55 protein-coding genes, 1 tRNA gene and 1 riboswitch (1 of these 57 cut by a window edge) are annotated in these 55498 nt (G+C 64.5%); of the genes, 21 read left to right on the forward strand and 35 right to left on the reverse strand.

The genetic code is table 11. From position 1 onward, the window contains the following. Together A3A5_RS0119690 and A3A5_RS0119695 are read right to left on the reverse strand one after the other, a co-directional pair. On the reverse strand, window positions 1-539 hold a 539-nt coding region (locus A3A5_RS0119690; protein ID WP_018312247.1), incomplete at its 3' end, for an aldehyde dehydrogenase family protein. Window positions 540-648: 109 nt separating this feature from the next. After that, complete coding sequence (locus A3A5_RS0119695; protein WP_018312248.1) at window positions 649-1980, reverse strand: aspartate aminotransferase family protein; 1332 nt, start codon at window positions 1978-1980, stop codon at window positions 649-651. Window positions 1981-2308: 328 nt separating this feature from the next. Between A3A5_RS0119695 and A3A5_RS0119700 the strand changes: the two genes are divergently transcribed. Next, on the forward strand, window positions 2309-3769 hold the full coding sequence (locus A3A5_RS0119700; protein WP_018312249.1) for a PLP-dependent aminotransferase family protein: 1461 nt from the start codon (window positions 2309-2311) through the stop codon (window positions 3767-3769). A 377-nt stretch (window positions 3770-4146) separates the two neighbouring features. Beyond that, a complete protein-coding gene (gene dmeF / locus A3A5_RS0119705) occupies window positions 4147-5124 on the forward strand; it encodes a CDF family Co(II)/Ni(II) efflux transporter DmeF (RefSeq protein ID WP_018312250.1) in 978 nt (325 codons plus the stop codon). A 24-nt stretch (window positions 5125-5148) separates the two neighbouring features. Here dmeF and A3A5_RS0119710 read toward each other — a convergent pair whose 3' ends face one another. From A3A5_RS0119710 to A3A5_RS0119725, 4 genes are all read right to left on the reverse strand, one after another. Continuing rightward, the gene (locus A3A5_RS0119710) at window positions 5149-5592 is read right to left on the reverse strand and encodes a GNAT family N-acetyltransferase (protein ID WP_018312251.1); all 444 of its coding nucleotides are present in this window, start codon (window positions 5590-5592) and stop codon (window positions 5149-5151) included. 318 nt (window positions 5593-5910) lie between these two features. After that, window positions 5911-5985 (reverse strand) — tRNA-Cys (locus A3A5_RS0119715). 78 nt (window positions 5986-6063) lie between these two features. Continuing rightward, entirely contained in the window at window positions 6064-6540 is a 477-nt protein-coding gene (bfr, locus tag A3A5_RS0119720; protein ID WP_018312252.1) for a bacterioferritin, read from the reverse strand. A gap of 294 nt (window positions 6541-6834) precedes the next feature. Continuing rightward, window positions 6835-7827 (reverse strand): tripartite tricarboxylate transporter substrate binding protein, encoded by a 993-nt coding sequence (locus A3A5_RS0119725; RefSeq protein WP_018312253.1) that lies wholly within the window; start codon window positions 7825-7827, stop codon window positions 6835-6837. Between the two features lie 117 nt (window positions 7828-7944). On the opposite strand from A3A5_RS0119725, the gene A3A5_RS0119730 reads away from it, so the two are divergent. Continuing rightward, window positions 7945-8886 carry a LysR family transcriptional regulator gene (locus A3A5_RS0119730; RefSeq protein ID WP_026200930.1) on the forward strand — a complete coding sequence of 314 codons (942 nt, stop codon included), beginning with the start codon at window positions 7945-7947 and terminating at the stop codon, window positions 8884-8886. Window positions 8887-8915: 29 nt separating this feature from the next. Here A3A5_RS0119730 and A3A5_RS0119735 read toward each other — a convergent pair whose 3' ends face one another. Next, complete coding sequence (locus A3A5_RS0119735; RefSeq protein ID WP_018312255.1) at window positions 8916-10226, reverse strand: MFS transporter; 1311 nt, start codon at window positions 10224-10226, stop codon at window positions 8916-8918. 186 nt (window positions 10227-10412) lie between these two features. Between A3A5_RS0119735 and A3A5_RS0119740 the strand changes: the two genes are divergently transcribed. Further along, on the forward strand, window positions 10413-11048 hold the full coding sequence (locus tag A3A5_RS0119740) for a TetR/AcrR family transcriptional regulator (RefSeq protein WP_018312256.1): 636 nt from the start codon (window positions 10413-10415) through the stop codon (window positions 11046-11048). Window positions 11049-11290: 242 nt separating this feature from the next. On the opposite strand, the gene A3A5_RS0119745 is transcribed toward A3A5_RS0119740, so the two are convergent. The 5 genes from A3A5_RS0119745 to A3A5_RS0119760 are packed head-to-tail and all read right to left on the reverse strand — an operon-like array spanning window position 11291 to window position 14569. Continuing rightward, a complete protein-coding gene (locus tag A3A5_RS0119745) occupies window positions 11291-12358 on the reverse strand; it encodes an MgtC/SapB family protein (RefSeq protein ID WP_369797795.1) in 1068 nt (355 codons plus the stop codon). Beyond that, window positions 12262-12570, reverse strand: a complete 309-nt coding sequence (locus A3A5_RS45750; protein ID WP_081623954.1) for an MgtC/SapB family protein — start codon at window positions 12568-12570, stop codon at window positions 12262-12264. The genes A3A5_RS0119745 and A3A5_RS45750 overlap by 97 nt, the downstream gene beginning before the upstream one ends. A 60-nt stretch (window positions 12571-12630) precedes the next feature. Next, window positions 12631-13137 (reverse strand): TPM domain-containing protein, encoded by a 507-nt coding sequence (locus A3A5_RS0119750; RefSeq protein WP_018312258.1) that lies wholly within the window; start codon window positions 13135-13137, stop codon window positions 12631-12633. Further along, window positions 13131-13982, reverse strand: a complete 852-nt coding sequence (locus A3A5_RS0119755) for a YgcG family protein (protein ID WP_026200931.1) — start codon at window positions 13980-13982, stop codon at window positions 13131-13133. Before A3A5_RS0119755 ends, A3A5_RS0119750 begins: the two co-directional genes overlap by 7 nt. After that, entirely contained in the window at window positions 13979-14569 is a 591-nt protein-coding gene (locus tag A3A5_RS0119760; protein ID WP_198293161.1) for a LemA family protein, read from the reverse strand. The genes A3A5_RS0119755 and A3A5_RS0119760 overlap by 4 nt, the downstream gene beginning before the upstream one ends. An 835-nt stretch (window positions 14570-15404) precedes the next feature. On the opposite strand from A3A5_RS0119760, the gene A3A5_RS0119765 reads away from it, so the two are divergent. The 6 genes from A3A5_RS0119765 (at window position 15405) to ppk2 (ending at window position 19978) form a co-directional block, all read left to right on the forward strand. Further along, window positions 15405-15620 (forward strand): hypothetical protein, encoded by a 216-nt coding sequence (locus A3A5_RS0119765; RefSeq protein ID WP_018312261.1) that lies wholly within the window; start codon window positions 15405-15407, stop codon window positions 15618-15620. A gap of 217 nt (window positions 15621-15837) precedes the next feature. Next, the gene (locus A3A5_RS0119770) at window positions 15838-16104 is read left to right on the forward strand and encodes a DUF2933 domain-containing protein (protein WP_018312262.1); all 267 of its coding nucleotides are present in this window, start codon (window positions 15838-15840) and stop codon (window positions 16102-16104) included. Continuing rightward, window positions 16104-16769, forward strand: coding sequence for an isoprenylcysteine carboxylmethyltransferase family protein (locus A3A5_RS0119775; protein ID WP_018312263.1), 666 nt, complete (start codon window positions 16104-16106; stop codon window positions 16767-16769). The genes A3A5_RS0119770 and A3A5_RS0119775 overlap by 1 nt, the downstream gene beginning before the upstream one ends. Before the next feature lie 37 nt (window positions 16770-16806). Further along, entirely contained in the window at window positions 16807-17073 is a 267-nt protein-coding gene (locus A3A5_RS0119780; RefSeq protein ID WP_018312264.1) for a DUF5676 family membrane protein, read from the forward strand. Window positions 17074-17253: 180 nt separating this feature from the next. Then, window positions 17254-19194: an ATP-dependent zinc metalloprotease FtsH gene (gene ftsH, locus A3A5_RS0119785; RefSeq protein ID WP_018312265.1), complete on the forward strand. Its 1941-nt coding sequence runs from the start codon at window positions 17254-17256 to the stop codon at window positions 19192-19194. Further along, window positions 19148-19978, forward strand: coding sequence for a polyphosphate kinase 2 (gene ppk2, locus A3A5_RS0119790; protein WP_051108546.1), 831 nt, complete (start codon window positions 19148-19150; stop codon window positions 19976-19978). Before ftsH ends, ppk2 begins: the two co-directional genes overlap by 47 nt. A gap of 184 nt (window positions 19979-20162) precedes the next feature. On the opposite strand, the gene A3A5_RS0119795 is transcribed toward ppk2, so the two are convergent. From A3A5_RS0119795 to glmU, 7 genes are all read right to left on the reverse strand, one after another. Continuing rightward, window positions 20163-22499, reverse strand: a complete 2337-nt coding sequence (locus A3A5_RS0119795) for a heavy metal translocating P-type ATPase (RefSeq protein ID WP_255343525.1) — start codon at window positions 22497-22499, stop codon at window positions 20163-20165. Window positions 22500-22721: 222 nt separating this feature from the next. Next, window positions 22722-23219: a plastocyanin/azurin family copper-binding protein gene (locus tag A3A5_RS0119800; RefSeq protein ID WP_018312268.1), complete on the reverse strand. Its 498-nt coding sequence runs from the start codon at window positions 23217-23219 to the stop codon at window positions 22722-22724. A gap of 167 nt (window positions 23220-23386) precedes the next feature. Beyond that, window positions 23387-23884 carry a hypothetical protein gene (locus tag A3A5_RS43475; protein ID WP_026200933.1) on the reverse strand — a complete coding sequence of 166 codons (498 nt, stop codon included), beginning with the start codon at window positions 23882-23884 and terminating at the stop codon, window positions 23387-23389. A 271-nt stretch (window positions 23885-24155) separates the two neighbouring features. Further along, window positions 24156-25343, reverse strand: coding sequence for an MFS transporter (locus tag A3A5_RS0119810; RefSeq protein ID WP_018312270.1), 1188 nt, complete (start codon window positions 25341-25343; stop codon window positions 24156-24158). Window positions 25344-25757: 414 nt separating this feature from the next. After that, complete coding sequence (locus A3A5_RS0119815; protein ID WP_018312271.1) at window positions 25758-26537, reverse strand: FTR1 family protein; 780 nt, start codon at window positions 26535-26537, stop codon at window positions 25758-25760. A gap of 389 nt (window positions 26538-26926) precedes the next feature. Further along, the gene (glmS, locus tag A3A5_RS0119820; RefSeq protein ID WP_018312272.1) at window positions 26927-28765 is read right to left on the reverse strand and encodes a glutamine--fructose-6-phosphate transaminase (isomerizing); all 1839 of its coding nucleotides are present in this window, start codon (window positions 28763-28765) and stop codon (window positions 26927-26929) included. A gap of 114 nt (window positions 28766-28879) precedes the next feature. Further along, window positions 28880-30244 carry a bifunctional UDP-N-acetylglucosamine diphosphorylase/glucosamine-1-phosphate N-acetyltransferase GlmU gene (gene glmU / locus A3A5_RS0119825; protein WP_026200935.1) on the reverse strand — a complete coding sequence of 455 codons (1365 nt, stop codon included), beginning with the start codon at window positions 30242-30244 and terminating at the stop codon, window positions 28880-28882. Window positions 30245-30534: 290 nt separating this feature from the next. On the opposite strand from glmU, the gene A3A5_RS39020 reads away from it, so the two are divergent. Then, complete coding sequence (locus A3A5_RS39020; RefSeq protein ID WP_018312274.1) at window positions 30535-31371, forward strand: DUF6279 family lipoprotein; 837 nt, start codon at window positions 30535-30537, stop codon at window positions 31369-31371. 87 nt (window positions 31372-31458) lie between these two features. Here the strand turns inward: A3A5_RS39020 and ttcA are convergent, their stop codons facing one another. From ttcA to A3A5_RS0119845, 3 genes are all read right to left on the reverse strand, one after another. Then, complete coding sequence (gene ttcA, locus A3A5_RS0119835; protein WP_018312275.1) at window positions 31459-32403, reverse strand: tRNA 2-thiocytidine(32) synthetase TtcA; 945 nt, start codon at window positions 32401-32403, stop codon at window positions 31459-31461. A gap of 107 nt (window positions 32404-32510) precedes the next feature. Beyond that, the gene (locus tag A3A5_RS0119840; protein WP_011614433.1) at window positions 32511-32912 is read right to left on the reverse strand and encodes a dihydroneopterin aldolase; all 402 of its coding nucleotides are present in this window, start codon (window positions 32910-32912) and stop codon (window positions 32511-32513) included. Window positions 32913-32998: 86 nt separating this feature from the next. After that, a complete protein-coding gene (locus A3A5_RS0119845) occupies window positions 32999-33841 on the reverse strand; it encodes an SDR family oxidoreductase (RefSeq protein WP_018312276.1) in 843 nt (280 codons plus the stop codon). A 15-nt stretch (window positions 33842-33856) separates the two neighbouring features. Here A3A5_RS0119845 and A3A5_RS0119850 point away from each other — a divergent pair, with 15 nt between their 5' ends. Together A3A5_RS0119850 and A3A5_RS0119855 are read left to right on the forward strand one after the other, a co-directional pair. Beyond that, the gene (locus tag A3A5_RS0119850) at window positions 33857-35044 is read left to right on the forward strand and encodes a class I SAM-dependent methyltransferase (protein ID WP_018312277.1); all 1188 of its coding nucleotides are present in this window, start codon (window positions 33857-33859) and stop codon (window positions 35042-35044) included. Between the two features lie 7 nt (window positions 35045-35051). After that, entirely contained in the window at window positions 35052-35246 is a 195-nt protein-coding gene (locus A3A5_RS0119855; protein ID WP_018312278.1) for a DUF2905 domain-containing protein, read from the forward strand. Window positions 35247-35255: 9 nt separating this feature from the next. Here A3A5_RS0119855 and A3A5_RS0119860 read toward each other — a convergent pair whose 3' ends face one another. Genes A3A5_RS0119860 through A3A5_RS0119875 form a run of 4 tightly spaced genes read right to left on the reverse strand, consistent with a single transcriptional unit; the run spans window position 35256 to window position 39504 of the window. Further along, the gene (locus tag A3A5_RS0119860) at window positions 35256-36110 is read right to left on the reverse strand and encodes a carbohydrate ABC transporter permease (protein ID WP_018312279.1); all 855 of its coding nucleotides are present in this window, start codon (window positions 36108-36110) and stop codon (window positions 35256-35258) included. Window position 36111: 1 nt separating this feature from the next. After that, on the reverse strand, window positions 36112-37059 hold the full coding sequence (locus tag A3A5_RS0119865) for a carbohydrate ABC transporter permease (protein WP_018312280.1): 948 nt from the start codon (window positions 37057-37059) through the stop codon (window positions 36112-36114). Then, a complete protein-coding gene (locus A3A5_RS0119870) occupies window positions 37056-38084 on the reverse strand; it encodes an ABC transporter ATP-binding protein (RefSeq protein WP_018312281.1) in 1029 nt (342 codons plus the stop codon). Before A3A5_RS0119870 ends, A3A5_RS0119865 begins: the two co-directional genes overlap by 4 nt. A gap of 13 nt (window positions 38085-38097) precedes the next feature. Beyond that, the gene (locus tag A3A5_RS0119875; RefSeq protein WP_018312282.1) at window positions 38098-39504 is read right to left on the reverse strand and encodes an ABC transporter substrate-binding protein; all 1407 of its coding nucleotides are present in this window, start codon (window positions 39502-39504) and stop codon (window positions 38098-38100) included. 190 nt (window positions 39505-39694) lie between these two features. On the opposite strand from A3A5_RS0119875, the gene A3A5_RS0119880 reads away from it, so the two are divergent. From A3A5_RS0119880 to A3A5_RS0119905, 6 genes are read left to right on the forward strand one after another with little or no spacing between them, the layout of a single operon-like run. Continuing rightward, a complete protein-coding gene (locus A3A5_RS0119880) occupies window positions 39695-40978 on the forward strand; it encodes an amino acid ABC transporter substrate-binding protein (protein WP_018312283.1) in 1284 nt (427 codons plus the stop codon). Between the two features lie 25 nt (window positions 40979-41003). Continuing rightward, window positions 41004-41900 carry a branched-chain amino acid ABC transporter permease gene (locus tag A3A5_RS0119885; RefSeq protein ID WP_018312284.1) on the forward strand — a complete coding sequence of 299 codons (897 nt, stop codon included), beginning with the start codon at window positions 41004-41006 and terminating at the stop codon, window positions 41898-41900. Next, window positions 41897-42910 carry a branched-chain amino acid ABC transporter permease gene (locus A3A5_RS0119890; protein ID WP_018312285.1) on the forward strand — a complete coding sequence of 338 codons (1014 nt, stop codon included), beginning with the start codon at window positions 41897-41899 and terminating at the stop codon, window positions 42908-42910. The genes A3A5_RS0119885 and A3A5_RS0119890 overlap by 4 nt, the downstream gene beginning before the upstream one ends. Further along, entirely contained in the window at window positions 42907-43653 is a 747-nt protein-coding gene (locus tag A3A5_RS0119895; RefSeq protein WP_018312286.1) for an ABC transporter ATP-binding protein, read from the forward strand. The genes A3A5_RS0119890 and A3A5_RS0119895 overlap by 4 nt, the downstream gene beginning before the upstream one ends. After that, on the forward strand, window positions 43650-44483 hold the full coding sequence (locus tag A3A5_RS0119900; RefSeq protein WP_018312287.1) for an ABC transporter ATP-binding protein: 834 nt from the start codon (window positions 43650-43652) through the stop codon (window positions 44481-44483). Before A3A5_RS0119895 ends, A3A5_RS0119900 begins: the two co-directional genes overlap by 4 nt. Window positions 44484-44525: 42 nt before the next feature. Further along, the gene (locus A3A5_RS0119905; RefSeq protein WP_018312288.1) at window positions 44526-44963 is read left to right on the forward strand and encodes a universal stress protein; all 438 of its coding nucleotides are present in this window, start codon (window positions 44526-44528) and stop codon (window positions 44961-44963) included. Here the strand turns inward: A3A5_RS0119905 and A3A5_RS0119910 are convergent. From A3A5_RS0119910 to A3A5_RS0119925, 4 genes are all read right to left on the reverse strand, one after another. Continuing rightward, window positions 44960-46195 (reverse strand): multifunctional CCA addition/repair protein, encoded by a 1236-nt coding sequence (locus tag A3A5_RS0119910; RefSeq protein ID WP_018312289.1) that lies wholly within the window; start codon window positions 46193-46195, stop codon window positions 44960-44962. The two genes, A3A5_RS0119905 and A3A5_RS0119910, sit on opposite strands and share 4 nt — an antisense overlap. 56 nt (window positions 46196-46251) lie before the next feature. Continuing rightward, a complete protein-coding gene (locus A3A5_RS0119915; RefSeq protein WP_018312290.1) occupies window positions 46252-46950 on the reverse strand; it encodes a glutathione S-transferase family protein in 699 nt (232 codons plus the stop codon). A gap of 198 nt (window positions 46951-47148) precedes the next feature. Beyond that, window positions 47149-48171, reverse strand: coding sequence for a complex I NDUFA9 subunit family protein (locus tag A3A5_RS0119920; protein WP_018312291.1), 1023 nt, complete (start codon window positions 48169-48171; stop codon window positions 47149-47151). A gap of 103 nt (window positions 48172-48274) precedes the next feature. Beyond that, a complete protein-coding gene (locus A3A5_RS0119925; protein WP_018312292.1) occupies window positions 48275-50227 on the reverse strand; it encodes a lytic transglycosylase domain-containing protein in 1953 nt (650 codons plus the stop codon). Between the two features lie 106 nt (window positions 50228-50333). Between A3A5_RS0119925 and A3A5_RS0119930 the strand changes: the two genes are divergently transcribed. Further along, window positions 50334-50918: a 5-formyltetrahydrofolate cyclo-ligase gene (locus tag A3A5_RS0119930; protein WP_026200938.1), complete on the forward strand. Its 585-nt coding sequence runs from the start codon at window positions 50334-50336 to the stop codon at window positions 50916-50918. On the opposite strand, the gene A3A5_RS0119935 is transcribed toward A3A5_RS0119930, so the two are convergent. The 5 genes from A3A5_RS0119935 to ahcY form a co-directional block, all read right to left on the reverse strand. After that, window positions 50915-51682: a Mut7-C RNAse domain-containing protein gene (locus A3A5_RS0119935; RefSeq protein ID WP_018312294.1), complete on the reverse strand. Its 768-nt coding sequence runs from the start codon at window positions 51680-51682 to the stop codon at window positions 50915-50917. The two genes, A3A5_RS0119930 and A3A5_RS0119935, sit on opposite strands and share 4 nt — an antisense overlap. A gap of 51 nt (window positions 51683-51733) precedes the next feature. After that, entirely contained in the window at window positions 51734-52093 is a 360-nt protein-coding gene (locus A3A5_RS0119940) for a TfoX/Sxy family protein (RefSeq protein WP_018312295.1), read from the reverse strand. An 8-nt stretch (window positions 52094-52101) separates the two neighbouring features. Further along, window positions 52102-52932, reverse strand: coding sequence for a methylenetetrahydrofolate reductase [NAD(P)H] (metF, locus tag A3A5_RS0119945; protein WP_018312296.1), 831 nt, complete (start codon window positions 52930-52932; stop codon window positions 52102-52104). A 60-nt stretch (window positions 52933-52992) separates the two neighbouring features. Then, window positions 52993-53343, reverse strand: a complete 351-nt coding sequence (locus A3A5_RS0119950) for a phage holin family protein (protein WP_011614424.1) — start codon at window positions 53341-53343, stop codon at window positions 52993-52995. Window positions 53344-53424: 81 nt separating this feature from the next. Continuing rightward, window positions 53425-54843, reverse strand: coding sequence for an adenosylhomocysteinase (gene ahcY / locus A3A5_RS0119955; RefSeq protein ID WP_018312297.1), 1419 nt, complete (start codon window positions 54841-54843; stop codon window positions 53425-53427). A 123-nt stretch (window positions 54844-54966) separates the two neighbouring features. Further along, window positions 54967-55082: riboswitch (S-adenosyl-L-homocysteine riboswitch) on the reverse strand. Between the two features lie 58 nt (window positions 55083-55140). On the opposite strand from ahcY, the gene thiD reads away from it, so the two are divergent. Continuing rightward, window positions 55141-55498: the 5' portion of a bifunctional hydroxymethylpyrimidine kinase/phosphomethylpyrimidine kinase gene (gene thiD, locus A3A5_RS0119960; RefSeq protein ID WP_018312298.1), read on the forward strand. 470 nt of this gene lie beyond the right edge of the window; 358 of the gene's 828 nt are visible here — the first part of the coding sequence; its start codon is at window positions 55141-55143; its stop codon lies off the right edge, out of view.

Consider the following 55498-nt stretch of genomic DNA (forward strand, 5'->3'; position numbering starts at 1 on the left):
AGCACGAAGGTATTGCCGCACGCCAGCGCCACCGGGAACATCCACATCGGCACCATCACCGGGAAGTTGAACGGCGTGATGCCCGCCACCACGCCCAGCGGCTGGCGCAGGTTCCAGTTGTCGATGCCGCCGCCGATGTTGTCGGTGAAATCGGTCTTGAGCAGGTTGGGGATGCCGCAGGCAAATTCCACCACCTCGATGCCGCGCGTGACTTCGCCCCTGGCGTCCGAGAACACCTTGCCGTGCTCGCGCGTGATCAGCGCGGCCAGGTCGTCGTGGTGCTGGTCGAGCAGCTCCTTGAACTTGAACAGGATGCGCGCGCGGCGCAGCGGCGGTGTGTCGGCCCAGGCGGGGAATGCGGCCTGGGCGGCGGCGACGGCATCGGCCACGTCCTGCGCGGTGGCCAGTGCCACCCGTGCTGCGACTTCGCCGGTGGCGGGGTTGAATACGTCAGCCAGGCGCTGGCCGCCGGCGCGGCGCACGGCGCCGCCGATGAAATGGTGGATCTCGGCCAGTTGCCGGTTTTCTGCGATGCTCACTTGGGATTTCCTTCGATTGCCGCGGCACGCAAGTCAGCGCGCGCCCCGGCGTGCAATCAGAGAGGCCGGACCCGCAGGTCCGGCGGCAATGCGAAGCGGCGCGCGCTGCTTACTTGATGTCCTGCAGTGCCTTCTTCACCGTATCGAACATCTCGCCGATCTGCGCTTCGGAGATGATCAGCGGCGGCGAGAACGCCAGGATGTCGCCGGTGTAGCGCACCAGCACGCCGAGCTCCAGGCACTTCAGGAAGGCCTCATACGCGCGCGCGCCGGGCTGGCCGGGACGCGGCTCCAGCTCGATGCCGGCGACCAGGCCGTAGTTGCGGATGTCCTTCACATGCGGCGCGCTGCGTACGCCGTGCACCGCGGCCTCGAACACCGGCGCCAGTTCAGCGGCGCGGCCAAACAGGTTTTCGCGCTGGTACAGGTCCAGCGTGGCGATGGTGGCAGCCGCGGCCAGCGGATGGCCGGAGTAGGTGTAGCCATGGAGCAGCTCGATCGCCCCCGGCGCGGCAGCGTTGATCACGGTGTCATGCACTTCGCGGCGCACGGCGACGGCACCCATCGGCACCGCGGCGTTGTTGATCGCCTTGGCCATGGTGATCAGGTCCGGCGTGACCTTGAAGCGCTCGGCCGCGGTAGCCGCGCCCAGGCGGCCGAAGGCGGTGATCACCTCGTCGAAGATCAGCAGGATGCCGTGGCGGCTGGTGATCTCGCGCAGCTTTTCCAGGTAGCCGACCGGCGGCACCAGCACGCCGGCGGAGCCGGCCAGCGGCTCGACGATCACGGCGGCGACGTTGGACGGGTCGTGCAGCGCCAGGATGCGCTCCAGCTCATCGGCCAGGTGCGCGCCCCATTGCGGCTGGCCCTTGGAGAAGGCTGCCTCGGCGATATTCAGCGTGGCCGGCAGGTGGTCGGTGCCCGGCATCAGGTTGGCCGAGAACGCCTTGCGGTTGGGGCCGATGCCGCCCACCGCCATGCCGCCGAAGCCCACGCCGTGGTAGCCGCGCTCGCGCCCGATAAAACGCGTGCGCTGGCCTTCGCCGCGTGCACGGTGGTAGGCCAGCGCGATCTTCAGCGCAGTGTCGACCGACTCCGAGCCCGAGTTGGTGAAGAAGATGCGGTCCAGCCCCTGCGGCATGATCGCGGCCACCTTGGTGGCGGCCTCGAACGACAGCGGATGGCCCATCTGGAACGGCGGCGCATAGTCCAGCGTGGCAGCCTGGCGCGCTACGGCCTCGGAGATTTCCTTGCGGCAGTGGCCGGCGGCCACGCACCACAGGCCGGCGCAACCGTCCAGGATCTGGCGGCCGTCGTGGGTGGTGTAGTACATGCCGCTGGCCGACGCCAGCAGGCGCGGCGCCGCCTTGTACTGGCGGTTGGCGGTGAAGGGCATCCACAGGGCATCGAGATCGGGAATCACGGTCTTGGCGGCGTCCATACGTCCTCCTAGGGGGAATCAGGTCGGATTGGCGGGTGGCGCGCTGGCGGGCAGCGCGGCGGCAATGAGGGCCACTCTACCGGCGGCGTCTGGCCGACAAAATATACAGTCCGGACAAGACTGCCTTACCGTGCAGTTTGAACACGCCAAACCGTACAGGCAAGCGCCATCCGCTTGCCGCCGGCGCCTACCATGCCACGACCTGCCCTGGACAGCGGAGGGTCATGCCACGCTGCACTGCGGCAAATTTCGCTTTGCGGAAAACCACCGCGGCCTGGCCTGTCTCCAGCCGCTAAACTGTACAGGTTCACGCCTGCCAGAGTGCCTGATGCTGACCCTGACCCTGACCCGCAGCCGCCGCGACGGCGACACCCTGACCGAGCAGATCGTCGCCGGCATCGCCGCACTGGTTGAGCAGCGCGCGCTGCGCGCCGGCACCGCCCTGCCCTCGGTGCGCCGCTTTGCGCAGCACCACCACGTCAGCACCTTCACCGTGGCTGAAGCCTACGGCCGGCTGACCGCACTGGGCTACCTGGCGGCGCGCCCGGGCTCGGGCTATACCGTGGCGCACCGCCATGCCCCGGCCGGACGCGCGCGCGCGCCCCACTGGGAGGCGCCGGGACTGAACGCGGCGTGGCTGCTGTCGGATGTGTTCGCCGACCACTCGGTGCCGATCAAGGCTGGCGCCGGCTGGCTGCCCGGCGACTGGCTCAACGAGGAAGGGCTGCACCAGGCCATGCGCGCCTCGGCGCGCGTGCCGGCGGCGCAGCTGTCGGGCTACGGCCATCCCTACGGCTTCGCACCGCTGCGCGAGCATATCGCCGCCGGCCTGGGCCAGTACGGCATCCCGCTGCAGGCGCAGCAGGTGGTACTGACGCAGGGCGCCACGCAGGCGCTGGACCTGGTGGTGCGCACGCTGCTGCGTGCCGGCGATACGGTGCTGGTGGAATCGCCCTGCTACTGCAACCTCTTGCAGATCCTGCGGCTGGCGGGGCTGCGCGTGGTGGGCGTGCCGCGCTCGGCAGCGGGGCTGGATACCGAGGCACTGGACGATGCCATTCGCGCCCATGCCCCGCGCGCGCTCTTTATCAATACCGTGCTGCAGAACCCGACCGGCGCCAGCCTGAGCAGCATGAACGCCTTCCGCGTGCTGCAGCTGGCCGAGCAGCACCGGCTGCTGGTGGTGGAGGACGATATCTACCGCGAGCTGGCGCCGGCCGGCTCGCCGATGCTGGCGGCCATGGACGGGCTGTCGCAGGTGGTCTACATCAACGGCTTTTCCAAGACCATCACGCCGTCGCTGCGCGTCGGCTATCTTGCCGCCAGCCCCGACCTGGCCAAGGCCTTCGCGCGCACCAAGATGGCGGTCGGCCTGACCTCATCGGAAGTCACCGAGCGGCTGGTCTACTCGGTGCTGACCAGCGGCCACTACGGCCGCCACGTGGCGGCGCTGGCCGAGCGGCTGCGCGCGCAGCAGGATCGCGTGACGGAAAAGATGGAAGCCCACGGGCTGGAAGTGCTGCTGCGCCCGGAGGGCGGGATGTTCGCCTGGGCGCGCCTGAGCGAGGCCGTACAGGCGCGGCTGCAGGCCAGCCGCCGCGGCGAGCCGCTGCACGGCAACCGCCTGGCCACGCTGGCGCTCGAGCATGGCATCTGGCTGGCACCAGGGTCGTATTTCGAGCCGGACGAGACGGATTCGCCGTGGATCCGTTTCAACGTGGCCACGGGCGATGCGCCACAGCTGTGGCAGTTCTTTGACGGGCTGGCGCAAGCGCCGCGCGCGGCGTAGCCCCCGCGCAGGACGCAGGGGTCAGCTCCAGAGGCGCTCGACGAACCAGCCGGCGGTGGCGCAGAGGCCGAGCCAGGCGGTCAGGCAGATAGCGATAAATCGATAACTCATCTCGGAATGGACAACAAAGTCGTGAAGGCAGTGTGAATTTTTCGCTGAATCATACATTCATTCGTGAATGTATGTAAGAGTCGTGCGGATTTCCCGCTGGCACCCAGGGGTTATTTGTCTCGCGGGCAGCACACAAGGTACGCGCGAGCTGTCCCTGCAGCCATCAGGGACGCGGCCGCCCCAGCGCCGGGGCTCTGCTACCCTTGTGACTGCATTGCCCCACGCGGGGTGACGATTAGCTCTCTAGCGCTCAGCCGAACCCGACCATGCATAGCCACGACCTGTCCGTCTGGACCCACAGCCACGCCTTCGACGCCGGCAACCGCGCCGCCGAACGCGGCACGCGCCTGGTGATGGCAATCACCGCCGCGACCATGGTGGTAGAGATCGCCGCAGGCCTTTGGTTCAACTCGATGGCGCTGCTCGCCGATGGCTGGCACATGAGTTCGCACGCCCTGGCCATCGGCCTGTCGGCCTTCGCTTACGCCGCCGCGCGCCGCTACGCCGGCGACCGGCGCTTTGCCTTTGGCACGTGGAAGATCGAAGTGCTGGCCGGCTTTGCCAGCGCGGTGTTCCTGCTTGGCATCGCGGCGCTGATGGCGGCCGGCTCGGTCGAGCGGCTGTTCAGCCCGCAGGACATCCACTACCGCGAGGCCATGGCCGTGACCGCGCTCGGCCTGCTGGTCAACCTGGGCTGCGCGCTGATCCTGGGTGGCCATGCGCACGGGCACGACCATGACCACCATCACCACGGCCATGACCATGATCACCGCCACGGCCACCACCACGACATCAACCTGCGCGCCGCCTACGTGCATGTGCTGGCCGACGCCGCGACCTCGGTGCTGGCGATGGTCGCGCTGGCCGGCGGCTGGTGGCTGGGCTTGGCATGGCTGGATCCGGTGATGGGCCTGGTGGGCGCCGCCCTGGTCGGCAGGTGGGCCGTCGCCCTGCTGCGTCAGAGCGGCACCGTGCTGCTGGACCGCGAGATGGATCACCCGGTAGTGGAAGAAGTGCGCGAGGTGCTGGCGGGCCTGGACCCTGCCGACGCCAACGGCGAGGAACGCACCCGTGTGACCGACCTGCATGTCTGGCGCGTGGGCCGGCAGCAGTTTGCCTGCATCGCCTGCCTGGTCACGCACGATCCGGCGCTGAGCCCGCAGCGCGTGCGCGAGGCACTATCCGTGCATGAGGAACTGGTGCACGTGACGGTGGAGATCAGCCGCTGCAAGGGCACTCACTGAGGCGTGCCATCGGTGCTTGCGGGTTCAGTCCAGCTCGCACCACATGCATAGCGGTGGTGTATCGGTATGGCGGTGGAATTCGCTCGATGACATGACCTCGGCCGGCAGCTTCGCGGCCGGCACCAGCGTAAAACCGTAGCGCGCGAAATAGCTCGGGCAGCTTGACGCCAGCAGCACCGCGCGCCGCGCGCCATTGGCGCGCGCGCGCATCAGCGCGGCGCGCACCACATGCGTGGCCACGCCCTGGTCGCGGTGTTCCGGCAATACGGCAACGCTGCGGATCACCACGGTCTCGCCGAAACGCTCGCCGGCAGCGCAAGCAATGATCTGCGATCCAAGGATGGCAACGTGGAAGTGCTCGAGCAAGCGGGCCACATCATCCACGGGCAGGCCGCAGCGTTCCAGCACGCTGCCCACGGCTGGCGCGTCCGAGGGCACAGCCGCCCGGATCCGCAAGTCTTTGATCATCTGGAGCCTCTCTTTTTCACATCACCTCGCGACGGGAACACCATGGAAGCCCGGACATGGCTGTGCCGCCACCGGCGGCACGGGTTGCATGCAGGCCATGTGGCCTGTCAGGCAACATTACCCGATTCGGTGGCGTTGTTCTATTGGGGAAGTAACGGAAAAAGGGGAGCCGGAATGGCCCGCGCCATCGCGGCAATTACGCGCATCACGGCATGGCTGCCGCGCATGACGGGTCACTGTGACAGACGCATGAAAATCGGGGAAATTGCGCGGGCGCGCGCAAGACTGCCCGGCGACTTGTGCCAGGCAAAGAAAAACTGGAGGCGGGGATACGGAATCGAACCGTCGTATACGGCTTTGCAGGCCGTTGCATCACCACTCTGCCACCCCGCCGCTGACGCCGCGTCTGAACGACGCGACGTGCTGCGGGCCGCAGTGTAGCGGGAAATGGAAATCTTTGCAGGAGACTAGCTAGCCAACGCCGCCCATGGCGGACTGGATGTAGTTCTGCAGCCCGACCTTGGTCACCAGTTCCAGCTGCGCTTCCAGCCAGTCGATATGCTCCTCGGTGTCGGCGAGGATATCGACCACGATCTCGCGCGAGACATAATCGCTGACCGACTCGAAATACTTGATCGCCTCCTTGCAGCTGGCCTGCGACTTCTGTTCGAGCTTCAGATCGCAGCCGAGCATTTCCTCGGTGTTCTCTCCGACCAGCAGTTTGTCCAGGTCCTGCAGGTTGGGCAGGCCATCGAGCAACAGGATGCGCTCGATCAGCTTGTCCGCGTGCTTCATTTCCTCGATCGATTCCTCGTACTCGTGCTTGCCCAGGGCACCGAGCCCCCAATGCCGGTACATGCGGGCATGCAGGAAATACTGGTTGATCGCGGTCAACTCATGGCGGAGCTGGCCATTGAGCAACTGGATCACCTTCTTGTCGCTTTTCATGACTGCCCCCAACGCCCCCTCGAAACTGATGGACCCACTCTCATTTTCGCAATGACGAAAACCCCGCCGTGATTATCCCGCCGCGAATTTCATGGTAGTCCGGCAAGAGCGGACATCAAGCAAATTCAGCCTCGCTGCCGCATTTTCGCCGGGTTTTCACGTGCTATTGCGGATGCGAATGCCAATGGTTTCCATTCGGATTTCAAAAGCGCTTCGCGCGACATTGTGCAAATAGAAAAGCGGGCGCACACGGCAATTGCCGCGGCGCCCGCCATCGGGAGCCAGTCGTGAAAATCAGTCGAGCTTCGCGCCCGAATCCGCCACCAGCGTCTTCAGCACCGGCCGGTCGCGCGCATACAGCGCCTGCGCCTCGGCCGGCGAGCTGCCCACCGTGCGCAGCCCCAGCGCGACCAGTCGCTCCTGCATGTCGGGCGCCTGCAGGATTGCCCGCACTTCGCCTTCAAGCCTGGCCAGAATCGGCGCGGGCACGCCCACCGGCGCCACCAGGCCGATCCAGCCGACGGTCTTGAAGGCGCTGTCCTGCATGCCGGACTCAGCGAAGGTGGGCATGTCAGGCAACGCGCTGCTGCGCTGCGTGCCGGTCACCGCCAGCGCCTTGAGCTTGCCACTCTGGATATAGGGCTTGGCGGTCAGGATGCTGGCAAAGCCGAACTGCACCTGGCCGCCGAGCAGGTCCTGCATCATCGGCGCCTCGCCCTTGTAAGGCACGTGCGTGGCCTGGCCGTGCACCAGCTTGCTGTAGTAGGCGCCGCTCAGGTGCGACAGCGAACCCACGCCCCATGAGGCATAGCTGAGCTTGCCTGGCCGGCTGCGCGCGTATTCGCCCAGTTCTCGCACAGTGCGCGCCGGCACCGACGGATGGGCCACCAGCACCAGCTGCGCATCGGCCAGCACGCTGATCATGGTCAGGTCCTTGCGCGGGTCGTAGGGCAGTTTCTGGTACAGGAACTGGTTGGTCAGCACCGACTGCGTCAGGGTCATCAGCAGCGTGTAGCCATCCGGCGCGGCCTTGGCCACGGCGTCGGTGCCGATGATGCCCGAGGCGCCCGCCTTGTTGTCCACCACCACGGGCTGGCCCAGGCGCTTGCTGAGCTTTTCGCCCATGGCACGGGCGATGGTGTCAGTGCCGCCGCCGGCCACATAAGGCACCACGATGCGGATCGGTTTGGCGGGATAGGTCTGTGCCGCGGCGGGCAGGGCCAGGCTGAGCGAAAGCCCGCCAATCAGCCCGCCAGCGGCCAGCGCGAGCCATGCGCGTCGGTTCATGTCGTCTCCAGGTTGTCTCTATGGTTTTGGAGGGCAACGTTAGCGGGCTTGAGAAATTACGTCCAATGCAATATTTTTCAGTTTTTGATGCAAAAATAGTTAATTCGTGGGGCTGACGTGGGACTAAGGCAGCTGTATCACTTTGTCACGGTGGTCGAACAAGGCAGTTTTGCCCGTGCCGCAAGCGCTCTGCATTTGTCGCAGCCGGCGCTGACGCGCAGCATCCAGGCACTGGAAGCGGATCTGGGGCCGCTGATCGACCGCAGTTACGGCAAGGTGCGGCCAACCGCCGCCGGCATGCTGGCGCTCGAGCGCGCGCGCCGCATGCTGCGCGAACAGCGCGAGTTGCGGCGCGACCTGCAACTGCTGGAGGAAGTAGAGATCGGCACGATCCGCACGGGCTTCGGGCCGTTTGCGGCATCGTTCCTGCTCGATCCCGTGCTCGAGACGCTGGTGCGGCGCTACCCACATCTGCGCATCGACCTGGAGACCGCGGACACGCCGGCCATGCGGCGTTCGCTCGAAGCGGAACGCCTCGATGTCTTTGTCGGCGAAAGCCGCAGCCTGGCGGAACTGGGACACCTGCAGATTGACCGGCTGCCAGCGCTGGAAACGGCATTCTTCGTGCGCAGCGGGCATCCGCTGGCGCGGCTGCGCGAAGTCACCCTGGCTGAGCTGCGTGCCTATCCGGTGGCCGGAACCCGGCTGCCGGCGCATATCCTGCGCTTCTTCCGGCAGGCACTGCATGAGGCCAGCGGTGGCAGCGGCCCGGTCTCCGAGGACGCGCCCGGGCTGATGACCGTCACCTGCAACGACATGCACGCGTTGCGCTCGCTGCTGCTGGCCGTCGATGCCGTGGCGCTGGTGCCCGTGGCGATGATGGCCGGCGCCTGCGCGCAGGGCATGGCGGTGGCCCTGCCGATGCACCCGCCAACCGAGTTGAAGGCGCAGTATGGGATCGTGTCGCTGGCCGGGCGCACACCGTCGCCGGCCATGCGCGCATTCGCGGCGCTGGTGCATGAAGCGGTGGCGCAAGCCAGCGGCGGTGCCGGGCCGTAGGCCCGGGTCATAGCCCGGGCGCCGGGAATTCAGCCAGCTGCCACCGCGGGCTGCCCCGCTTCGACACGCGGCGGCAGGTGCGCGGCCAGCCGGCGGCGCGAGCGCTCAGGGTTGACCACGTACAGCCCCGCCAGCGCCGCCACCACCATGATCGCGCCGCAGACGGCCAGGCCCAGCTCGAAACCGCGCGCGCCCGGCACGTTCTGCACCAGCACCCCCGTGACCAGCGGCGCCAGCACGCCGGCCAGCGACGACACCGACGCATCGATGGCGAGAATCGCACCGCGCTGCCCCGCCGGCACCACCTCCGCCAGCATCGCCGGGCCCAGCGAATAGATCGCCGGTGCGCACACGCAGGCCACTACCAGCAGGCCCACCCGCATGGCCGGCGTGGTGTCCGGCCACAGCAGCAACAGGAAAAATCCGCCAGACAGCAGCAGCATGCCGGCCGAGACCCACCCGCGCGCCGCCCGCGACGACACGCCGCGCGCCAGCAGCCGTTCGGAGAACCATGCAATGGCCAGCGTGAGCGGCAGGTTGGTGCCGATGATCAGCGCGAACAGCTTGCCGCTCACGGCGTGGTCAAAGCCCAGCCCGCCCTGCAGATAGGCCGGAATCCAGGTCAGGCACAGCGCCAGGCCCCAGTACGCCGCCAGCCGCAGCGCGAAGCAGCCAAGCACCGTGGGATCGCTCAGCAACAGGCGGTATGACAGGCGCTGCGGCACGCCGCTGGCCACGGGGCCATGCGCGGCCGGGCGTTCGTCGAGCGTCCCTTCACGCCCGAGCGCCAGCCATGCCACGGCCCACAGCACGCCCAGCGCCGCCAGCACGTAGAAGTTGGCGCGCCAGCCCCAATGCACGGCAACCGCCGGGATCAGGAAGCCCGCGAGCACGATGCCGATCCCGGCACCTTGCGTCAGCACTGCGACCGGCAGGTTGCGCCGGCTGTCCGGAAACCACTTGTAGCAGGCATGGATCGCCACCGGCGCGGCGGGCCCCTCCATGAAGCCAAGCAGGATGCGCGAGACAATCAGCACCGCCAGGCTGGACGACAGCGCCAGCGGGATCTGGCACAGCGACCATGCCAGCGCCATCACGATCAGCAGCCGAGAGGTCGGCGTGCGGTTGGCAAGGAAGCCACCCAGCACGCCGGACACCGCGAACAACCAGAAGAAGCTGCTGCCGACCAGGCCGAACTGCGCCGGCGTCAGCCCCAGCTCATTCATCATCGGCGCGGCCAGCAGGCCCACCACCATCTTGTCCATGGCGTTGACCACCAGGAAGAAGAACAACAGCATTGCGGTAAGCCACGCGCGGCGCGGCTGGTAGGACATGGTCATGCTAGGTCTCCGGAACGGCGGGCATCGGACTCCGGGCGGCACCTGATAGGCACGGCGCCGCGCAATTCGTAATATGGATTACGTTTTCGGGCCAGTATGTTGGCCGGATACGGTTCACGACATCCGTAAAAACACGGACATGACGGGGCGGGCCAGGGCCACGCCCCGCGGGGAGAAAGGGTCGCCATGGAAAACAAGCTGACCGGGCTGGAAGGCCACGCCGGCTATGCCGCACCGCGCTATTCGCGTGGCCTGCGCACCACGCTGCTGCTGCTGGAAGCCGGCCGCCGGCTGCTGCGCGAGCGCACGCTGGAACAGGTCTCGATCCAGGAAATCTGCGCGCACGCCGGCGTCACGACCGGCGCGTTCTACAGCCGCTTCGAAGGCAAGGAGAGCTATTTCAAGGCGCTGCAGGCCCTGGTGCTGGCCACGCTGCGCAAGGGCATGGCCGAGCGCCTTGCGCAACTCGACACATGCCCGCCGACGCTGGAAGACGCCGTGCGCACGCTGGCGCGCGACAGCCGCATCTGGGCTTACCGCAATGCCGGGGTGCTGCGTGCCTCGCTGGTTGCCCGCGTCACCATCGGCGAGGATCCGATCCGGCAGCTCAACCGCCAGTACATGGCCGATCTGGCTTCACGCCTGGCGCGGCTGCACCCGGCGGGCGCCTCGCCGGAACTGGAACTGCGCATCCGCTTTGCGCACCAGGCGCTGGCCGGCACCTTGCTGTACGCGCTGATCAACCGCGACAGCACCTTTGCGCTGTCGGACCGGCGGCTGGATATGGAGATGGCGCGAGCGTTCCTGCTGTACGTGGCATAGCCGGCCCCGCCAATGCAAAGAGGCCCCGCAGGGCCTCTTGGTTCTTCCAGCAAGCACTGTCATCTATAAACAGAATCGCATAACAGCGGATTCGCATAACGGGAAGGCGCCACCGAATGCCGCTAAGCAATTGCTTTACAAAGCAATTTTTTTCGTCCAGTGGAAGGCCTCACCCAAATCATTGCTTTCAGACAGCACTTCGAGACAGTGGAATGCCCTGCCCGTGTTAGCGTGCCGCCATCTCAGAGAAGATAGACGTTGAGCGCCAAGGAAAGGCCGCCGGCCAGCATAGCAATGGCGTAGCCCTTGCACACAGCTTGCCCCACCTGCTGGCCCCCTGTAACCCAGGCAATCGATGCCTTGGTAATCATGTTGGTCAGGATAGCGAGACCCATAGCGGTAATGACGGTCACGGTCCCGAGCTCTCCGGCGCTGTGAATTCGCGCCAGGGATATCACGATTGCGTCAATATCCGCCAGTCCTGAAGCCGCTGAGAGGACGTAAATGCCGCCAGCACCCAGCCACTGTTTGGCAGCGGGCACCAAGACCGCGACGACGGCGAGGAAGACGCCGAACCCCAGGGCTGTCCCCAAATCGAAGGGCGCCATGGGAGCAATCTCTGCCTCACTGGATGGCGTCCCGGAGAATTGCTGCCACTGCAGAAACGCCAGCCCGAGCAGGACAGCACCGGTCACGAGCAAAGCACCGCCAAATGTCACGAGGAGGATGGGTTGAATTACGCCAAGCAAGACGGCCACTCTGAAGAACATCACACCGCAGGCGCCCAGGGCACCTGCTGCGCATGCCCCCTCCAGCGAGGGTTGAAGTCGCGCGAAGCGAGCCAGGGCTAAAGTCGCGGCGGTGGAAGACGCGAGCCCTCCCAGCAGGCCCGTCCACAAAATGCCCCGTTGCGCCCCTGTGATGCGCATTGCCACGTGCCCAACCATGGACAGGCTGGCAATCAGTATCACCGCCCACCAAAGTTGGTACGGGTTCAATGCATGGTAGGGTCCCAACCCGACACTTGGGAGATTGGGCAGAATGACCACGGAGAGCACCAGGAGTTGCAGCGCCGCCGTCAATTCGCGATGTTCAATCAAACGAAGCCATCCATGCAGCGTCGGCTTCATGTCCAGGAGCACTGCCGCTATCACGGCTGCACCAAGAGACAGTGCGATTGAACCGCGCGCCGCATAGGCGCCTAGCACCAACGTCAACAGCATTGCCACGGCACCGGTCGCGCTAAGGTTGCCGGTCGATTTGGCGATATGTCTGTAAGACACTGCGAGCAGAATCGAAATGCCCAGCACCCCACCGAGCAACGGCCACGCGCCAAATTGCGCAAACAGGTTGCCGAGGACCCCGCCCAAAAGGCGGTCAAGGCGAATGTGCGCAGGCCGGCAACGCGTCCTCCCTCTGGCAGTTCGCGCTCATGCCATCCGCGCTCCAAGCCAATCAGGAGACCGACCGTCAGTGCTGCGACCAAGCCGGTGGCTTCGTGAGGTATTCCGAGAGGGTTCAAATCCGCTCCTCCCCTGTGAGAGCTCCGCCTACACTACGCGCCCGATGGAAAATTGCCAACTCACAGAATCACTGGCTTGTCGCGCAGCTCATTCTCGCCGCTCTCGCGCGCAGGAAAATGCCTCTCCAGATGTTGGCCAATGGCCTGTATGCCTGCGATGACACCGCGTTGATATTCCGAGCGGCGGAAGGCCACCTCCATCTCTCGGCAAATGGCATCCCATTCGTCCTGCGGGACCCGCGCATGGATGCCACGGTCAGCAACAATTTCAACATCGCGGTCCGCCAACAGCAGATAAATCAAGACGCCATTGTTGTGTTCGGTATCCCATACGTGCAGCTGAGAAAAGACCTCGATTGCACGCTCCCGCGCTGAGAGGCCCCTGACCAGCGCGGCAAAGCTCAGCGCACCCTCCACAGCGAATCGAAGCTGACCAATATGCGTAGCCTCGCTGCCTGCAATGGCTTGCTCGATTGCGAGCAATGTTTTGCGCGGGAAAGTCCGCCTGACTTGCCAGTGCGTCATGAGCAGATGCTTCGCATTGCGTTTGATATTTGCCATCACCATCTGCCCGAGGCCCCTCCGCCGCCGAAGCCGCCACCGCCGCCGCCGAACCCACCGCGACCGGACCCGCCTCCGAAGCCTCCCGACCGGCCGCCGGTTCCGAGCCAGCCCATATGTGAGCCGCCGAACAGCGTAAAGAAGAGCGCGATGGCGCCGGCGAGAAGCCCCACTGCGATGGCGCCAGATATCAGCCAGCCGATAACTCCGACGGCGCCGCCGGCAGCCACAGCACCTGGGCCCCTACCCAGGAAGGAACGCAGCAGCCCACCCAACACCACCGTGAGCACCAGGATGAGCGGCATGAACTGCCGAACCGGGTCAGACCCTCCGCCACGCGCTCGCTTTGGTGGCGGCAACTGCTCGCCATTGATAACAGCCATGATGCGCTCAACGCCGGCTGTCACTCCGCCATAAAAGTCGCCCTGCTTGAATCGGGGAGTGATGTCCTCGCTGATGATGCGCTTGCTCATGGCATCGGTGAGGACGCCTTCGAGACCATAGCCGACCTCGATACGCATCGTTCGGTCGTCCTTCGCGATGATGAGCAGTGCGCCGTCATCCGCGCCTTTGCGCCCAAGTTTCCATTTCTCGACCACGCGGATGGAGTATTGTTCGATGGCTTCTGGTTGCGTGGTGGGAACCATAAGAACCGCGACCTGACTTCCTTTTTCGTCTTCGAATGCCTGCAGCCTCTGCTCCAGTGCCGCCTGTTGCTCAGTGGTGAGCGTGCCGGTCAGGTCGGTTACGCGCGCTGTCAGCGAAGGAACTGCGACGTCGGCGGCAGCGCCCAGAGACACAAAGGTTAGAAGGGCAAGAATCAAGCATTTTGTGGCCGAAATCGATTTCACTTTGCACCCCCAGGGACGCTGGCCGGAGTGGCGCCGAATTCAACTTGCGGTGGCTTGGCAATAGTCGATTCGCTAGCGACTGTGAAGTTGGGCTTCTCCTTGTAACCAAAGGTCATTGCGGTCAGGTTTGTGGGGAACGACCGCACAGTTACGTTGTAGGCCTGCACCGATTGGATATACCGATTTCTCGCGACAGCTATCCGATTTTCTGTGCCCTCGAGTTGGGACTGCAAATCCCTGAACCCCGCATCTGCCTTCAGCTGTGGGTAGTTCTCCGAGACAGCCAAAAGCCTCGACAACGTCCCGGATAGCTGTTGCTGCGCCGCCTGAAATTGGGCGAAAGCCTGCGGGTTGTTGAGCGTCTCCGGCGTGACCTGCAACGCCCCAACGCGCGCACGAGCCTGCGTCACCTGCGTCAGAACTTCCCGCTCATGGCTTGCGTACCCTTTCACCGTGTTGACCAGATTTGGCACCAAGTCAGCGCGACGCTGGAACTGGTTCACCACCTCGGACCAGCTGGCTTTGACCTGCTCGTCTTGCGATTGAATCGTGTTGTATCCACACCCCGTCAGACTTATCGCGAGCATTGCCACAAGTGCCACCCACAACTTCTGCACGACACACCTCCATGCTTTCGCAAACGCCGGCTAAATGAGCCTAATAATGCACCAGAGAGAGCGCCGCCAATAGATGGCACTGTCAAAAATCGAGTCTTCAGCATTTATGCTAGGTTGCGCGGAAGGCCGTTTGCTTGATTTGCCTCAACGGATGTCGATGGCTGCAAGTTGCGGCTGGTCGTCGCTGAAAGTGGGCTCTCGCTCACCCACATTGGTCAAGGAACTGGCTACTGGAGCGGTGCCTGTGTTCTAGGGCTCAATCGCCAGCCGACCTTATCTGCGCGTAGCCCTTGCACCGCTGCAAGTGCTCTACCGGACGTTCCGAACCCTGTTGCCTGGCACCGCGGCACGCCTGCTGTTCGCGTTTCTTGACTAGCATCAATAGCCAAATCCTGTAGAGGGCGAAACTAATAGAGGAAATCCTGCCTTGCAGCTCCGCCACTCGCCCCCAGGAGGATGGCATGTCGACCAGGTCCGCTACCCCATTCGGGGGGAAATATGGTGTTGTTGGTGGACAGACGCCCCAAGCGGCCGGCCACGACGAACCCACGCGCCAGCAGCGAGTGCGAGACCCGGTCTGCGGCATGGAGATTTCCCCCGGGGAAGCCAACGCCAGTGCAGAGGTCGACCAGCGGCACTATCTGTTCTGTTCAAGTCACTGCGAGCAGACCTTCTTCACCAATTCCACTCAATCCGTTCCTCGTCCAATTGGCACACATCTTCGCGCCAGCGGCCATGGGCTGTCCTCACTGAGTGGGCTGAAAGGTCTACGACTTGCCTCTCTGGTTACCCGGCCGGAGGTGACATGAGACACGCAGTGGTTTGGATTTGCGCGGCCCTTGCGCTCGCAATTGCAATCGTCTACCGGTTTGGGCTGACGCCGCTCACCATATTGCTTGGCCTGCTCCTGCTCTTCTGCCCAGTCGTGGTGGTCTGGCTCAGCCTTCGCCTATCCAAGCAGTGTGAGCGCGATATTCGAAGCGCATTAGAGCGCGAACGCGAATACCGCAAAAACCATTGAAGAGGAGTCCGCGACATGAACTGGCTTTCGCAGAATCTCACATGGCTCCTGCTGAGCGGCGCGGCCCTAATCGCCCTGATAGCGTGGCAGCGATACATGAGTCGCCTCTTCGAGTCTGTGGGTTCACGAGCAGTATTTCAGCAAGAACCCGAGCGATATGTACACCGCCATCATCGCCATCACCCTTCCATAGGGTTTCTCTCCCCAGGAGGAAAGTATGAACCACGACCACGACAATCATGAACGCCGGGAGGATGCACAACGAACGGTATCCAGGTCCAAGGCCGTCATGATTGGCTTTCTCCTGGTGATTGCCTACTTCCTGTGGACTGAGCACCGGGCGCACGTCATTCAGTTCCTGCCGTTCCTCCTGCTGGCAGCCTGTCCGTTAATGCACATCTTTATGCATCATGGACATGGGCATGGTCATCGCCACAACGAAGGTGACCCCTCCAAGGACATGAATACCAAAGGAGAGCGATGATGCAACACGAAGCACAATCCGGCTACGGTCTGTGGTCGCTGGTGATTATCAACTCCGCCATCTTCATCATGTTCGCCTTCAGCTTCACAAAGCCAAAGACGACGCGGGACTGGCGGTCCTTCGGCGCCTTCTCGGCGTTCATCGTGGCACTCTTCACGGAGATGTACGGCGTCCCTCTGACTATCTATCTCCTGTTGCCGTGGCTCTCGGCGAAGTTCCCGGGTATCGACTTTCTCTCTCACGATGCCGGGCACCTTCCGGAGATGATTTTCGGTTGGCGCGGTAATCCGCATCTAGGGCCGTTTCACCTCGCCAGCGACATCCTGATTTTTGGCGGCTTCATCATGCTGTCTTCCGCCTGGCGCGTTCTGTATCTGGCCCAGCAGGCACACCGTCTGGCGACAACCGGGCTCTATGCCCGCATGAGGCATCCACAGTATGTTGCCTTCATCGTGATTATGTTCGGCTTCTTGCTGCAATGGCCGACGATACTCACCCTGGTGATGTTCCCCATCCTGGTCTGGATGTACGTGCGGCTTGCCAAGGCGGAAGAGCAAGACGCGCTGGCGGAGTTCGGTCAGGTGTATGAGGACTATCGCAGCAGGACACCCGCGTTCATCCCCAACTTCGGTGGTGGTGATGTTCCTCGGACTCGTCCCCATTGAGTTGAAACGTAATCTTCCCCCGCATGCGGAGGCTACTATGAAGCCCTTCAAGACTGGCATGACGCTGTCGGCCACCATCGTTTTCTTCTACGCCTTGTGTACTTTGGTCTGGCTGGCACTCCCTGAGTCCTTCATGAATTTCATGAACGCGCTCTTTCACGGACTCGACTTCCGACGGCTTCAGACTGGCCAACCGTTTTCCTGGTGGTCCGTTACCTATCCGGCTTTCATATTCGCAGTCTGGTTCTTCGCTGCCGGCGCATTCTTCGCATGGCTCCATAACATGCTGGGAAAAAAAGACTGACGCCGAATAAAAGCGGCCTGTCTGACAGAGGACTACGCACCACACGCTAATGTCACTCGCTGTAGTCAGGCCATCCATTTCAGACCTAAACCAAAACCGGCCGCACCTTAGGAGCGGCAGCCGACTGCAAATAGCGGCGGCTGTCGATTTGCTTGGTTGCCGACAAGATTAAAGGCCCCCATGGAACCGCGCCAACAGCAGTTTTCCCTCTGGTATGTGCTCCTCGCAGTTTCGGCGATGCTCATCCTTCAGAGCGTCCTCTTCTCGTCTCACGTCGAAACGCTCCCATACAGTGACTTCAAGGTCCTGCTCAAGTCTGGCAAGCTCAAAGACATCACGCTTGGAGAGGGAGCCATCACCGGCACGCTCAACACCGATGGCATTGAGAATTTACTTCCCAAGCAGAAGGTCGAAGAGATGTTGCGCGAGGGCAAGGGGGACCACCCGTTCTCCACGCTCCGGGTCAATGACCCCAATCTGGTCCAGGACCTCGAAGCTGCCAAGGTGCGCTTTGTTGGCCAGGCCGACAACAAGTGGATTGGCACCCTGCTGTCTTGGATTGTGCCTGCGTTGCTCTTCTTTGCCATCTGGAGTTTGCTCATCAAGCGGGTAGGCGGTGCCGCTGGCGGGATGATGGAGATTGGCAAGAGCAAGGCAAAGGTCTACATGCAGAAAGAGACCGGCGTGACGCTTGCCGACGTCGCCGGCATCGACGAGGCCAAGGAGGAACTCGCCGAAATCGTCAACTTCCTGAAGGACCCCCAGCGCTACCGGCGCCTTGGCGGCAAGATTCCCAAGGGCGTATTGCTCCTCGGGGCGCCGGGTACTGGCAAGACGCTGCTCGCGAAGGCCGTGGCCGGGGAAGCCGGGGTACCGTTCTTCAGCATGAGCGGCTCAGAATTCGTTGAGATGTTCGTTGGCGTGGGGGCTGCACGCGTGCGCGACCTGTTCAATCAGGCGGAGACCAAGGCGCCCTGCATCATCTTCATCGATGAGCTCGACGCACTTGGCAAGACACGTGCGCTCAATGCTGTATCCGGCAACGACGAGCGCGAACAGACCCTGAATCAGTTGTTGGTCGAGATGGACGGCTTTGATACCAACAAGGGCGTCATCATCATGGCCGCCACCAACCGGCCGGAAATCTTGGACCCTGCATTGTTACGCCCCGGCCGGTTTGACCGCCATGTCGCGCTGGACCGACCCGACCTGAAGGGGCGCGAACAGATTCTCAAGGTCCACGTGAAGAATGTCACCCTGGCGCCCACCGTGGAACTTACAAAGTTGGCGGCGCGCACACCTGGATTTGCCGGAGCCGACCTCGCCAACCTTGTCAATGAGGCCGCACTGCTGGCAGCACGCAAAGGCAAGGATGCGGTGGAGATGGCCGATTTCGATGAGGCGCTGGACCGCATCATTGGCGGCCTGGAAAAGAAGAACCGGGTGATGAATCCGCAGGAGAAGGAAACCATCGCCTACCACGAAGCTGGCCACGCCATCGTGGCGGAGCTTCGTCCACGAGCTGACCGCGTGTCGAAGGTCTCCATCATTCCGCGTGGTGTGGCCGCGCTCGGCTATACGCAGCAGACGCCCGCAGAGGACCGCTATCTGCTAAAGCAGAGTGAACTGCTTGACCGGCTCGATGTACTGCTCGGAGGACGAATGGCCGAGCAAATCATCTTCGGTGATGTCTCCACCGGCGCCCAGAACGACCTCCAACGCGCGACTGACATGGCTCGCCAGATGATTACCCGGTTCGGCATGAGCGAGCAGCTTGGTCTTGCCACCTACGAGGACATGCCGAACCCCCTCTTTAACGGACCGGGACTAATGCCTAGGGAACGCAAGGACTACAGCGAGAGCACGGCACAGATGATTGATGCTGAAGTCAGAAAGCTCCTGGCCGAAGCGAGTGACCGGGTAAGGCAGACATTGCTGGCAAATCGACACAAGCTGGACGCACTGGCAAAGCTACTTCTCGAACAGGAAGTCGTAGACCGGTCCGCCCTGGACTTACTGCTCTCCGACAAAGTTACAGCGCTCACACCCGGGAAGTCCACCTCAGACACTGCTGATGTGTCGGATTCCAGGAAGCGAAATCGTGAAAGCGAAGGCAAGTAGCCAAGACTCCCCGCCTGAGAAGAGTGCCCTTTCCCATGCGGAGTATGAGGAAAATCTGCGCTTACTTCAAATCGAACTCGTTAAGCTGCAGAAGCACTTCATCAACTGCGACGACAGGATTCTGGTGATTTTTGAGGGCAGAGATGCTTCCGGCAAGGACGGAACCATCAAGCGCATCGTTGAGCATCTCAGTCCCCGTGAGACTCGAGTGGTCGCACTCGGTAAGCCCTCTGACCGCGACCGAGGCTCTTGGTACTTCCGGCGCTATGCTGCCGAGCTGCCTGCCGCAGGCGAATTTACGCTCTTCAATCGCAGTTGGTACAACCGTGCAGGCGTCGAGCACGTGATGGGATTCTGCACCGATGCCGAGCTTGAGGAGTTCATGTCGAGCGTCCCGGAGTTCGAAGGGATGCTGGTGCGTTCTGGCATTCGACTCATCAAGTACTACCTGGACATCACCAAAGCCGAACAAAAGAGGCGTATCGAAGACCGCCGGCGTGACCCACTAAAGCAGTGGAAAGTCAGCCCCATCGACGAGCAAGCCGTAGAGCTATGGAAGAAGTACAGCAAGGCTCGAAACGAGATGTTTGCTCGCACGAGTGCTGTTGTGCCGTGGAACGTCGTGCGGGGCGATGATAAGCGTGTGGCACGCCTCAGCGTCATCAAGGATTTGCTGTCACGTCTGCACTATGCGGACAAGGACACGGAGCTGATACGCCAGAATCCGGAAATCGTGTTTCCCTATGCAGAGGAGCATCTGCAGAGCGGAGCCATTGCGAAGTGAAGCTGGAGTCATGAGCCCGTGAATATGGGCATCCTTGGGCAGAGTGCCTAGGTCTGACGCAGGATTCGATAACAAGCAGCGGCGCCGAGGTGGCGGAGGGACCGTTCTACTGGGTAGCTGCCCACGGGCGGCCGCTACCTCCTTCTGTTATCTAGTGGTGGAGAACGCGCCGCGCCCCTGCGCATCAAATCGTGGCCTTGCGGAGGCGCAGTGCGTTCGAAACCACCGACGCAGAACTGAGGCTCATCGCCAGTGCAGCAATCATGGGCGACAGCAACATGCCGGTAGAAGCGTATAGCACTCCTGCGGCCAGTGGAACGCCCAACGCGTTGTAGACGAAGGCAAAGCCAAGGTTCTGCTTCATATTCCGAATCGTTGCCTTGGACAACTGCCGCGCCCGGACAATGCCGCGCAGGTCCCCTTTGACGAGCGTCACCTGAGCGCTGTTCATCGCAACGTCTGTGCCGGTTCCCATCGCGATGCCGACATCAGCCTTTGCAAGCGCGGGGGCGTCGTTGATGCCGTCGCCGGCCATCGCGACGACCCTACCCTCCTGTTGGAGCTTCGACACGAGAGCGAGCTTATCGGCCGGCTTTACCTCGCCGTGGAATTCATCGATGCCGAGCTTTGCAGCGACGGCCTTCGCCGTCACGATGCCGTCGCCTGTAGCCATTACAACGCGGATGCCTTCGTCCTTGAGCTTGGCAACCGCTTCCGGCGTAGTCGCCTTCACTGGGTCTGATACCGCAAGAATCCCTGCGAGTTTTCCGTCGACGGCCAGATACATCACGCTAGCGCCCCCAGCGCGTAACGCGTCACCATCGCTGGCCAGAGAGGCCGTCGCAATCCCCTCTGCCTGCATCAATGCCGTGTTGCCAAGGGCGAGTTTCCTGCCTCCAACATGGCCTCGCACCCCAATGCCGCTTCCCGATTCGAACTTCTCAGCCTTCTCAAGTGCGAGGTTCCGCTGGCGAGCTGCCTCGACGATGGTTGCCGCAAGAGGATGCTCGCTGCCTTGGTCCAGGCTTGCCGCCAACCGTAGCACTTCCTCTTCCGTGAAACCGTTTGTACCGATACTGCGCTCGAACGCGGGCCGCCCCTCGGTAAGGGTGCCAGTCTTGTCAACAATCAGCGTATCCACTTTCCGCAGATTCTCAATGGCTGCAGCGTCACGGAACAGGACACCGTTCGATGCACCTTTGCCACTCGCCACCATGATGGACATTGGTGTGGCAAGTCCGAGAGCACACGGACAAGCAATGATGAGAACCGCGACCGCGTTGATAAGGCCATACACCCAGCTCGGCTCTGGACCGAAGAGACCCCAGGCGAAGAAGGTAATCAGTGCGATACCAACCACTCCCAGAACAAAGACCCCCGCCACTTTGTCGGCCATCCTCTGCATTGGGGCCTTGGAGCGCTGCGCCTGGGCCACCATCTGAACGATTTGCGACAGCACAGTCTGAGAACCGACTTTCTCAGATTTGATAACCAAACTCCCCGAGGTGTTCATCGTTGCGCCGATAACGCGGTCGCCAACACGCTTGGAAACAGGAATCGGCTCGCCTGTAATCATCGACTCATCGAGCGAGCTCGACCCTTCGGTCACGACACCATCAACCGGCACCTTCTCGCCAGGCCGGACCCGCAGCACGTCGCCGACATGAACGTGGGTCAGTGGAACATCTTCCTCACTGCCGTCCTGGTTGATACGTCGGGCCGTCTTCGGTGCCAGGCCGAGCAGCGACTTGATAGCAGCTGACGTTTGGGAGCGCGCCTTCAATTCCAGCAACTGTCCGACAAGCGTCAAGGAGATGATGACCGCCGCAGCCTCGAAGTACACCCCGATTCGTCCGTGGGCTGCGAACGCTGCTGGAAAGACATCAGGCGCAATGGTTGCAATCACGCTGTAGAGATACGCAGCGCCCGTGCCCAGTCCAATCAGCGTCCACATGTTGGGGCTGCGGTTGATGAATGACTGCACGCAGCGCTGGAAAAAGGGCAGGCCAGCCCAGAGGACAACGGGCGTGGCGAGAACCAATTCCAGCCAACTCTGGGTAGACGCCTCCATCCAACCAAGACGATGCCCGAACATGGCCAAAATGAACACCACAGCCGTCAGCGGCAGCGTCCACCAGAAGCGATGGCGGAAGTCGACGAGCTCCGGATTCTCTTCCTCGTCCAACCCCGGAATGACAGGCTCCAGAGCCATGCCGCACTTTGGACAATTGCCCGGGTGGTCCTGGCGAATTTCCGGGTGCATCGGGCACGTATAGATGGTCCCTTCGGGGGCTGCTGCCGCCGAAACCACGGTTTCGGGCGTGATGTACTTCAGGGGGTCAGCTTGAAATTTGCTCTGGCATGACTGACTGCAGAAGAAGTACTGGACCCCATCGTGCTCACTATGGAATTGCGAAGCTGCCGTGACGGACATGCCGCAAACCGGGTCCTTCAGTTGCGTCGCGCCGGCGGGAACCACATGGCCATGATTATGCGGGTACCGGAGGTGCCTTTCAGGCATAGAAGCGTTCGGAATCCCGTGCTGATGATGAGAACATTGGTCACCCTCCTCACCCAAAGAATGCCCACCGCCCGCATGATGGTTAGAATCCGCACTGCTAATGCGTTGGCCGCCCATCTTCGATGCTCCAATTTGTTCGTCGCAACGTGCACACACTTTTCCACGCTTCGCCTTCGCAGCTTGCCCACTGGCCGGGCCCGCGCGGCGGAGCAGCTCGCAGATTTACTTAACTGTTACAGAACCCTTCATTCCTGCCTCATAGTGACCCGGCTGAAGGCAGCCAAAAGGCACGGTACCGAACTTTGTGAATTGCCAAATGATTTCCCCAAACTTGCCACCGTCGAGCGCGACGGCGTTGGGGCCGGCATGCACCGTTGTTGGCATCTTCATCATCGCGTGATAGCGCTCCTTCAGCTCGCCTTCTGTCCCAAGTACCATTTCGTGCTTCAGCTTGCCGGAGTTATTCACAATGAAGCGAACGGTCTCCCCCCGCTTCACCGTTATCTGGGCGGGGGTGAAGCGCATGTCGTCAGTCATTTCCACATTGACGGTCCGACTGACTTTATTTGGGTGGCCCGGCTTCCCAATGGCTGCCACACCTCCACCACCGTGCCCATGGCTATGCCACCAGTCCGGCTCGTTGCTGCCTGCCACCGCAATACCCAATACCATCGTAGCGGCAATAAAGCCAGTCAGTTTGGGCTCTATCAAGAGCTTCATTGAATGTTCCTTGACTTGTGCATGGCTTTAAAAATGCACCGTCAGCGATGCCTGGTGGGCGTATCACGAAGCTCTATATAGCGTGCCACCTGCGAGGCACGATAGCAGCACGAGCTCATGCTGTGAGTGGCCATAATGAGAAGGCCGCCATCACTGCGGACTGGTCACTATTGGTTCATCATGTTGCCACCAGTCATCCCCATACGGTCCACCATCATCTGCATCATCTCCTGCATCAGTTCCATGTGTTGAACCATCATGCCCCCGTGCATTCCCATATGCTCGGACATGTCTCCTTGGCCCATACCCATCTGCATACCACCTTGACCATGCATTGAATGCATGTCCCGCATCACGGTCATGCTCTCTTGCATGACTTTGGTCTGCTCTGCCATCAGAGCCTGGCGCTCTTGGGGTGTCTTGGCTCTCGACAGTCGTTCATGCAGGGCGCGCATATGTGCAATCTGGGCGTCTACGGCTGCACTCCTTTGCGCGCTTTGTGGGTTTTGGTTTTTCTGTGGTTTTTGCGGGGTTGCGGCGGGTGCCTGACCGTGGCTGTGGTCGTGTTCCGGACCACCTTGCTGTGGGCTTGCTGAAAACGCTAGCGGCGTGCAAGTAAGCGCGGAAAATGCGATGACAATAGGGGCCAGCCGATTCTTGTGCATGATGTCGTCCCTTCGCTGAGTGTTCAGGATGCGCAATAGCGCACTATCTAGTCTAGGCGCCATAAGCGCAAAGCGACTTGATAAGCATCACATTCTGCTATCTCACCCAGCAAAGACTCGACTCAACATCCGTGCGGTCGCCGATTACGCCAGTCCGGCTGGCCCTCGAGATATGCGCCGTGGCACGCGGCACATTGGCTCGTAAACAACTTTCCCTCCGCTGTGGTCCGCCGCTGGTTTTTCTTGGCTCGCAGTGATGGAGGCCCCCTTCCTACCTCACACGTTGCCGTATGGACCAGACCAGCACAATAGTCGCGATGCAGAAAAGAGCCCCTCCGTAGAACGTGAAGGCGGCTCCCAACCTGTCCCACAGCCAGCCGGCCAATGCGCTCGCAATCAGCAGCGCCATACCGCTGGCCAGATTGAACACGCCGAAGGCCGTACCTCTGAGGTCAACTGGCGCAGTATCGGCAACCATAGTCGCAAGTAGACCCTGTGTCATTCCCATGTGCAGTCCCCAGAGGGCTACCCCGAGAAGCGTAACCGTCCAGTGCGTGCCAATTGCAAGTACGACATCGGCAGCAATCAGCACAATCAGCCCCAACGCCAGGAGCTTCACATGGCTGTATTCATCCGCCAGTTTCCCGAATGGATAGGCTGCGACGGCGTACACCACGTTCATCGCGACCAGAACCAGCGGAGCTAAGAAAAGGGGAAGGCCCGCTTGCCGAGCCCGCAACACCAGGAATGCTTCGCTGAACCGTGCCAACGTGAACACCGCCCCGACGGCAACCACACTCCAGTAGGCCAGACTCAACCGCGCGAGATTCTCCCGTCGCATTGGGTTCATCCGCTTTGCGGATTCATGCAACTCTGGCTCTTGCACCCCGAACAAGAGCAACACAACTGACAGAATAGCCGGGAAGACCGCAACCCAAAAGACGGCCCGGAAATCGTCCGCCCAGAGGTACATCAGGCCGATTGCAATGAGGGGCCCCAAGAACGCGCCCACTGTGTCCAGCGACTGCCGAAGTCCAAAGGCGGCACCGCGAAGATGAGGTGGAGCAATATCGGCAACCAGCGCATCACGCGGTGCACCACGAATGCCCTTGCCGATGCGGTCAGCAACGCGCGCTCCAAGTACGGTGCCGACGCCGGTGGCCGTTGCAAAGAGTGGTTTCGACAATGCAGCCAGCGCATAGCCAACCACGGCCAGCCCCTTACGCTTCCCAAGATAATCACTCAGGACGCCGGAAAAGACCTTCACAATCAGAGCGGTTGCTTCGGCTACACCTTCTATCAACCCAACCGCCAGTGCGCTGGCGCCCAACGTGGTGACCATGAAGACAGGCAGCAGGCTATGGATGATTTCCGAAGACACATCCATCAGCAAACTCACGAAGCCCAGCATCCAAATGCTGGTGGGAAGCTTGCGCAGCGCGCTGGTGAGAGCAGCCATTGCCACGGGTCTTTTCATTGTTGATGCCCGCTTACGCTCGGCATCAGTTCTTCATTAGGCCTTCAGTGGGCGCAATATCACGCCGATGGTCCATTGCACCATCACGATGGCAGCCGAAGTCCTTCGCCTTTGAAATAGTAGATGCCGTCAGCGCTCGACACCAACGCAGCTACGAGCCGTCGGCAGAATTTCTGCGGCACTGCTTGTGCGACAGGAAGGATACGAAGTAGGCCAACGCCACGCAGGAACACTGGGGCGAAGGCTGCAGTGCGGTAGGGCTTCCTCCACCCTGAAGATTCAGCCACCACGTGGCCGGCATCTGTGAAGTGCGCGGCAAGCCATATCAGCCGCGGGCTGAGCCGCGCGACTTGCGCACGACAAGTGATTTTGCCTCCTTAAAGGCGTAACGCAGGCTCAAGCCTTTTCGGCAGGCGCTGGCTCTTTCCGACCGTTAAACCTTGCGAAGACGAGAAATGCAAGGGGCGCCAGTACGAGGCCATAGCTAAGCCATGAGCCGTACACACCCTCTGGGCCGAAAGGCTCAGTCATTTCATGCCAGGATTCGTTGTTAACGAACGGTAGCGCACCAGCTTCCGAAAACTCATGAACCGCATAAATGGCCAGCTGAATGGAGAACAACACCATAAATATGGCCGTGACCTGGAAGAACAGCGACAGGTTTACCCTCCGCCCATACTTGGTCCACGCCCACGCCAAAGCGCCGGCGCAAATCACGCCCAGCGCACCGCCAAGGGCCAGGTGACCGGTTGCTGCACCAGCCGCAAGGGAGGCAATCATTGTGGCTGCCTCGACGCCTTCTCTCCCAACCATCAGCAGCATGAAGGCAAACACGGCAAGCCAGGGCCCCGCCGTCTTCTTGTCGGGAACTCCGGCGAGCCGGCGGCGAATTTCGCCGGCTATTGCCTTGCCATGCCTAAGCATGTGCCAAGTGCAAGAAACCACCAGGATACCTGCCAGCAGTGCCAGCCAGGCTTCGGCAACGGGACTCATCCCACCCAGTCGGAACAGCGCTAGGCCGAGCACCGCAGAGAGAAGCAAGGCAGCGAAAATGCCGGCCCTCGCTGCGCTGACCAAGTGCTGATGCCCTGCTTTCTGAAGGAACGTGAGCGTCACGGCTGCGACGAGAAACGCCTCCACACCCTCCCGAAATGTCACCATGAGCATTGAGAACATCACATCCTCGCATATCAAATTATGCGAATACGAATCATAACTATTCTAGGACGTGTTTGCGAAAATGTCGGAAGGCGTTTATTCCCCTTGGAATTCCATCTCATTGGCGTCTCTGCGCTGAAGTCGAAGGATGTTCAAGGCCAAGAACGACCCTGTCGAGCTACGTCAAATTTACGCCTTATGATGCACCTATTTGGCAAAAAAATGGGCCAGCCAATGACGGCTGACCCCTGATTTTTGCCAACGCCAACTCAACTGGAACAGTTTCGATTAACGGCGCCTGACTGCGGTTTGCGAGGAAATTCTTGCCTTCGTTATGCCAACCTGCCGGCAGGAATTATGCGAATCTGTTTGTAGATTCCAAGCACCGCAGCGGGGCTGCCCGCGCCTTACTCCACCGTCACCGACTTCGCCAGGTTACGCGGCTTGTCCACGTCGGTGCCGCGTGCGCAGGCCGTGTGGTACGCCAGCAGCTGCAGCGGCACCACATGCAGGATCGGCGAGAGATCACCGTAGTGCTCGGGCAGGCGGATCACCTGGATGCCGTCGGACGACTGGATCTGCGTGTCGCTGTCGGCAAACACGTACAGGCGGCCACCGCGTGCGCGCACTTCCTGGATATTGGACTTGAGCTTTTCCAGCAGTGCGTCATTAGGGGCGACGGTCACTACCGGCATGGCTTCGGTGACCAGCGCCAGCGGGCCGTGCTTGAGCTCGCCCGCCGGATAGGCTTCGGCGTGGATATACGAGATTTCCTTGAGCTTGAGCGCGCCTTCCAGGGCGATCGGGTAATGCAGGCCGCGGCCGAGGAACAGCGCGTTCTCGCGGCGGGCGAAATCTTCCGACCAGGCGATGATCTGCGGCTCCAGCGCCAGCACGCCATGCAGCGCGGCGGGCAGGTGGCGCAGGTTGGTCAGGGCCTTGGCCTCGGCGTCTTCGGTCAGCAGGCCGCGCACCTTGGCCAGCGCCAGCGTCAGCATGTAGAGCGCGGCCAGCTGCGTGGTGAAGGCCTTGGTCGAGGCCACGCCGATCTCGGTGCCGGCGCGCGTCAGGAAGCGCAGCTCGGTCTCGCGCACCATGGCGCTGGTGGCCACATTGCAGACCGCCAGCGTGTGCACGTGGCCAAGCGCGCGCGCATGACGCAGCGCGGCCATGGTGTCGGCGGTCTCGCCGGACTGCGAGATCACCACCACCAGCGCGCGCGGGTTAGGCACGGTGTCGCGGTAGCGGTATTCGCTGGCGACCTCGACCTGGGTCGGGATCCTGGCAATGCTTTCGAGCCAGTACTTGGCGGTGCAGCCGGAGTAATAGCTGGTGCCGCAGGCCAGGATCAGCACACTGTCGATGCCGGCAAAGACCTCGGCCGCGTTGTTGCCGAACAGTTCCGGCGAGAGGCTTTCCACGCCTTCCAGCGTGTCGCCCAGCGCGCGCGGCTGTTCGAAGATTTCCTTCTGCATGAAGTGGCGGTACGGGCCCAGGTCCACTGACGCGGCATGGGCTTCCACCAGGCGCGCTTCGCGCTCGACCGGGTGGTCGTTCACGTCGTGGATGATCACGCCGTCCAGCGCGATCTCGACCACATCGCCCTCTTCCAGGTAGATGATGCGGTTGGCGGTGCCGGCCACGGCGAGCGCGTCGGAGGCCAGGAAGGCCTCGTTCTCGCCCAGCGCCACCACCAGCGGCGAACCGGCGCGCGCGCCGACCACGCGGCCCGGCTGGTCCTTGGCGAACACGGCGATGGCGTAGGCGCCGTGCAGGCGCTTGGTTACCGCGCGCACCGAGGCGAACAGGTCGCCGCGCGTGGCACTGCTCGGATAGGTGTAGGCCTGGTGGATCAGGTGGGCAACCACCTCGGTATCGGTCTGCGATTCAAAGCCGTAGCCGACCGCGCGCAGTTCTTCGCGCAACGGCTCGTAGTTCTCGATGATGCCGTTGTGCACCAGGGCGATGGTCTCGCCCGACAGGTGCGGGTGGGCGTTGACGGTATCGGGCTTGCCATGCGTGGCCCAGCGCGTATGCGCCACGCCAGTGAAGCCGGACAGGCCGGAAGCCTGCGTCTGCGCGTCCAGGTCGGCCACGCGCGACACGGTGCGCGCGCGCTCGACCGCATCGTCGCGCACGACGGCGACGCCGCACGAGTCATAGCCGCGATACTCCAGGCGGCGCAGGCCTTCGATCAGGACCGGAACGATATTGCGCGTGGAAACCGCGCCGACGATGCCACACATGCTGAACCCCCGTTTGCTGGCGCCTGCCCGTAGACCTCCGGCGCCGGTATGAATCCCGTGGCGCCGCCTCGCCGAGGCGGCGCGTGCCCTGGCCGCCTGGCGGCCACCTGACGCTTACTGCTTCGGCTGCTTGACCGGGCGTTGCCACGCCTGGATGGTCATCTGCTTGGCCCGCGACAGCGTCAGCTTGTCGGCGGGCGCCTCCTTGGTTAGCGTGGTGCCGGCGCCCAGCGTGGCGCCGCGGCGCACCGTCACCGGGGCCACCAGCTGGGTGTCGGAGCCGATAAAGACATCGTCCTCGATCACCGTGCGGTGCTTGTTCACCCCGTCATAGTTGCAGGTGATGGTACCCGCGCCAATATTGACGCGCGACCCCACCGTGGCATCGCCAACATAAGCCAGGTGGTTGGCCTTGCTGTGCGCGGCCACCTGGGCGTTCTTGACCTCGACAAAGTTGCCGATATGCACGTCCTCGCCCAGCTCGGTGCCGGGGCGCAGGCGCGCGTATGGCCCGATGCGCCCGGCGGGGCCGACCCTGGCCTCGTCGATATGGCAGAACGGATGCACCTGGGCGCCGGCGCCGACGGTGCTGTTGCGGATCACGCAATGGGCGCCGATGCGCACACCGTCTTCCAGGTGCACGCGTCCTTCAAAAACGCAGCCGACGTCGATGGTAACGTCGCGCCCGCAGCTCAGTTCGCCGCGCACGTCGATGCGGGCCGGATCCAGCAGCGTCACGCCGGCTTCCAGCAGGCGCCGGGCCTGGTTGCCCTGGTGGATGCGCTCGACCTCGGCCAGCTGCAGCTTGCTGTTGACGCCGAGCGTCTCCCAGATCGCCGCCGGCTGGGCCGAGACGGTCTCCACGCCATCGGCCACGGCGCGCTCGACCGTGTCGGTCAGGTAGTACTCGCCCTGGGCATTGTCGTTGCGCAGCGTCGACAGCCACTTGCGCAGGTGGCCGGTGGGGCACACGATAATGCCGGTGTTGATCTCGCGGATCGCCTTTTCGGCGTCGGTGGCGTCCTTCTGCTCGATGATGCGGACGATGCTGCCCGCGGCATCGCGCACTATGCGGCCGTAGCCGGTCGGGTCGGGCATTTCCACGGTCAGGACGCCAAAGCGCTGCGTGCCGGCTTCGGCCACAAGTGCCTGGAGCGTGGCAGCGCTGGTGAGCGGCACGTCACCGTAGAGAACCAACGTGGGCTGGCTGTCGTCCAACAAGGGAAGTGCCTGCATCACCGCATGGCCCGTACCAAGCTGCTGGGGCTGTTCGGCAATGGCGACATCGTCGGCGGCAACAGCCTCGCGCACGCGCTGGGCACCGTGGCCAACCACGACCACCAGCCGCGACGGCGACAGCGCACGTGCCGTGTCCAGGACATGCGCGAGCATAGGCCGCCCGGCTACCGGGTGCAGTACCTTGGGCAAATCGGAATACATCCGCTTGCCCATGCCCGCGGCGAGAATGACGATATTCACAAGGAGACCCCTAAGTGAGTGTGTCCAAAAATATTCTTGAAAACGCCAGCCGGGTGTTTGGCGGACTGCGCCGCCAGGCATGGCGAAAACCTGCGACCAGGCCTGCGCATAATCCCGCAAATCCTTGCCAGGACTTGGCTGGCAGCCATCTGGGGGGCCCGGTTGCGATGCGCGCTGATTTTAACATGGCGGTTTCTGCGCATCGGGCTGCCGTTTCTGAATTTCACAATTGGTGGGCCCGGCGGATTTTCGCGATTCTGGGCGCGGCGGCTTTGTGCGCCTGCAGCGCCATGAAGCTCGGATACCAGCAGGGTGACCACCTGGCGTACTGGTGGATCGACAACTACGTCGATGTCACCACGGCCCAGGAGCCGCTCACGCGCGAGGCCATCGCGCGCTTTTTTGCCTGGCATCGCAAGGCGCAGTTGCCGGAAATCGCCGCCTTGCTGCAGCAGGCCAAGACCGACGTGCGCCAACCGGTGACACCGGCCACGGTCGAGCACTTCCAGGACGCCTCGGAGCAACTGGCGCGCAAGTCGTTCGAACAAGCGATGCCCGACCTCGCCGACCTGTTGCTGACGCTGACGCCCGAGCAGATCGGCCGCATGGAAAAGAAATTTGCCGAGGGCAATGCCAAGTACCGCAAGAAATTCCTGAATCCAAATCCTGCCGAGCGCGAGCAAGCGCGCTATGACAAGGTGATGGACTACGCGCGGCTGGTCTATGGCAACTTCTCCAGCGATCAGGAAATGGCCATCCGGGCCAGGATGGGCCCGGTGGTGCAGAATACCGACGCGCGCTACGCCGAGCGCGTCGCCCGGCAGCAGGAATGGCTCAGGATGGTGCGCTACGTGCAGGCCACGCAGCCACCCAAGGCGCAGGTGATAGACCTGCTGCGCCGCTTCCGCGAATACTGGCAGAACCCGCCAGCCAAGCATGCCGCCAGCCACGAAGCCAACCTCAATGCGGGCATCGCGCTGACCGTGGCCATCGCCAACATGACCACGCCGCAGCAGAAGGCGCATGCGCAAGACCGGTTCCAGAAATGGATCGACGACACGCATGCGCTGATACGCGAGAAGGCGAACGCCCCGGTGCAGTCGGCGGCGACGAAGCGGGAAAATTGAAGAGCGGTTGTCTGCTCCCGCTCGCGCAAGCGGGAGCGGGAGCGGGAGCGGGAGCAGACAACCGGCAAGCTTACGCTGTCGGCAGTCTTACTGCGTGCCGGCCTGCTCCGCCGCCGGTGCCGCGGCAGCCGCGGGCGGGCGCTCGAAGCGCACGAACTCCATCCGGTTCTCTTCCACGTTGCCGGCAAACATCAGCGGCTGCTGCTGGAAGGTGGTTTCGCCGAACAGTGACGCTTCATCCACCTTGGCCAGGCCGGTGGCCAGCCCGGTGAACGGGAACAGGTCGGTATCGGCCAGGTGCGACGGCACCACGTTGCGCAGCGCCGCGAAGATATTGTCGATACGGCCCGGATTCTGGCGCTCCCAGTCCTGCAGCATCTCGCTGACCTTCTTGCGCTGCAGGTTTTCCTGCGAACCGCACAGGTTGCAGGGGATGATCGGGAATTCCATGGCGCGCGCATACGACGCGATGTCCTTCTCCGAGCAGTACGCCAGCGGGCGGATCACGATGTGCTGGCCATCGTCGGTCGACAGCTTGGGCGGCATCGCCTTCATCTTGCCGCCGAAGAACATGTTCAGGAAGAAGGTCTGGACGATGTCGTCGCGGTGGTGGCCCAGCGCGATCTTGTTGGCGCCCAGCTCCTTGGCGGTGCGGTAGATCACGCCGCGGCGCAGGCGCGAGCACAGTGAGCAGGTGGTCTTGCCCTCGGGCACCTTCTCCTTGACGATCGAGTAGGTATCCGCCTCGACGATCACATATTCCACGCCGACCGACTTCAGATACTCCGGCAGGATGTGTTCCGGGAAGCCTGGCTGCTTCTGGTCCAGGTTCATCGCGATCAGCTTGAACCGGATCGGCGCGCGCTTTTGCAGCGCCATCAGGACCGACAGCATGGTGTATGAGTCCTTGCCGCCACTCATGCAGACCAGCACGGTGTCGCCGTCCTCGATCATGCCGAAGTCGCCGATGGCCTTGCCGGTTTGCGATTGCAGCCTCGTCTCGAGGCGGTAGAAGTTGTTCGAGTGGCTCATGGAGCATCCTGTTGCGTGGCGCCCGCCGGATGGAATGGCCGGCGCGGCGCGAAGCGGCAACATTTTACTTTAGGCGCCCGCAAGCTGCAGGGCGCGGGCAGGACGGCTCAGGCCTGCTTGATATGGAATACCTCTACGCCGACCGAATCGCAATCCGGGTACACGTCCGGCTTCTCGGTCGACACGCGCACCGCGCGCACCTTGGGGTGCTTGAGCATGGCGCGGGCCACGTCGTCGCACAGCGTTTCCTGCAGGTGCACGTGGCCCTGCGCCATGCGCTCGGCCACGGTGTTGCGCATGAAGTCGTAGTCGACCACTTCGTCGAGCTTGTCAGCCTGCGGGGTGCTCTGCGCCAGCGGCACGAACAGGTCGATATTGATCAGCACCCGCTGTTCGCCCTTCTTCTCGAATTCGTGCACGCCGATATTGATCTGCACTTCGTAGTTGCGCAGGAACATGCGTCGGCAGTCTTGCAGGCTGGGGTGGGAAAGGGCGGCGAGCATGGTCATGAGCGGGCTGCTGAGAAGAAAAAGGAAGCCGCGCCCGGCGGGCGCGGCACATCAGGCACTACGGTATTCGGTTGCTGGCTTCCAGCTTACTCGGTCAGGAACATCACGTCGCGCGCCAGCGGCATCAGGTGCTGGCCGCCGTCCACATACAGCGTGGTGCCGGTCACGGCGCGCGCCTGCGCCAGGTAGGCCACCGCCTGGGCGATATCCTCGGGCGTGGACGACTGGCCCAGCGGCGTCACGCGATGCGCGCGGCGGAAGCTCTGCTCGGACTGCTCGCCGGACACCAGCGTGATGCCCGGGGCCACGCCCACCGCGCGCAGGCGCGGCGCCAGCGCCTGGGCCAGCTGCACCGTGGCGGTCTGCAGCGCGGCCTTGGACAGCGTGTACGAGAGGAAGTCCGGGTTCAGGTTGTCCAGCTTCTGGTCCAGCAGGTTGATCACCACGCCGCGCGGTTCGGCGGCCTTGTCGTTGCCGGCGGCGGCGGCCAGGGCCTTGTGCAGTTCACGCGCGAGCAGCAGCGGCGCCGCCACGTTGGTGCGCATATGCGTATCCAGCGACGCATATGAGAAGCTGGTCGCCACATCGTACTGGAACAGCGAAGCGTTGTTGACCAGGCAAGTGGGCACGCCCAGCGCGGCGGCGCAATCGGCCACCAGGCGGCCGGTGGCGGCCTCGTCGGCCAGGTCGGCGCGCAGCACCGCGGCACGGCGGCCCAGCGCGCGGATCTGCGCGGCCAGGGCCTCGGCCTCGTCCACCGAGCGATGGCAGTGCACGGCCACGTCCCAGCCCTGCGCGGCCAGTTCAAGCGCGATGGCGCGGCCCAGGCGGCGCGCGCCACCGGTCACCAGCGCCACGCCGCGGGCGGTGGCGCGCTGGCCACCGGTCTGGTCACTGGTCTGGCTGGCAGGAATCTTGGATGCGGGCATTGCTACAATCGCAGGATGCAGAAAGCCGCTAGTTTACCCCTTCCCCCCGCCGACGCGCAGGCCGCCTCCGATACCCTTACGGCCCGCATTGGCGAATCCATCGACGCGGCCGGCGGCTGGATCGGCTTTGACCGCTATATGGCGCTGGCACTGTACGCGCCCGGCCTGGGCTATTACAGCGGCGGCTCGGCCAAGTTCGGTCGCGATGCCCGCGACGGCAGCGACTTCATCACCGCCCCGGAACTGAGCCCCTTTTTCGCGCGCACGCTGGCGCGCCAGTTCGCGCCGCTGCTGGCCCAGGGCCTGCCGGGCGTGATGGAATTCGGCGCCGGCACCGGGCGGCTGGCGGCGGATTTACTGCTGGGGCTGGAGCTGGAAGGCCAGTTGCCGGAGTCATACGCCATCGTCGAGTTGTCGGGCGAACTGCGCGCGCGCCAGCAGGCCACGCTGGCGCAGCGCGCGCCGCACCTGGCGGACCGCGTCACCTGGCTCGACACGCTGCCAGACGCCTTCGCAGGCGTGATCATCGGCAATGAAGTGCTGGATGCGATGCCGGTACAGCTCTACGCGCGCAGCGGCGGCCGCTGGCATGAGCGCGGCGTGGTGCGCAGCGACGATGGCGAACGCGCCTTCCGCTTCGAGGACCGCGCGCTGCCCGACGCCGACGTGCCGCAGACCCTGCGCGCCATCCCGGGCGACCACGACCTGGTCACCGAGACCCACGCCGAAGCCGAGGGCTTCACACGCGCAGTGGGCGCCATGCTGGCAAGTGGCGCCGCCTTCTTCATCGACTACGGCTTCCCCGCGCGCGAGTACTACCACCCGCAGCGCGCCGGCGGCACGCTGATGTGCCACTACCGCCATCATGCGCACCCTGACCCGTTCCTCTACCCGGGCCTGCAGGACATCACCGCGCACGTGAACTTCAGCGGCATCGCCCTGGCCGCCGTGGATGCGGGCCTGACGGTGTCGGGTTTCGCCTCGCAGGCGCGCTTCCTGATGAACGCCGGCATCACCGAGCTGCTGATGGCACTGGACCCGTCCGACGCGCGCGCCTTCCTGCCGCAGGCCAACGCGGTGCAGAAGCTGCTGTCCGAAGCGGAAATGGGCGAACTGTTCAAGGTCATCGTCCTGACCCGCGGGCTGGATGACAGTGAGCCGCTGACGGGCTTCGCCCGCGGCGACCGCTGCCACGCGCTGTAGGCCGGCCATGCTGCGCTGGACCTTTACCATCTTCTTCAGCGTGATCGTGCTGTCCGCGGCATTGCCATGGCTGCAGAAGATCGGGCTGGGACGCCTGCCGGGAGATCTACGCTTCCGGCTGTTCGGGCGCGAGTTTGTACTGCCGTTTGCATCGACGATCCTGCTGTCGATGGTGGCGCTGTTGATCGGCAAGCTGCTTTAGTCCGCTGAATCACTTGATTGCGCCGACGGTAAACCCGGCAACGAAACGGTCAAGGAAACTGTTGTAGAGCGCAGCCACCGGCACGCTGACGATCAGGCAGGCGCCCATCAGGGAACCCCAGAAATAGACATCGCCCCGCACCAGGAAGGTCGGCACGCCGACGCTCACCGTGTACTGCGACGAACTGGTGATGAAGGTCAGCGCATAGACAAATTCCTGCATCGCCAGCGTGGCGCTGAAGATGACCACGGTCAGAATCCCGCTCGACGACAGCGGCACCACCACCTTCAGGAACGCGCCGAAGCGGCTCAGGCCATCCATCATCGCGGCTTCCTCGATGTCGCGCGGCACCGCCTTGAAAAACCCCATCATCAGCCAGCTGCAGAACGGCACCGTGAAGCTGGGGTACACCAGCACCAGCGACCACAGCGAATCCTGCAGGCCCAGTACGCCGATGATGCGCGAGAACGGGATAAACAGGACGGTGGGCGGAATCAGATAGGTCAGGAAGATGCCGATGGCCCACTGCCGGCCCCAGCGGCCCGACAGCCGGGCCAGGCTGTAGCCAGCGGGCACGGCCAGGATGAGCGTGATCAGCACCACGCCGACGGCCACGACCAGGGTATTGAGCACCCAGCGCAGATAACGGGTCTCGCCGAACAGGATCCGCAGGTTTTCCATCGTCGGCGGCAGGTTGAACAGGAACGGGTTGTTGGCGGTGTTGATCAGGTCGTGCACATCCTTGAAGGTCGTGATCAGCATCCAGTAGAAGGGAAACGCGCAGAACGCCGCAAATGCGGCGAGGACGCCGAAATGGGCGCCGCGCGCGGCCCAGCTTCGCCAGGTGATGGCAGCGGGGCGCATTTCAGGTCACCTCAGTGCGGCGCGCCACGGTCAGCAGCACGATCACGACCGCGACCAGCACCGGGAACAGGAACAGCGAGATGGCGGCCCCTTCCGCCAGGTCGCCGCCCTGGATGCCGGTGAAGAAGGCCAGGCTGGCCAGCACCTGGGTGGTGTCGTACGGCCCGCCGCGGGTCAGCACGTAGATGATGATCATGTCGGTGAAGGTGAACACGATGCCGAACAGCAGCGCCACCAGCATGATGGGCATCACCAGCGGAAGGTTGATGAGGAACAGGTGCCGCCAGAAGCCGGCGCCATCCATGGCGGCGGCATCGTGGATGTCCTGCGGGATGCCGCTCAGGCCGGCGAGGATGATCACCGTGGCCAGCGGCAGCAGGCGCCAGACATCCACCACGATGACCGAGGCCATCGCCAGCTCCGGCTGGCCGAGCCACACCGGCCAGTTGTGCGGGCCCAGCACGCCGGCCGCGGCCAGGGTCCAGTTGATGATGCTGTAGACCGGATCGAAGATCCACAGCCAGCCGATGGTGCCGAGCGAGATCGGCGCCACCCACGGCAGCAGGATCAGCAGGCGCACCAGCCATTTGCCGCGGAAGTCCTGGTACAGGGCCAGCGCCAGCATCTTGGCCAGCACCACCACCAGTACCTGCGACACCAGCGTGAAGACCAGCGCGTTGCGCAGCGAACGCCAGAACGTGTTGCTTTCCAGCACGCGACGGAAGTTCTCCAGGCCGACGAAGTGCAGCGCCTGGCTGCCTACCGTGGCATCCGAAAGGCTGTAGTAGATCGAGAGCATGAACGGAAAGCCGACCAGCAGCGCGATGTAGATCACCGCCGGGGCGAGCATGGCGCGGCCGAGCCAGCGGTCGTCGTCAGTCAGGCGCGGCGCTGGCTGCAACGCCAGGTCCGCCGCCGGCTGCCCGGTGGCGATGTGCAGGGGCTTCACGGCGCGGCTCCCAGGCTGGAACCGGATTTCGCATCGAAGCGGCGCAGGTCGCGCTCGCGCACCACGAAGCGGTGGCCGGTGCCGGCCTCGATCGGGACCGTCACCGTGCAGGGAATGCGCGAAACCACGCTGGCCGGCGGCAGCGGCGCTTCCAGCTTGCCGTACACCAGACGGTCCGAGCCCAGGTTCTCGATGCGCGTCACGTCCACGGCAAAGGCTCGCAGCGCATCCTCCGCGGGATAGGCTTCGCGCGGCAGGAAATGCTCGGGCCGGAACCCGGTCACGACCCCGTCGGCCTCGACCAGGTTCATCGGCGGCGAGCCGATAAAGGTGGCAACGAAGAGATTGGCGGGATGCTCATAGACCTCCTGCGGCGTGCCGATCTGGTGAATCCTGCCGTGGTCGAGGATGGCGATGCGGTCGCCCAGGCCCAGCGCCTCGATCTGGTCATGGGTTACGTAGATGGTGGTAATGGCCAGCCGGCGCTGGAACCGTTGCAGTTCGTCGCGCGCCGAGGTCCGCAGCTTGGCGTCAAGGTTGGACAAGGGCTCGTCGAGCAGGAACGCCACCGGCTCGCGCACCACCGCGCGCGCCAGCGCCACCCGCTGGCGCTCGCCGCCGGACAGCTGGCGCGGCTTGCGCTGCAGCAGAGGGCCGATGCCGAACAATTGCGCGGCCCAGTCCACCTTGCGCCCGGCCTCCTCGCGCGACATGTGCCTGGCCCGCAGCGGGAAGGCGATGTTGTCGAACACATTGAGGTGCGGGTACAGGGCGTAGCTCTGGAACACCATCGCCATATTGCGCAGCCTGGGAGGCAGCGCCGTGACGACGCGGCCATCCACCAGGATATCGCCGCGGCTGGGCGCCTCGAGCCCGGCAATCAGGCGCAGCAGCGTGGTCTTGCCGGAGCCGGACGGCCCCAGCAGGACCAGGAACTCGGCATCGCGGGCGCCAAGGTCGACATTGTCGACCGCGTTGGCGCCATCGAAATGCTTGGTGAGCGAGCGAACTTCTACGGTAGCCATATCCGGCCGCGCGCTACACCATGCCCTTGTCGCGCCACTTGGCGAAGATGCGCTTGCATGCGGCATCGGCGATCCGGACCGCGTTCTCCGGCGTCTCGTCGCCCGTGGCGGCCTTGGCGAACATGGTGTTGAGGACCCAGGTATTGAAGATCTCATCGATGGCCGCGTTGGCGTAGCCGGGGTAGCCGACATTGGTCGCCTGGTTCATCAGCGCGCCAAGCACCTTGTACTTGTCGCGCGGCGTGGCCTTCTGGTCGTCGGCAATCAGCTTCTGCAGGTCGGGCACGGTGCTGGGGAAGCAGGGGAAGTTGTAGAACTCGCTGCCCAGGAAGCCCTGCCGGAAGTTGTCGATATAGTCGACCAGGAACTTCTTCGCGCCGGCGATGTTCTCGGCGAATTTCCAGATCACGTAGCAGTCCATCACGTGCTCCAGCGCGATGCGCCGCACCGGCCCCTGCAGCGCCTGCGTGAGCCAGATGTCGCGCGCGATCGGCAGGTCCTTTTTCTCGGCCTCGCGGGTGATGGAGATGGCGTTCAGGCAGAGCGAGATCTTGCCAGCCAGCATGGCGCGATTGTTGGACGACGGGTCCCATGCCAGTACGTCCGGCGTCATGGCCTCCTGGAACAGCGCCTTGACGAACTTCACCGCTTCCACGGTGTTCTTCGAGTTCAGCACCACGGTGTGCCGTTCGTCCTGGACCGATCCGCCGAAGGCATACAGGATGGCGCGCATCGCCATCGCGGTGTCGAGTTCCGCGGACAGCCCGACGCCAACCGGAATGCCGTGCCTGGCCTTGATCTTGCGGCCGGCGGCGAGGATGTCCAGCCAGGTGTCCGGCGGCTTCATGCCGACGTCGTCCCAGAGGTCCTTGCGGTAGTTGATCGGGTCCGGCACGAAGCTGTCAGAGAAGCCGAAGTACTTCTTCGTCTTCGGGTTGTACGTGCTCTTGATCGCCAGCTCCATCGGCTTGCCATGCTTGCGCTGGCATTCCTCATAAAGCTCGCGATGGTCGATCACCTGCTCCTCGTAGACCGGTGGCGGCGACAGGAACATGAACAGGTCGTGCCCTTTCTGCGCCGACACTTCGGCGGCGGCACGCGTGGCCAGCGCGGGAATGCCGACGTGGTCGACCACCACCTCGGTGTCATTCTTCTGGCCCCACTGCTTCACATAGGTGTCGTCGAACCACTTGTCGTAGCCCGGCACGAAGTGGTTCCACTGCAGGATCTTGAGGGTGTGCTTTGCCGCATGGGCATGCCTGGGGATCAGGAAGGGCCCGAGCCCGGCCGCAAGCCCGACGGCGCCCGTGGTCCGGATGAATCTGCGCCTGCCGGCATTGGTGTCCGCGGTGTCGGTATCCGCATAGGTGCTGGTGGCGACGGCCGTATCGGTACCACCTGGATGCGCTGTCTTGGCCATGGCTATCTCCTTGTACGAGAAAGCGGTCGGCTCCCACCCCGGTTCAGGTAGCCAGCTACCCCATTCTTAAGGGTAGGCTTCATTTCATGAATAGGAAATCCCGATACATGTCATGAAGTGATGGAACCGTGACTTGCAGCCCTTCCCCTTTCCGAAATGAGTCCTAAGCTGGAAAGAGTGAGGAGGTGAGATGAAAACCGCATCCACACGCAGCTTGCCAGCCGGTGCCAGGCGCGCCATCCACATACGCCTTGCCACCCTCTGCGCCCTCGCCGGGCTTGGCCTGGCCCTGTCGTTCCCTGTGGCAGCCAAGGTGGAGGGCGACACCATCGTCCTCGGGGCCGCGGTCTCGCTGACCGGCAAGTACGCCACCAATGGCAAGAACACGCAGGACGGCTACAACCTTGCCGCGAAGCGCATCAACGAGACGGGCGGCGTCAAGGTCGGCGGCAAGGCCTACCAGCTGAAGATCATCTTCTACGACGATGAATCCACGTCGGCCCGCGGCGCGCAGCTGGCCGAGCGGCTGATCAGCCAGGACGGCGTCAAGTTCGTGCTGGGGCCCTACAGCTCCGGGCTTACCAAGGCGATCGCCCCGGTCACCGAGAAGTACCGGATCCCGATGGTCGAGGGCAACGGCGCGGACCGCAACCTGTTCACGCAGGGCTACCGCTACATGTTCGCGGTGCTCAATACCTCCGACTACTACCTGCGCGCCGCCATCAACCTTGCTGCCGAGGAAGCGCAGCGGGCAGGCAAGTCACCCAAGAGCCTCAAGGTGGCCATCGCCATCGAAAACGACAACTTCTCCCAGGATGTGCGCGACGGCGTGGAAGAGGATGCGAAACGCCTTGGCATGCAGGTGGTCATCGACGACAAGCTGCCGCCCGAGCTGAACGACATGTCGGTCACGCTGGCCAAGGTGAAGGCGCTCAAGCCGGACATCCTGGTGGTATCCGGCCATGAAAAGGGCGCGGCGCTGGCGGTGCGGCAAGTGGCAGAGATGCGCATTGACGTGCCGATGCTGGCCCTGACCCACTGCGACTCCGCCCAGATCATCGAGAAGTTCGGCAAGAGCGCGGAATTCGCGGTGTGCGGCTCGCAATGGGACCGCTCGCTCAGCTACAAGGACCGCTGGTTCGGCACGGCCGAGCAGTATGCGCTGCGCTTCGAGCAGGAGTTCCGCTACGAGGCACCGTACCAGGCGGCTGAATCCAGCGCCGCCGTGCTGGCCTTCGCCGACGCCTTCGAGCGTGCCGGCTCGTTCGATACGGAGAAGGTCCGCGATGCCCTGGCAAAAACCGACCTGATGACGTTCTACGGCCCGCTCAAGTTCGACCAGAGCGGCAAGAACATTGCCAAGTCGATGGTGCTGTACCAGGTGCAGGACGGCAAGTTCAAGGTGGTCGCGCCGGGCAAGTGGGCGTCGTCGAAGGTCATCTATCCGGCACCTGCCTCGGCGCGGCGCAAATAAGGGGCTGCTGCGCGGCCTGACGCAGATGACCAATCTCGCGGTCCTCGTCCAGAGTCCTGAGCTGAACCTGCAGCTCGTGGTGGATGGCCTGCTGGCCGGCGCGATCTTTGCGCTGGCCGCCTACGGCATGGCGCTGGTATGGGGCGTGATGAACCTCATCAACGTGGCCCAGGGCGAGCTGGTGATGCTGGGCGGCTATATCGTGATCTGGCTGGTCGGCAAGGGCGTGCCCGCGATGCTGGCCGTTCCGGTTGCCGCGGCGGTGATGTACTGCGTGGGCTGGGGACTCTATCGCATCGTCATCTTCCGGCTCGTCGAGCGCGATCTCTTTGTCTCGGTGCTGGCCACCTTCGGCCTGAGCATCGTGCTGCAGCAGCTCGCCAACCTGGCCTTCGGCGCCAATGTGCGCACGGTCGATGCGGGACTTGGCAGCCTGTTGCTGCCGAGCGGACTAGTGGTGCCGAAGATCAAGCTGGCGGCGTTCGCCGCAGCCCTGGCGCTGGGCGCCGGCCTGATGCTGTTCCTCAGGCATTCGCGCCGCGGCCAGGCGATCCGGGCTACCGCCCAGAACGCGCGCGCTGCCCGTGTGCTGGGAGTGGACGCCGACCGCATCTACGCCTCGACCTTCGCCCTCAATGCCGCCATCTGCGGCGCGGCTGGCGGGCTGGTGGCAATGACCTGGATCATCCACCCCTACCTGGGCCTGCCCTATACCGTGCGCGCCTTCATGATCGTGGTGGTGGCCGGGCTGGGCAGCATGCTGCCGGTGCTCGGCGCGGGGGGCGGGCTGGGCATTGCCGAGAACTATGCCGGCTTCCTGCTCGGCACCGAATACCAGACTGCCTTCCTCTATGCCCTGCTGGTGGCGATCCTGGTGAGCCGCAACCTGATGCTGCGCCGGCGGCGCGGCTACCTGCGATGAACCCGCACCGGCACGGCGCGCACCGGCCGGAATCGGATGCCCCGGCTGCCACGGCGGCCTGGCTGGCGCTGCTCGCGGGCAGCCTGGGCGCGCTGATCGCGCCGTGGCTGTTCGGCGGCATCACCACGCAACTGACCTTTCTCTGGCTGATGGTGCTGTTCGCGCTGACGTGGGATGTGATGGGCGGGCAGATGGGCTACAACTCCTTCGGCAACATCGTGTTCTTCGGCGTGGGCGCCTATGTCTGCGCGGTGGCGCAGCGCGACTTCGGGCTGGGCTACTTCGCCGGCCTCGCGGCAGGTACCGGCCTGGCGGCGCTGGCGGCCGTGGCTGCGGCGCTGGCGCTGGGCCCGGCCATGCTGGGCTTGCGCGGCCACTACTTCGCCATCGGCACGCTGGGCCTGGGCATCGCCTTCGCCGATGCCGCCGCCGGCTGGGATTTCATCGGCGCGGGCTCGGGCATGACGCTGCCGCTGTTCCCGGGTGCCGCCGGCAGCCGCGAGCCGTTCTTCTACTACGCGATGCTGGCGCTGGCCGTGCTGACCCTGCTGTCGCTGCGCTGGCTCTATGCGCGGCCATTCGGCCTCGCGCTCAATGCCATCCGCGACGACGAGGACAAGGCCGAGGCGCTCGGCCTGCACACCACGCGCTACAAGATCCTGGCCTGGTGCGTCTGCGCCGTCTTCCTCGGCATGGCGGGCGCCCTGACGGGCAACCTGGTGGGCTTCATCGATCCGCGCGAGCTGGCCTTTGCCGGCGCCACCTTCGGCGTGTGGATGGTGGTGATGGCAATCCTGGGCGGCAAGGGCACGCTGTGGGGGCCGGTGATTGGCGCCGCGCTGTTCCACCTGACCCAGGAGCTGTTCTGGACTTACCTGCTGAACTGGCAGCGCGTTGCGCTGGGCGTGCTGATCGTGCTCATCGTGGTGCTGTTCCCGACCGGCATCATGGGCTGGCTGCGTGAGACCAGCGCAAACCGCCGCCGCATCACGGGGAGTGCCACGCCATGACCGACCTGCTTGCGGTGCGCGGCGTCACCAAGCGCTTCGGCGGTGTCGTCGCCAACCATGAGATCTTCCTGCAGGTGCCGCACGGCAGCATCGTCGGCCTGATCGGGCCGAACGGTTCGGGCAAGACGACCCTGTTCAATTCCATCGTCGGCTACCACCCGATCGACGGCGGATCGATCGCGTTCGACGGGCGCGAGATCTCGCGGCTGCGCGTTCCTGCGATCGCGCGCCTGGGCCTGGTGCGCACCTTCCAGCAGACGCGGGTGTTCGGCAAGATGAGCTGCCTGCAGAACCTGCAGGTCAGCGTGCCCCATGTGCATGAAGGACTCGCCGCCATGTGCACGCGGCAGTCGCCGGCAGTGACGGAGCGGGCCCGGAAGATCCTGCGCATGGCCGGGCTGCAGGGTCACGCGGACCAGCGCGGCGCCGATCTGTCATTCGGGCAGCAGAAGCTGCTCGAGATCTGCATGGCCCTGATGAACGAGCCCAGGCTGCTGCTGCTCGATGAGCCGACCGCCGGCGTGAACCCGGTGATGATCGACAGCCTGATCGCGCTGCTCACGGACATCAACGCGCGGCTCGGCATCACCCTGCTGGTGATCGAACACAATATGCGGGTGATGATGCAGCTGGCCGGCCACATCTATTGCCTGGCGCATGGTGAGGTGCTGGCGCAGGGATCGCCGGCCCAGATCACCGCCAACCGCGCAGTGGTCGAGGCCTACCTGGGAGGACAACCATGATCAGCGCGCACACCGCGGCCCAGCCGGCTGCCCACGCGCCTGCCGCCACGCTCGCCGCCGCCCTCTCGCGCCCCCGGCCAACCGCCGCGCAACTCGAGCAGCTGGCCGGCGGCACACCGATGGTCGCCGTGGATAACCTGGTCGCCGGCTATGGCGGCATGGAGATCCTGCACGGCTTCAGCCTGCGCGTGGCGCGCAGCGGTTCGCTGTGCCTGATCGGCCCGAACGGCGCGGGCAAGTCCACCGTGCTGCGCGCCATCTACGGCCTGGCCCGGGTCATGTCGGGGACCATCACCGTGGCCGGCGCGCCGGTCACCCACCTGCGCGCCGAGCAGAAGCTGCGGCAGGCAGGCGTGGCCTATGTGCTGCAGGAGAGTTCGATCTTCCCCGACATGACGGTCGAAGAAAACCTGCTGATGGGCGGCTACCTGATGCGGCACCCGCGCGACGCCGCGGCGGCGGCCGAGCGCATCTTCCAGCGCCACGGCGCGCTTGCGCAACGGCGCGGCCAGCGCGCCAGCGTGCTCTCCGGCGGCGAGCGCAGGCTGCTGGAAATCTCGCGCGCGCTGATGATGGATCCCGCCGTGCTGCTGGTCGACGAGCCCTCGATCGGGCTGGAGCCGCGCTATGTCGATTTGGTGTTCGAACTCCTGCGCCATCTGCAGCAGGATGAGGGCAAGACCATCATCCTGGTCGAGCAGAACGCCCGCAAAGGGCTAGCGTTCGCCGACCTCGGCTATGTCCTGGTGGCCGGGCAGCTGGCCATGGCCGGCAGTGGCGGCGAACTGAGCCGGGACCCGGAGGTCGGCCGGCTGTTTCTCGGTGCCTGACCCGGACCGGATGGCTGGCACCCGGTTTGCAAGGAGACTTAAATGTTCAAGCATATGCTGCTTGCGGTCGACGGCTCGGAGCTGTCCGAGGCGACTTACCGCAAAGCCATCGCGCTGGCCCAGGCAATGCACGCCAGCATCACGGCGGTCCAGGTCGTGACCCACTATGACGTGTTGCGCCTGCAAAGCGCCATGCGGCGCGAAGTCGCGGAGCGCTACATGAAAGAGGTGTACGGCCATGCCGAGGCATACCTGGCAAGGATCGCAGAGGAATCAGCCGCGGCGGGCGTGATGTGTGAAACCACCTGCGTCACCCGCGACCACGTCTACGAGGCCATCATCGATACGGCCGGGGCCAGGGGCTGCGACCTGATCGTGATGGCATCGCACGGGCGGCGCGGCGTGCAGGCACTGGTCCTCGGCAGCGAAACGCACAAGGTGCTGACGCATTCGAAGATTCCGGTGCTGGTCTATCGCTAGCTACCGAGCCGCTGCGCCACCGCCGCCACGCGCGCCGCATGAATGCGGTCGCGGATCTGGCTGACCTCGTCGCCGCATGCGCGCGCGATGGCGCCGGCGTCGACGGCCGCCGCTGCGCCCAGCGCAGCCAGCAAGCGCGCCGCCTGGGGATACTCGCGCGCCTCAAAGCCCTTGCGTCCGCGCATGTCGGCCTCACAGGCCTGCAGTGCTTCGGCAAAGCGGGCCGGCTTGCGCAGCGCATCGCAGCGTTCGAGCAGGCGCACCACGGCTGCCGCGCTGAATTCCAGCGAGCGGTGGATATTGCCGTGCTCGCGCGCCACCACCACCGCCAGGTCGCGGCAGTCGTTGGGTACGCGCAGCCGCAAGCAGACGGCTTCCAGCAGCCTGACGCTGCGCATCTCGTGGCCGGTATGGCGCGGCAGCACGTCCTCGGGCGTGGTGCCCTTGCCCAGGTCATGCACCAGCGCGGCAAAGCGCACCGGCAGCGGCGCGCCCAGCGCCGCGGCGCAGTCGATCACCATCATCACGTGCACGCCGGTATCGACCTCGGGGTGGTAGTCCGCGCGCTGCGGCACGCCCCACAGCCGGTCCAGCTCGGGCAGCAGCCGCGCCAGCGCGCCGCATTCGCGCAGCACCTCAAACATACGCGACGGGCGCGCCTCCATCAGCCCGCGCGCCAGTTCCTGCCAGACGCGCTCGGGGACCAGGGCATCCACCTCGCCCGCGGCCACCATCTCGCGCATCAGGCGCATGGTCTCGGCGGCAACGGTGAAGTCCTGGAAGCGCGCGGCAAAGCGCGCCAGCCGCAGGATGCGCACCGGGTCTTCGGCAAAGGCGTCGGAAACATGGCGGAACAAGCGCGCGGCCAGGTCGCGCTGGCCGCCGTGCGGATCGATCACGGGACCGGCCAGGTTGCCGTCGGCATCGACGGCGCGCGCCATCGCGTTGATGGTCAGGTCGCGCCGGACCAGGTCGTCCTCAAGCGTGACATCGGGCTCGCAGTAGAAGGCAAAGCCCTTGTAGCCCATCGCGGTCTTGCGCTCGGTGCGGGCCAGCGCGTACTCCTCCTGGGTGCGCGGATGCAGGAAGACCGGGAAATCCTTGCCCACCGGGCGAAAGCCTGCGGCCTCCATCTGCGCCGGAGTCGCGCCAACGACCACGTAGTCGCGGTCCTGGCTGGGCTTGCCCAGCAGTTCGTCGCGGATCGCGCCGCCGACGGCATACACCTGCATCGTTGTGGCCTCGTCATGGGGCGGCGCCGGGCAGGTGCCCGGCGCCGGCGGTATTTCTAGTGGTTGATGATTATCGCATCGGGACGGTCAGGGACCAGCCGATAGGGTTCGTCGTCGGCCAGGAAGTCGCGTTCCTCGCGTGCGCCGGCAATCCATTGCTGCATTGCCGGCAGCGCCAGCATGAAGTCGGCATAGGCCTTGGCGTCCCCGGCTTCATCGGGCAGGTGGATGCCATAGGTGGCAAAGCGGCTCACCACCGGCGCAAAGAACGCGTCGGCCACGGTGAACTCGCCGAACAGGAACGGCCCGCTCGCGCCGTGCTGCTTGCGCAGCCCTTCCCAGATCGCGGCGATGCGCTCCACGTCGCGCTGCACGGCCACGTTCCAGCCGCGCCCGGGCAGCACCGCGGTCACATTCATCGGCAACTGGCTGCGCAGGTTGCCGAAGCCCGAATGCATCTCGGCGCAGACGGCGCGCGCCACCGCGCGCTGGGCGCGGTCGGCCGGCCACAGGTGCTTTTCCGGGAAGCGCTCGGCCAGGTATTCGGAGATCGCCAGCGAATCCCACACCGTGACCTCGCCATCGACCAGCGCCGGCACCTTGCCCGCGGGCGAGTAGCGCGCGATCTCGGCGGCGAAGCTGCCGGTGAACAGGCGCACCTGCACTTCTTCGAAATCAATGCCGGCCTGGCGCAGCAACAGCCACGGGCGCAGCGACCAGGAGGAATAGTTCTTGTTGCCGATGACGAGCTTCATCGTGGGTCCTTGGGGGAGGAAACGGAGGGAGACGGCGCAGGCGCGGCGCCTGCGGCCTGCAGGACGGCGTGGCGGCCGCGCGCCGGACTGGTCATTCTGCCAGTGCGGCCGCCCGCGTCAAAGTGAATTGCGCTAGCAACCGATATGAAATCCGGTCACATAGGGCGCATCGATGGGCGCACCGGGCTGCCGGGCCCTTCAGCGGTGCACGCTCGCGCGCATATGGGTCAGCGTGGTATCGCGGTTGCGCCCGGCCAGCGCGTCGGTCATGATCGACTCCAGGCTGGCCGGATGCAGGTTCAGTTCGGGTGCGATCGGGTGTTCCAGCACATTGTCGAGCTGCATCGAGTCGAGGTTGTCGCGCGACAGCATCGGTTCGCCCGGCATATGCTCCATGATGCTGGCCTGCACCCGTGCCAGCGCATCGGGCAGCGCGATCACCGGGCGCGGATGCCCGGACGCGCGGCCGGCAAAGCGCACCAGCTCTTCCAGCGTGTAGACCTGCGGGCCGCCCAGCTCATAGCCGTGGCCGATCGTGGCCGGGTTCACCATGGCATTCAGGTAGGCCTGCACCACATCCTGCACGAATACAGGCTGGAAGCGCGCATGCGCGCACGCCAGCGGCACCACCGGGGCCATCTGTTGCATGTGGGCGAACAGGTTCAGGAAATGGTCGTCGGGGCCGAACACCACCGAGGGCCGGAAGATGGTCCAGTCCAGCCCGCTGGCGCGCACGACGCGCTCGCCGTCGCCTTTGCTGCGCAGGTACATCGACGGCCCGTTGCTGTCCGCGCCCAGCGCGCTCATATGCAACAGCCGGCGCACGCCGGTGGACAGGCACGACGCCGCAATCTGCCGCACCATCTCCACATGCGCGCTGGCAAAGGCTTCGCCGTAGGGGTCGGCGCGCTCGCCGTGCAGCACGCCCACCAGGTTGACGACGATGCCATCCACGCCCAGCGAGCCGATAGCATCGTCCAGCGCGGCATTGTCGGCCAGGCCCAGCTCTGCCACCTCTACGCGCGGCAACAGCAGCAGGTGCTGCGCGTGCTCGATATTGCGCGCGCCGACGATGATGCGATCCGGGGCGATGGGGGAATCGGGGTTGGCGCCGGGTTCCAGCGGCGCGCCCGAGGCCGAGGCGGCCCCGGCCAGGCGCGAAACGAGATGGCTGCCGATAAAGCCGGCGCCACCGATAACGAGGACGTTGCTGGTCTGCATGATGCCTCCGTGCCGAAAACTGCACGCCGCGGCACCCGGGCCAGCCCCGGGCCGCCGTGTTATCCCGGCAGGGCCCGTCTTGCCCGCGCCAAAAGGGGCGACTTCAGGGCAGGCTGGTAGTGGTCACCGGCGACGGCGCGACCATGCCCAGGCGCGATTTCAGCGACTGCGGCCGGCCACTCATCAATGCAGCATAGTACGTGGCGTTGGAAAGCACATTCTTCACATAGCCGCGCGTTTCATTGAACGGAATGGTCTCTGCAAAGATCGCGCCTTCCACCGGCCGCGCCAGCGTGCTGCGCCAGGCCTTGGGCCGGCCCGGGCCGGCGTTGTACGCAGCCGAAGCCAGCGTCCACGAGCTGTCCAGGTCGGTCAGCACCATGCTCAGGTAATTGGTGCCAAGCAGGATGTTGATATTGGGATCGGCCATCATCGACGGCGAAAAGTCGTTCATGCCTATCTTGCGCGCGACGTACCTGGCCGTGGCCGGCATCACCTGCATCAGGCCATGTGCGCCCGCCGACGAGCGCGCGCTCATGAGGAAGCGCGATTCCTGGCGGATCAGGCCGTAGACCCATGCCATGTCCAGGCCGACATCGTCGGTGGCACGCTGCATGATGTCGCGGTACGGCATCAGGAACCGCAGCGTGAAATCATGTTCGTTGCGGGTGCGGTCGGCGGAATTGACGGTGCGGTCCAGCAGCTCCAGGCGGCGCGCATACTCGGCCGCGGCCAGCAGCTCGCGGTCGCTCATATTGCGCAGTTCCCAGTTCCACTCGCGGTTGCCTTCGAAGCGCAGGTTCATAGCGTAGAACTTCTGCGCCCGCTGAAAACCGGGGCGCGTGCGCATGGCCATGGTCTCGGCGTCGCTGACGGTGGTGCGTGCCGGCAGCGTGATGCGGTTGCCCAGCTCTTCGCTGGCCAGCTGGCCGTAGAAGTTGAACTGGCCGGCGATCTGCTGGAAGTTCTGCTGGGCCTCGGTATCGCGGCCGTCGGCCTTGAGCGCGCGGCCATACCAGTAGATCCAGGCCGGGTCCTTGGCGCGCAGTTCGGGGCGCATCAGCTCCACCGCCTGGCGCACCTGCTTCCAGTCGCCCTGGCGCAGCGCGGCGCGCACGCGCCATTCCTGCGTGTCATCGGAGAGCCACTGGTTGCCGCCCAGGTCCATCTGGCGGCGGTAGTAGCCGGCCGCATCGGGCAGCAGCTTCTTGGCCGCGAACTGGCCGATCACGCCCCAGGCCGCGCCCTGCTCGTCGCGCGACAGCGTACCCTGGGCCGTGTCGAGGTAGGCCACCGCCTGCAACGGGTCGTTGCGCGCCATCTTGACGACGGTGGCCAGCGTATCGCCATCCGCGCGCGCGTCGGGCACCAGCGCGGCGATCTTGCCGGCCAGCGTGACATAGTTCTGCTCCAGCGCCAGCCGCGCCTGGTAGGCGACATCGCTGCGCTGGATCTGCTGGCCTTGCGCCAGGTAGCCGATCAGGTCGACACAGCCTTCGCCGTAGTACTTGGGGTCGCTCAGCACATTGCGCGCATCGGCGGCCACGTTCTGGCCCTTGAGCGCGCGCGACAGCAGCGCATAGCACTCGACCTGGGTATCGTCCTTGAGCGCGAACTGCGGATATTCGACATCGAAATTGGCCCAGTCGCGCTTCTTGCCCAGCACCAGCAGCCAGTCATTGCGCATGCGGTCGGCAATGGCGTCGCCCTTGTAGCGCTGCAGGAACACGCGCACCTGGTCGTCGGGCGCATCGATGCGCGCCAGGCCGCTGGCGTCGAACAGCTGCGGCTTGATGCGGAAGTACTCGACATAGGACGGGACCGGGTAGTCCACCAGCGTGGCCGAGATCGCGTAGGCACGCTCCGCGTCGTTCTTGCGCGCGGCGTCGCGCAGCGCGGCGAAGGCCTCGTCGGGATCGCTCGGGATCACCGCCGCCTGCGGGCGCGACACCGCCTGCGGGCGCTTCTGCGCATGGACGGGCGTGACAAGCAGTGCACATGCCAACGCGATCCAGGCGGCCCGGCCGGCACGCTGCAGATATACTCCCTTCAGCATTCTTTGCTTCCTTGTCGATGACGGCGGCGCCGGCGCCTGCAACCTTGTGCCCAGCCGCGGCTCCGCCGTCCGTGTTTGGTTCGGACGAGGGGCATTATCCCACGCCATGTCATCCACTCCTGTCACGACCGCACCCGACCCCGCCGCCGCCGACCGTCGTGCACTGCGCACGCAGTTGCTGGCGCAGCGCGCCGCCCTGCCCGCACGCGCTGAAGCCGATGCGCGCATCGCCGCCGCACTGTCCCGATTGCTGGCCGGCCTGGCCGTGCGCTGCCTGGGTTTCTACTGGCCGATCCAGCAGGAGTTCGATGCGCGCGACGCGGTCGTCCGCTGGCTCGCCGCCATGCCTGGCCGCAGCGCCGCGCTGCCGTCGGTCAGCCGCCCGGGCGCGCCGCTGGATTTCCACCTGTGGACACCGGACACGCCCATGGCCACCGGCCGCTACGGCATCCCGGTGCCGGACGGCACTGAGGCCGTGGCGCCCGATGCCCTGCTCATTCCCTGTGTCGGTTTCAGCCCGGACAAGTTCCGCCTGGGCTACGGCGGTGGCTTCTACGACCGCACGCTGGCGGCCATGGCGCAGCGGCCAGTGGCGATCGGCATCGGCTACGAAACCTGCCGGGTACCGTTGCAGGCGCAGCCGCATGACATTGCCATGGAATGGATCGTCACGGAATCCGGCCCGTTCTAGCCCGTTCTAGCCGGCTCGGCCTGCGCGCCCCGCACCAGCTCATCCACCAGCGCACGCATGCAGCGCCAGTGCGAGCCCTCCCAGAACACGCGCCGGCACTGGTCGCAGGTAACAAAGCTGCGATGGCGCTCGAGCACCCCCTCCGGCACGCGCCCGGCCGCGCCGGCCGCATCCAGCGCGCGCAGCGGCGCGTTGCAGTCCAGGCACAGCGAGAACGGCCGCGCGCTGCGCGCCAGGTCCAGCCGCGCAAAGATTTCCCGCACCTGCAGTTGCGATTTGATCGCGCGCACATAGCAGCCGTGGGTGATGCCGCGGCGCTTGAGCAGTTCGCGGTCGCGCGTCAGCACGATGCGGCCCTGGTCAACGGCGATGCGCTCGATCTCGCTGTCTTCAAAATGGTTGTCGTAGAGGGTGTCGAAGCCGGTCATGCGCAACAGGTGCGCCAGGCCGCCCAGGTGCGCGTCGGCGACAAAGCGCATCACCCGCAGCGGCTGCTCGCGTACCCGCAGCAGCGGGGACACATCGAGCCGTTCGAACTTGGGATAGACCGAGACCCGGTCGCCATCGCACAGCTGCCGCTCGAACCCGGACGATTCGCCATTGACCAGGATCAGCTCGACTTCGGTATGCGGCACGCCCAGCGCCTCGATCATGTGCTTGACCGTGGCGGCGCGCGCGCAGGCGCAGGACAGGTCACGCCGGCGCTGGTCCGGCGCGAGGAAGTCGTTCAGTTCCTCGTAGAAGCGGAAGGTGGCGGTGACCATGGTGCCGAGTATGGCACTGTCGGCAGATCGGCGCGATAGCGGGACGTTGCCTCAGCCCGCATTCCCCAGCCGCAGCGCCGCCTCCACCGCCAGCTTCGCCCAGGGCGTCATCGCGCCGGGCGACTCCAGCGCCGCCGGCGGCAGGCTCAGGTAATGGCGCATGGTGACCTCGCGCTGTGCCGACTGGTAGCGGAAGGGCTCGCTGCCCTCGGCCTCGAACTTGCCGCGCGTGGCGTCATCCGCCTTCAGGTAGCAGGTGCCGCCCGACACCAGCGCAAACATCAGCCCGTCATAGAACAGGCCATGGCCGCCAAACATGCGCCTGGCGCTGACAGGGACAATGCGCGCCGCCAGCGGCCCCATCAGCTCGAGCAGGTGTTCGATGAAGGGATCGGGGCGGCGCGTGGCCATGGCGGGCTTTACAGCTTCAGGCGCTGCCAGATCGCCTTGGTGGCGCCGGCGGCATTGAGCGTGTAGAAGTGCAGGCCCGGCACGCCCGCGGCGAGCAGGCGCTCGCACAGCGCGGTGACCACGTCCAGGCCGAAGGCGCGGATCGATTCGCGGTCGTCGCCGAAGCTCTCCAGCCGCTTGGCCACCCAACGTGGCACCTCCGCGCCGCAGGTTTCGGAGAAACGCATCAGCTGCGAGCAGTTGGTGATCGGCATGATGCCCGGCACGATGGGCACATCCACCCCCATGGCGCGTACATCGTCGACAAAGCGGAAGTAGGCGTCCGCATTGAAGAAGTACTGCGTGATCGCGGAGTTGGCGCCGGCCCTGACCTTGCGCACGAAGTTCTCCAGGTCGTGGCGCGGCGATTTCGCCTGCGGGTGGTATTCCGGATATGCCGCCACCTCGATATTGAACCAGTCGCCGGTCTCGGCCCGGATAAACTCGACCAGTTCATTGGCAAAGCGGAATTCGCCGATCTCGCCCATGCCGGACGGCAGGTCGCCGCGCAACGCCACGATATGGCGGATGCCGCCGTCGCGGTATTGCTTCAGGATGTCGCGGATGCTCTCGCGCGACGAGCCGACGCACGACAGGTGCGGCGCGGCTTCGATGCCCTCGCGCTGGATCTCCAGCACGGTGTCGAGCGTGCCTTGCTGCGTGGTGCCGCCGGCACCGAAGGTCACCGAGATGTACTTGGGCTTGAGCGCAGCCAGCTGCGCGCGCGTATTGCGCAGCTTTTCCGTGCCCTCCGCCGTCTTGGGCGGGAAGAATTCAAAGCTGTAGTAGCGATCTTGCATGATGGTGGCGCGCAGCGTTGGCGCGGCGCGCGTTGAATGACCCGTGGATGCGCAGTGCCTTCAGGCAGTGCGTTCGCCCAGCAACAGGCTGGCCAGCAGCCACGAGATCACGCTGTACAGGATGGAGCCCAGCAGGGCCGCCCAGAAGCCACCGACGGTAAAGCCCGACAACAGGTTGCCGACAAACAGGAACAGCAGCGCGTTGATGACGAAGATAAACAGGCCCAGCGTCAGCAGCGTGACCGGCAGCGTCAGTATCACCAGGATCGGACGGATCAGCGTATTGACCAGGCCCAGCACCAGCGCCGCCAGCATCGCCGAGCCAAAGCTCTGGATGTGGATCGACGAGATGATGTACGGCAGCACGAACAGCGCGACAGCGTTGATGATCCAGACGACCAGTAGTCTCATGACGGCTCCTTGGACAACTTCAATGGCGGGGTTCCGCCCTCTCCCGTCGCGGGAGAGGGCAGTCCTGGCTTGCGGCGCGGATCAGTAACGGTAGTGATCGGCCTTGTACGGGCCTTCCTTCTTCACGCCGATGTACGCGGCCTGCTGTTCGGTCAGCTCGGTCAGCTGCGCGTTCAGCTTGCGCAGCTGCAGGCGCGCCACCTTCTCGTCCAGGTGCTTGGGCAGCGTGTAGACGCCGACCGGATACTTGCCGCTGTCGCGCTCCTGCCAGAGTTCGATCTGGGCGATGGTCTGGTTGGCGAACGAGCTGCTCATCACGTACGACGGGTGGCCGGTGGCGCAGCCCAGATTCACCAGGCGGCCCTTGGCCAGGATGATCAGCTTCTTGCCGTCGGGGAACTTGACGTGGTCAACCTGCGGCTTGATCTCATCCCATTCGTACTTCTCGATCGAGGCGATGTCGATCTCGTTGTCGAAGTGGCCGATATTGCAGACGATGGCCTGGTCCTTCATCTTCGCCATGTGGTCATGGGTGATGACGTGGTAGTTGCCGGTGCAGGTGACGAAGATATCGCCGTGCGCGGCGGCGTAGTCCATGGTCACCACGCGGTAGCCTTCCATCGCGGCCTGCAGTGCGCAGATCGGGTCGATCTCGGTCACCCACACCTGCGCCGACAGCGCGCGCAGCGCCTGCGCGCTGCCCTTGCCCACGTCGCCGTAGCCGGCCACGATGGCGATCTTGCCGGCGATCATCACGTCGGTGGCGCGCTTGATGCCGTCCACCAGCGACTCACGGCAGCCGTACAGGTTGTCAAACTTGCTCTTGGTCACCGAGTCGTTGACGTTGATGGCGGGGAACTTCAGTTCGCCCTTCTGCGCCATCTGGTACAGGCGGTGCACGCCGGTGGTGGTTTCTTCCGTCACGCCGCGAATGGCTTCGAGGTTGCGGCTGTACCAGGACGGATCCTTGGCCAGCTTCTCCTTGATGGCGGCGAACAGATAGGTTTCTTCCTCGCTGCCCGGCTTGGCGATGAGCGACGCGTCCTTCTCGGCGCGCGCGCCCAGGTGCAGCAGCAGCGTGGCGTCGCCGCCGTCGTCCAGGATCATGTTGGGGGTACCGCCGTCCGCCCAGTCGAAGATGCGGTGCGTGAAGTCCCAGTATTCCTTCAGCGATTCGCCCTTGAAGGCGAACACGGGGGTGCCGCCGGCGGCGATCGCGGCGGCGGCGTGGTCCTGCGTGGAGAAGATGTTGCACGAGGCCCAGCGCACGTCGGCGCCCAGTGCCTTGAGCGTCTCGATCAGCACGGCGGTCTGGATCGTCATGTGCAGCGAGCCGGCGATGCGCGCGCCCTTGAGCGGCTGCGCGGCGGCGAATTCGTCGCGGATCGCCATCAGGCCGGGCATTTCGGTCTCGGCAATGGCGATTTCCTTGCGGCCCCAGCCGGCCAGGTTGATGTCGGCGACGAGGTAGTCTTGCTTCAGGTCGGTCACAGCGTTCATGTTTCACTCCCGGTGAAGAGTGGCACGCAGGTGACGAGTACGGGGAATCTGGCAGCTGTGGCATGGCGCAAGGGCACATGCGAAGCACGCGGATAGGTCGACTCGCCTCCGTGCGAAACCACGGATCAGCGAGCGCCGTTGAAGACAGTCCGAGCCTGGCGGATGGCATGGGGCGGCTGTGCCGCCGGCCGCGCGATGTGCTTCGCTGGCCTCCATCCGTTGCAACGCTCCTCGGAGTGGCGGTATTGTAGCGTGCCCGGGCGCCTTGCGCACCGGCTCCCTCCGATTCCTGCACAGATGATCCCAACGCCACCCCGTACCCTGACCATCGCCGGTTCCGACTCCGGCGGCGGCGCCGGCATCCAGGCCGACCTGAAGACCTTTTCCGCGCTGGGCTGCTTCGGCATGAGCGCCATCACCGCGATCACCGCGCAGAACACGCTGGGCGTGACCGGCGTGCACGCCATTCCCGCCGACATGGTGGCCGCGCAGATCGATGCCGTGGCCAGCGATATCGGCGTGGACGCGGCCAAGACCGGCATGCTGGGGACCGCCGCCATCGTCGAGGCCGTGGCCGCGGCGGCGGACCGGCACGGCATCCGCAAGCTGGTGGTGGACCCGGTGATGATCTCGACCTCGGGCGCGGCGCTGTCCG

Source organism: Cupriavidus sp. UYPR2.512 (genome assembly GCF_000379565.1).
Lineage (GTDB): Bacteria > Pseudomonadota > Gammaproteobacteria > Burkholderiales > Burkholderiaceae > Cupriavidus.

Excerpts from the sequence above, each read along its gene's own strand:
- A3A5_RS0119900 (WP_018312287.1), top strand. The coding sequence starts at position 43,650 with ATGATCAGCGCGCACACCGCGGCCCAGCCGGCTGCCCACGCGCCTGCC.
- A3A5_RS0119710 (WP_018312251.1), bottom strand. The coding sequence starts at position 5,592 with ATGATCAAAGACTTGCGGATCCGGGCGGCTGTGCCCTCGGACGCGCCA.
- A3A5_RS0119895 (WP_018312286.1), top strand. The coding sequence starts at position 42,907 with ATGACCGACCTGCTTGCGGTGCGCGGCGTCACCAAGCGCTTCGGCGGT.
- A3A5_RS0119915 (WP_018312290.1), bottom strand. The coding sequence starts at position 46,950 with ATGAAGCTCGTCATCGGCAACAAGAACTATTCCTCCTGGTCGCTGCGC.
- A3A5_RS0119845 (WP_018312276.1), bottom strand. The coding sequence starts at position 33,841 with ATGCCCGCATCCAAGATTCCTGCCAGCCAGACCAGTGACCAGACCGGT.
- A3A5_RS39020 (WP_018312274.1), top strand. The coding sequence starts at position 30,535 with ATGAAGCTCGGATACCAGCAGGGTGACCACCTGGCGTACTGGTGGATC.
- A3A5_RS0119810 (WP_018312270.1), bottom strand. The coding sequence starts at position 25,343 with ATGGCTGCTCTCACCAGCGCGCTGCGCAAGCTTCCCACCAGCATTTGG.
- A3A5_RS0119905 (WP_018312288.1), top strand. The coding sequence starts at position 44,526 with ATGTTCAAGCATATGCTGCTTGCGGTCGACGGCTCGGAGCTGTCCGAG.
- A3A5_RS0119890 (WP_018312285.1), top strand. The coding sequence starts at position 41,897 with ATGAACCCGCACCGGCACGGCGCGCACCGGCCGGAATCGGATGCCCCG.
- A3A5_RS0119920 (WP_018312291.1), bottom strand. The coding sequence starts at position 48,171 with ATGCAGACCAGCAACGTCCTCGTTATCGGTGGCGCCGGCTTTATCGGC.
- A3A5_RS0119950 (WP_011614424.1), bottom strand. The coding sequence starts at position 53,343 with ATGAGACTACTGGTCGTCTGGATCATCAACGCTGTCGCGCTGTTCGTG.
- A3A5_RS43475 (WP_026200933.1), bottom strand. The coding sequence starts at position 23,884 with ATGCACAAGAATCGGCTGGCCCCTATTGTCATCGCATTTTCCGCGCTT.
- dmeF (WP_018312250.1), top strand. The coding sequence starts at position 4,147 with ATGCATAGCCACGACCTGTCCGTCTGGACCCACAGCCACGCCTTCGAC.
- A3A5_RS0119700 (WP_018312249.1), top strand. The coding sequence starts at position 2,309 with ATGCTGACCCTGACCCTGACCCGCAGCCGCCGCGACGGCGACACCCTG.
- A3A5_RS0119910 (WP_018312289.1), bottom strand. The coding sequence starts at position 46,195 with ATGCAGGTGTATGCCGTCGGCGGCGCGATCCGCGACGAACTGCTGGGC.
- A3A5_RS0119885 (WP_018312284.1), top strand. The coding sequence starts at position 41,004 with ATGACCAATCTCGCGGTCCTCGTCCAGAGTCCTGAGCTGAACCTGCAG.
- A3A5_RS0119815 (WP_018312271.1), bottom strand. The coding sequence starts at position 26,537 with ATGTTCTCAATGCTCATGGTGACATTTCGGGAGGGTGTGGAGGCGTTT.
- ppk2 (WP_051108546.1), top strand. The coding sequence starts at position 19,148 with ATGTGTCGGATTCCAGGAAGCGAAATCGTGAAAGCGAAGGCAAGTAGC.
- A3A5_RS0119850 (WP_018312277.1), top strand. The coding sequence starts at position 33,857 with ATGCAGAAAGCCGCTAGTTTACCCCTTCCCCCCGCCGACGCGCAGGCC.
- A3A5_RS0119935 (WP_018312294.1), bottom strand. The coding sequence starts at position 51,682 with ATGGTCACCGCCACCTTCCGCTTCTACGAGGAACTGAACGACTTCCTC.
- A3A5_RS0119940 (WP_018312295.1), bottom strand. The coding sequence starts at position 52,093 with ATGGCCACGCGCCGCCCCGATCCCTTCATCGAACACCTGCTCGAGCTG.
- A3A5_RS0119725 (WP_018312253.1), bottom strand. The coding sequence starts at position 7,827 with ATGAACCGACGCGCATGGCTCGCGCTGGCCGCTGGCGGGCTGATTGGC.
- A3A5_RS0119870 (WP_018312281.1), bottom strand. The coding sequence starts at position 38,084 with ATGGCTACCGTAGAAGTTCGCTCGCTCACCAAGCATTTCGATGGCGCC.
- A3A5_RS0119760 (WP_198293161.1), bottom strand. The coding sequence starts at position 14,569 with ATGCTCGCGATAAGTCTGACGGGGTGTGGATACAACACGATTCAATCG.
- bfr (WP_018312252.1), bottom strand. The coding sequence starts at position 6,540 with ATGAAAAGCGACAAGAAGGTGATCCAGTTGCTCAATGGCCAGCTCCGC.
- A3A5_RS0119735 (WP_018312255.1), bottom strand. The coding sequence starts at position 10,226 with ATGACCATGTCCTACCAGCCGCGCCGCGCGTGGCTTACCGCAATGCTG.
- A3A5_RS0119750 (WP_018312258.1), bottom strand. The coding sequence starts at position 13,137 with ATGGTGATGGCAAATATCAAACGCAATGCGAAGCATCTGCTCATGACG.
- A3A5_RS0119795 (WP_255343525.1), bottom strand. The coding sequence starts at position 22,499 with ATGCCTGAAAGGCACCTCCGGTACCCGCATAATCATGGCCATGTGGTT.
- glmS (WP_018312272.1), bottom strand. The coding sequence starts at position 28,765 with ATGTGTGGCATCGTCGGCGCGGTTTCCACGCGCAATATCGTTCCGGTC.
- ahcY (WP_018312297.1), bottom strand. The coding sequence starts at position 54,843 with ATGAACGCTGTGACCGACCTGAAGCAAGACTACCTCGTCGCCGACATC.
- A3A5_RS0119925 (WP_018312292.1), bottom strand. The coding sequence starts at position 50,227 with ATGCTGAAGGGAGTATATCTGCAGCGTGCCGGCCGGGCCGCCTGGATC.
- ftsH (WP_018312265.1), top strand. The coding sequence starts at position 17,254 with ATGGAACCGCGCCAACAGCAGTTTTCCCTCTGGTATGTGCTCCTCGCA.
- metF (WP_018312296.1), bottom strand. The coding sequence starts at position 52,932 with ATGCAAGATCGCTACTACAGCTTTGAATTCTTCCCGCCCAAGACGGCG.
- A3A5_RS0119780 (WP_018312264.1), top strand. The coding sequence starts at position 16,807 with ATGAAGCCCTTCAAGACTGGCATGACGCTGTCGGCCACCATCGTTTTC.
- A3A5_RS0119775 (WP_018312263.1), top strand. The coding sequence starts at position 16,104 with ATGCAACACGAAGCACAATCCGGCTACGGTCTGTGGTCGCTGGTGATT.
- A3A5_RS0119860 (WP_018312279.1), bottom strand. The coding sequence starts at position 36,110 with ATGCGCCCCGCTGCCATCACCTGGCGAAGCTGGGCCGCGCGCGGCGCC.
- A3A5_RS0119770 (WP_018312262.1), top strand. The coding sequence starts at position 15,838 with ATGAACCACGACCACGACAATCATGAACGCCGGGAGGATGCACAACGA.
- ttcA (WP_018312275.1), bottom strand. The coding sequence starts at position 32,403 with ATGAGCCACTCGAACAACTTCTACCGCCTCGAGACGAGGCTGCAATCG.
- A3A5_RS0119840 (WP_011614433.1), bottom strand. The coding sequence starts at position 32,912 with ATGACCATGCTCGCCGCCCTTTCCCACCCCAGCCTGCAAGACTGCCGA.
- A3A5_RS0119880 (WP_018312283.1), top strand. The coding sequence starts at position 39,695 with ATGAAAACCGCATCCACACGCAGCTTGCCAGCCGGTGCCAGGCGCGCC.
- A3A5_RS0119930 (WP_026200938.1), top strand. The coding sequence starts at position 50,334 with ATGTCATCCACTCCTGTCACGACCGCACCCGACCCCGCCGCCGCCGAC.
- A3A5_RS0119740 (WP_018312256.1), top strand. The coding sequence starts at position 10,413 with ATGGAAAACAAGCTGACCGGGCTGGAAGGCCACGCCGGCTATGCCGCA.
- A3A5_RS0119855 (WP_018312278.1), top strand. The coding sequence starts at position 35,052 with ATGCTGCGCTGGACCTTTACCATCTTCTTCAGCGTGATCGTGCTGTCC.
- A3A5_RS0119765 (WP_018312261.1), top strand. The coding sequence starts at position 15,405 with ATGAGACACGCAGTGGTTTGGATTTGCGCGGCCCTTGCGCTCGCAATT.
- A3A5_RS0119875 (WP_018312282.1), bottom strand. The coding sequence starts at position 39,504 with ATGGCCAAGACAGCGCATCCAGGTGGTACCGATACGGCCGTCGCCACC.
- A3A5_RS0119800 (WP_018312268.1), bottom strand. The coding sequence starts at position 23,219 with ATGAAGCTCTTGATAGAGCCCAAACTGACTGGCTTTATTGCCGCTACG.
- A3A5_RS0119695 (WP_018312248.1), bottom strand. The coding sequence starts at position 1,980 with ATGGACGCCGCCAAGACCGTGATTCCCGATCTCGATGCCCTGTGGATG.